This window comes from Massilia genomosp. 1 (genome assembly GCF_011682185.1).
In the GTDB taxonomy this organism is placed as follows: domain Bacteria; phylum Pseudomonadota; class Gammaproteobacteria; order Burkholderiales; family Burkholderiaceae_D; genus Telluria_A; species Telluria_A rubra.
In genome coordinates this window covers 1-41,197 of sequence record NZ_WHJF01000064.1, presented here as the reverse complement: position 1 = coordinate 41,197, position 41,197 = coordinate 1, and the positions used below count along the sequence as shown (strand labels likewise).

Genomic DNA, 41,197 nt, shown 5'->3' with positions numbered 1-41,197 from the left:
TCGCTCCACGCTTCCTCCCCACAGTCGGTCGCCCTTCCGCAGTTGCGCTTCACTTCGCTCACTGTGGTCAGCTTGCGGGAGGACTTGCACCTCCAAGAGTGCGCCCATGCTGGGCGCACGAAAAAAAAGCGCGTTGCCGAAGCAACGCGCCTTTCATCATGACTGAGGTCGAATCAGCTTAGAACTTGTAGCTGGTGTTGACGTAGACGGTACGGCCCATCGTGTCCGCGTAACGGGCATCGTAACCAATCTGGTGGCCCGACGACGTGCGCAGGGTCAGTGGTGGCTCTTTGTCCATCAGGTTCTTGATACCGCCACGAACTTCCCATTGCTTGCTGATCGCAAACTTGCCCTGGTAGTCGATGGTGCTGTACGACGGCACGTTCAGACGGACCGGAGCCAGCGACGGAGCTTGGGTCGCCACGTTGTACAGCGTGGTGGACTGGTCGGTGTAACCATTGCGGTAGCTGACCGTCAGCGCATTGGTCATGTTACCGGTTTCCAGGGTAGCCACGGCTTTGGCGATGTTACGGAAGGTCACTTGCGCAGTGATGCCGTATTTATCCATGTTGTCGGTCCACTCGTTGTCGGTACCCGGCACGGTGTAGCTGGCCTTGAGCATGTGGGTGCCGTTGACGTTCAGGGTCATTTTGCCGAACGAATACTTCTCGCCGACGGTCAGGTCCCAGTCGATACCGCGGTTGTGGGTACGGCCGATGTTGATCGGGGCGTTGATGTATGCCCAGCTCTTGATACCGGTGGCAGGATCGGCGAAGTCGGTGAACAGTTCGCGGAACTTGCCGGCATTGCCGAAGGCCTGGATTTCGCTGACCGACGATACCTGGTTGGTCATGCGCACATCCCACAGGTCGGCGCCGAAGGTCACGCTCGACGATGGCTCGAGGCGGAAACCGATGGTGTACTGCTTCGATTTCTCGGGCTTGAGCTTCTCGTTACCACCCAGGTACGAGTAGTACTGCAGCTTGCCGGTGCGGCACAGGCTGGCGTCAGCGGCGCTTAGCGCTGCCGGGCAGTCGTACGCGGCGGACGTGTAGCCGTTCGACACCAGGGTGTTGGCGATGTCGTTCTGGTCGGCGACGCGGAAGCCGGTACCGTACGAACCGCGCAGCAGCACCGAGGTGGTCGGGGTGTAGCGCGCGCTGATCTTGTAGGTGCTCGCGTCCTGGGTCTCGCCCTTGGTACGGCCGGCGGCCTTGTCTTTCACGCCCGAGTAACTGTCGTAACGCACGGCCGTGGTCACTTCCAGGTCCTTGACGATCGGCAGGGCCAGTTCGCCGAACACGCCGGTCGAATCACGCGTGTAGTCGAATTCGGCGCTTGGGCTGAAACCGTAGATGGTGCCGTTCTTGGCAGCGGTCGACGCGGTCTGAACCTGGTTCAGTTTGCGGTACTCGGCGCCGATACCAATGCTGCTTTTGCCGCCTGGCAGGGAGAACAATTCGCGCGAAGCGCGCGCGTCAACGCCACGCATGTCCGAGTAAGCTTCACGTACCGAACCGTGGAAGATCGAACCGCTGATCTGGTCGGCCTTTGGCGAGCTTGCCGAACCGGTTGGCAGGAACGGGTTGAAGGTCGGGCCGGCGATCAGGCTGCGGAATTCCTTGTTCAACAGGTAGCCGCCGGTGTAGCTCTCTTCCAGTTTGTACTTGGAGTAGGTCAGGCCGGCGTTAAAGTCCCAACCGGCGAAGCTGGCGTCCAGGCCGGTCACGGCGTGGATCACGTCGGTGATGGTCTTGCTGTCACGGGTACCGAATTCGCTGGCGCGGTAGGTCGCGGTGGCGCTCTTGACGTCGCCTTGCTGGGCAGGATTGATGAACGGCTTGACGTACTGGTTGTACACTGGCGAGTTCAGCGGAACTGCGACGCTGACCGGGTTGGCGGCGATACGCGCGGTCAGGTCGAAGCGGCCCAGCGACAGGTCGGCGAAGGCGGTGACGCTGTCCGAGAACTTGATGCGACCCGAGGTGTACAGGGTGTCGCGCTTCGATTCAGGCACGGTTTCGATGGTCGAGGCACTGTCCACGGCGCAATAGTTGGCCGCAGGGGTGCTCGACAGGTACGGGAAGAAGCCTTGGGCGCACTGGCCGTTGACGGCGCGGTACGGGTTGAAGCCCATTGCCGAATTGGCCTTGCTGTTGAACGCCACGTTGACGTTGGCAGCGGTGCCCGAAGTCGAGGTACGGTCATAGATGTAGCTCTGGCCGTCGTGGCCCAGTGGAATGTACGACGTCTTGCTGAATTCGCGCTCGGTCGCCTTGACTTTTTTCTGCTCGTCGTGACGGTAGGTCATCAACAGGTTGTAGCGATTCGTTTCCAGATCGCCGAAGCCCCAGGTGATGCTGGCGTTGGCGTTCTTGCCGCCCGGGTTGGTCGGTACCGACACGCCCGCGTCCAGGGTCAGGCCCTGGAAGTTTTTCTTCAGGATGAAGTTGATGACGCCGGCGATGGCGTCGGCGCCGTACAGTGCCGAAGCACCGTCGGTCAGCACTTCGACGCGCTCAACCGCAGCCATCGGGATCGAGTTCAGATTGACCGCGCTGCCGCTGTCTTGCAGAGGCGCCATGCGGCGGCCGTTCAGCAGGACCAGGGTGTAGCTGCCGCCCAGATCGTGGATCGAGGCGGTGGTGCGGCCGCCAGTGTTGGTGCCGGCTGCCACGGCTTCAATCGTGAAACCCTGCATCGCTGGCAGTTTCTGGATCAGGTCGGCTACCGTAGTGGCGCCCGAACGTGCGATGACTTCCTTGGAAACCACCTGCACCGGCAATGCGCCTTCTTTCACAATCCGCTTGATGCTCGAACCGGTGATTTCAACACGCTGGATAGGAGCATCCTGGGCCAGGGCTTGACCGGCGACGAAGCCAGCTAACAGGCCGAGGGCGAGGCGAACGGAACGTACGCCAATCTTCTCTTGAAACATCATTTTTAGAACTCCGTTTAGGATGAGGATAATGACACTACAGCAGCTTGCTTGCACGACAGCCTTTCGGACCGCACACCGCGCTGGCACATTGCCCATTAGCAATCATCAGGGCAGGCCGCGCACGGCACGGGCGTCGCATCATTTTTTCTGCAAGGGGCATTATCGGGTCAGCGCCAAAAAAATGGAGGGCAAAAAGAACCGAAATGCAACTTTTCCTGCGACTACAGCGAAAATTCTTCCTATACGTATATGCACCAAATGAAATATTGTGCATTGCCGCAAAATAAGAATAATGAATGAGTCTGTTTTGCAACAAAATTTCTCATAGAGACAATAATGGAGTCGTAGCAACACCTTGACATCGAAAATACCCGTGCTGGATGCCCCGATTCGCCCATGCGGCGATGCAGCCGGTAAAATAGCGCCCTGCCTTGCTTTCCCCACCCTGAACCACGACCGACTTACTATGCTGCGAATTAACGAACTCAAACTCCCGCTCGACCATGCCGAGGCCGACCTGCGCCAGGCCATCCTGGCGCGCCTGGGCATTGCCGGCGCCGACTTGCTCGGGTTTAGTGTGTTCAAGCGCAGCTACGACGCGCGCAAGCGCAGCGCCATCGTGCTGATCTATGCGATCAACGCCGAGGTGCGCGACCAGGCCGGCCTGCTGGCCCGCCTCGGGCACGACGCCCACATCCTGCCCGCGCCCGACACCAGCTACGCCTTCGTGGCCGGCGGCGAGCAGTTGCAGGGGCACGACAAGAGCGAGCGCCCGGTGGTCATCGGCACCGGCCCGTGCGGCCTGTTCGCGGCGCTGATCCTGGCCCAGATGGGCTTGCGCCCGCTGATCCTCGAACGCGGCAAGGTGGTGCGCGAGCGCACTGTCGACACCTTCGGCTTCTGGCGCAAGCGCGAGCTCAACCCGGAATCGAACGTACAGTACGGCGAAGGCGGGGCCGGCACCTTCTCGGACGGCAAGCTGTACAGCCAGATCAAGGACCCCAAGCATTACGGGCGCAAGGTGCTGACCGAGTTCGTCAAGGCCGGCGCGCCGGATGAAATCATGTACGTGAGCAAACCGCACATCGGTACTTTCCGCCTGGTCAAGATGGTTGAACAGATGCGCGAAAACATCATCGCGCTGGGCGGCGAATACCGCTTCGAGAGCAAGGTCGCCGATATCGAGGTCGAAGGCGAGGGCGACGCGCGCCAGATCCGCGGCGTGACCCTGGCCAGCGGCGAGCACATCCCCACGCGACACGTGGTGCTGGCCATCGGCCACAGCGCGCGCGACACCTTCGAAATGCTCTACGAGCGCGGCGTGTATATCGAGGCGAAGCCGTTTTCGGTGGGTTTTCGGGTCGAGCACCCGCAGTCGCTGATCGACGCCTGCCGCTTCGGCCCGAACGCCGGCAACAAGATCCTCGGCGCGGCCGACTATAAACTGGTGCATCACGCCGCCAACGGGCGCTCGGTGTACAGCTTCTGCATGTGCCCGGGCGGCACGGTGGTGGCGGCCGCCTCGGAGCCGGGGCGCGTGGTCACCAACGGCATGAGCCAGTACTCGCGCAACGAGCGCAATGCCAACAGCGCCATCGTGGTGGGCATCACGCCGGCCGACTATCCGGGCCATCCGCTGGCCGGCATCGCGCTGCAGCGCCAGCTGGAAGAAGGCGCGTTCGCGCTCGGCGGCGGCACCTACGACGCGCCGGGCCAGTTGATGGGCGACTTCGTCAAGGGACGCGCGTCGACCGCCTTTGGCTCGGTGCTGCCCTCGTTCAAGCCGGCGGTGCATTTGACCGACCTGGCCACCGCCCTGCCCGACTACGCGATCGTGGCCATGCGCGAAGCCTTTCCGGCGTTTGACAAGCAAATTCGCGGCTACTACCAGGAAGACGCGGTGCTGACCGGCGTGGAAACGCGCACCTCGTCGCCGATCCGCATCAAGCGGCGCGACGACAACCTGCAAAGCCTGAACACGCGCGGCCTGTTCCCGGCCGGCGAAGGCGCCGGCTACGCTGGCGGGATTTTGTCGGCGGCGGTGGACGGCATCAAGGTGGCGGAAGCGGTGGCCTTGTCGATGGCCGCCTGAATATCAGGGACGGTGCGGTGCAAGCAGGCAAGCGCACCTGCCGCCGCCGACGGCCGCCGCGAGCATTAAACATGCGGCGCGGCATCCGGCCCGATCAATGGCCTGCCGCAAAACACCTCCAGCCGATGGATGATATCGGCCGTTTCACGATCGTTCAGGCCGAGGCCGAAGTTGATGCGCCCGCAGGTCGTTTCAATGATCAAGCGCTGCCCCTCGAATCCCCAGCCGTATAAATTCGCGCTCCTGGCCACATACAGCGGCGGCGCCGCTGCGGTCACCGACACGATCTCCTCGCGCGCCAACGACAGCGACTCCGACAAGAACAGATTACGCCAGAGCGCATATAACAACAACAGGAGCATCGCGAGGCCGCCAAACCAACCCTCCACCGAGGTGGGCGAAGGGCGTAGCGCATCGTTGACCAATAAGGCGGCCAAGCCGAGCGCCATGGGCGGGCACATCACCGAGGGGAGGATGCGTCGCGGCGGGGGTGAGGTAATCTCTATCGAGTTCATGCGCGTCTTTTAGCAGGCAGGGGCGGCGTCGGCGCTGCGGCTACAGCCAGCCCGACTTCCTGAACCGATAGTACAGGTAGAAGCAGACGCTGACCATGATGCACAGCGCCGCCAGGTAGCCGAAATGCCACTTCAGCTCCGGCATGAATTCGAAGTTCATCCCCCACACGCCGGCGAACGCGGTAAACACCGCGAAAATCGCGGCCCATGCGGCCAGCCGTTTATTGACTTCGCCATCGTCGATCGCCACCATCGACAGATTGACCTGGATCGCCGTGCCGATGGTGTCGCGGATGGTGTCGAGCGAGGCGTTGATGCGCTGCAGATGGTCATGCACGTCGCGGAAGTATTCCTGGGTGTCGCGGCAAAACGAAGGCACGCGCCCGCCATGCAGCTTGCCGATGGCGTCGAGCAGCGGCGTGACCGCGTGGCGCAGCACCAGCACCTTGCGCTTGAGTTCATACAGGCGCTCGATGTTGTCGCGCTGCGAGCCGCGGATAAAAATGCGGTCCTCGATCGTTTCGAGTTCCGATTCGAGCGCGTCCACCACCGGAAAGTAACGGTCGACCACCGCGTCCATCAGCGCGTACAGCACGAACGACGACCCCTTGGCCAGCAGGTGCGGCTCGCGTTCGGCGCGCGCACGCACGCCGAGAAAACCGCGCATGACGTTGTTGCGCACCGAGAGCACGTAGTTTTCGCCGACGAACATGGCCACCTGGCCCACGCTCAGTTCATCGCCATCGGTTTCCACCGTCTGCACCACCACGAACAGCGAGTCGCCGTACTCCTCGATCTTGGGACGCTGGTGGCCGCGCAGCGCGTCTTCCACCGCCAGTTCGTGCAGGCCGAATTCGTGCTGCATGATGGAAAGTTCGTCCGGCTGGGCGTCCTTCAGGGCCACCCACACGAAGCAGTCGGGTTTTTGAATGTAGTCGCTGATGGCTTCGACGGAAATGTCGGACAGCTTTTTGCCTTCCTGGTAGGCGACGCAGTTGATCAGCATGATGGTTCCAACGATAAATTGGACAGAAGCTTACACCATGCGGCGGCTGCGCGGAGACGGCGCCGGGGATGCATTGTCAGCCGCCGTTAGCCGGCGAACCGTCACCCCCGCGCAGGCAGGGGTCCAAGTTCGCAGCACATCGCGCCATTGAGCCTTCAACTTGGGCCCCCGCCTGCGCGGGGGCGACGCTGCTGCTGCGGTGATATCAGCGCGCCGCCCTGCCCTACTCGTCCTTGGCGCCGTCGATCCCCAGTTCGGCGATCTTGCGGGTGATGGTGTTGCGCCCGATCCCGAGGCGCACCGCCGCATCGTTCTTGCGCCCGTGCGTGTGCTTGAGCGCCGTCTTGATCAGGGCCGATTCGAACTGCCGTCCCAGCACGTCCATCACTTCCGACTGCCCGGCGGCCAGCATGCCGGCCGCCTGCAGCTCCAGCAAACCGATCCAGCCGCCCGCCGCGTCCAGCGCCGCCATGCCGGCGCCGCCCACCATGCCGCCCTGGCCGCCGGCCTGCAGCGCGGCGCCCTCGCCCGGCGCCGCGTCGGCCGCGCCGTCCTGCGTCAGTTCGAACGGCATGTCCTTGACTTCCACCGTCTGGCCGGGCGCCATCACGGTGATCCAGTTGCACAGGTTTTCCAGCTGGCGCACATTGCCCGGCAAGTCCAGGCCGGTGAGGAACTGCATCGCCGGCTCGCTCATGCGCTTGGCCTCGACCCCGAGCTGGCGCGCGCTTTGCACCAGGAAGTGGCGCACCAAAAGGGGGATATCCTCGCGCCGCTCCCGCAAACTGGGCAGGCGCAGGCGGATCACATTCAGGCGGTGGTACAAGTCTTCGCGAAACAGGCCGTCGCGCACGCGCTGTTCCAGGTTCTGGTGGGTCGCCGTGATCACGCGCACATTGGCCTTCATCGGCTGATGCCCACCGACGCGGTAGAAGTGACCGTCCGAGAGCACCCGCAGCAAGCGGGTTTGCAGGTCGAACGGCATGTCGCCGATTTCATCCAGGAACAGGGTACCGTTTTCGGCCTGCTCGAAGCGCCCGCGGCGCGTGGTCTGCGCCCCCGTGAAGGCGCCGCGTTCGTGGCCGAACAGTTCGGATTCGAGCAAGTCCTTCGGGATCGCCGCGGTGTTCAGGGCGATGAAGGGCTGCTGCGCGCGCGGGCTGTGCTTGTGCAGCGCGCGCGCCACCAGTTCCTTGCCGGTGCCCGATTCGCCCGTGATCAGCACCGTCACGTTCGATTGCGACAAGCGCCCGATGGCGCGGAACACTTCCTGCATGGCCGGCGCCTGGCCCAGGATTTCGGGGGTCTCGGTGGGACCCGATTCGACGCTGGTCTCGCGCAGGCTTTCTTCCAGCGCGCGCCGGATCAGTTCGACCGCCTTGTCGATGTCGAACGGCTTGGCCAGGTATTCGAACGCCCCGCCCTGGAAGGCGGCAACGGCCGAATCGAGGTCGGAAAAGGCGGTGATGATAATGACCGGCAGGCCGGGATAGCTGGCCTTGACGGTCTGCAGCAGGTCCAGCCCCGACTCGCCCGGCATGCGGATGTCGGACACCAGCACTTGCGGCGTATCGAATTCGAGCGCCGCGATCGCATCGCGCGCGTTCGAAAAGCTCTTGGTCGCGAGGTTCTCGCGTGCCAGTGCTTTTTCAAGCACCCAGCGGATGGAGGCGTCGTCGTCGACTATCCAGATTGGTTTCATGTGTTCGCGCTTCCCCGCAATATGGATCTTCAATTGATGGGACCCGGACGCCAAGGCTGATGCGCGGCTTATGGCAGCGGCAACAAGATCCTGAAATCCGTAAATCCAGGCCGGCTTTCGCACTCGATCACACCCATGTGCTGCTGCACGAAGGTCTGCGCCAGTGTCAGCCCCAGGCCGCTGCCGCCCTCCCGTCCCGATACCAAAGGATAGAAAATGCGGTCGCGGATCTGCGGCGGGATGCCCGGTCCATTGTCGATGATATGCAAGTCTAATGCCAGCCCGTAGCGCACCTTGGCCAGGGTCACCTGGCGCGCCACGCGGGTCTTGAAAACCAGCTGGGCGTCGCCCGCCACAATCTGCTCCGACAACGCTTGCGCCGCATTGTGGGCGATATTGAGCACGGTCTGGATCAACTGTTCCTTGTCGCCCCTGAACTCGGGAATCGAGGCGTCGTAGTCGCGCCGGATGGAGAGGCCGGCCGGGAACTCGGCCAGCATCAGGCTGCGCACCCGCTCGAGCACTTCGTGGATATTGACGTCGCCGACGATGTGCGGACGCCGGTGCGGCGCCAGCAGCCGGTCGACCAGGGTTTGCAGGCGGTCGGCCTCCTTGATGATCACCTGGGTGTACTCGCGCAAGTGGGTCAGGTGGCGGGCCGGCAGTTCGAGTTCGAGCAGTTGCGCCGCGCCGCGGATGCCGCCCAGCGGGTTCTTGATCTCGTGCGCCAGGTTGCGCACCAGTTCCTTGTTGACCTGGCTCTGGTCGAGGATGCGCTCTTCGCGGTCGAGTTTGAGTTGCTGGACGTTCTCGCGCAGCTCGATCACGATGCCCCACTCGCCGGCTTCGCTGACGATGCTGTGCACATGCAGCGGCTCGCGCCCGCTGCGCTCCAGGGTCAGGTCCTGGCGCAGGTCGGCGTATTTATGGGCCAGCGCCTGCTCGCACAGCTTGATCAACTCTTCGGCATTGAGGAACAGCGTATGCAGTTGCTGGCGTTGCAGGGCGCGCAGCGAGCTTTCGAGCAGGTTCTCGCAGGCGGCGTTGGCGAAGGTGATGGCGCCGCCGGCGTCGACCAGCAGCACGGCCGACGCCAGCAGGTCGAGGCCGGCCAGGCCGTCGCGCCGCGGCGCCGGGGGAGCGGCCGGGGTCATTTGATGTTCGAGATTTCGCGCCGCAGCGCTTCGATATTCTTTTCGGCGCGCGCGACGTTTTCCGCCATTTGCTTGACCCGCTCTTCGTACTTGGCGTAGTTCTTCTCGTTGCCCTGGCGTTCAGGCTCGCCCTTGTTATATTCGCGTTTGAGTTCGGCCAGCTTCTTCTCTTCGGCGCGCAGTTCCTGATGGAGGATTTCGCGCCGGTCGGCGTCGCGCGCGCGCTGCTCGCTGCCGCCCACCTTCGGAAAATCGGTCGGCGTGGTCACCGGCTTGGCCGGCCCGGTATTCTTGCGCGCGGACGGCGCCGGGATATTGTTCGGCACGTCGAGCTGCTTGCAGCCGCTCTTGGGGTTGTCGGTCAACTCCTTTTTGCCATTGGCGTCGACGCACAAATAGATGTCGGCCCGGGCCAGCGGTTGCACGCCCAGGCCGACGAGCAGCGCCAGCGCCAGTAAAGGCAAGGTCGGCGAGCGCAGCGGGCGGAGCGGGCGAATCCGGGACATCCTCGTTATCATAAGCATCAGCGTTGTTTCACGGAATTCCGTGGAGTAATTAGATTCAACCGAATATACAACATCCAATGAAAAACGCGAGGAAAGCCGTGGCCTTCCTCGCGTTTTTATACCGTAGAGATACGTTTTGATGTCTCTACGGCCACAGGTGCTGCAAGTTGGCAATGCTTGCCAACAAAAAACAATTACAGCGAATAGTACATGTCGAATTCAGCCGGGTGCGTGGTCATGCGCATGCGTTGCACGTCCTGCATTTTGAGTTCGATGTAGGCATCGATCATGCTGTCGCTGAAAACGCCGCCACGGGTCAGGAACTCGCGGTCCTTGTTCAGGTTGTCCAGGGCTTCTTCCAGCGAAGCGCACACGGTCGGGATCAGCGCGTCTTCTTCGGGCGGCAGGTGGTACAGGTCTTTCGACGCCGCTTCGCCCGGATGGATCTTGTTGGCGATACCGTCCAGGCCCGCCATCAACAGCGCGGCGAAGCACAGGTACACGTTCGCCAGCGGATCCGGGAAGCGGGTCTCGATGCGGCGGCCTTTTGGATTGGCCACGTGCGGAATACGGATCGAGGCCGAACGGTTCTTGGCCGAGTAAGCCAGCTTGACCGGCGCTTCGTAGCCAGGCACGAGGCGCTTGTACGAGTTGGTGCCCGGGTTGGTGATCGCGTTCAGTGCCTTGGCGTGCTTGATGATGCCGCCGATGTAGAACAGCGCATCTTCCGACAGGCCCGCATAGCCGTCGCCGGCGAACAGGTTTTTGCCGTCTTTCCAGATCGACTGGTGTACGTGCATGCCCGAGCCGTTGTCGCCAACGATCGGTTTCGGCATGAAGGTGGCGGTCTTGCCATAGCTGTGGGCCACGTTCCAGACCACGTATTTCAGGTTCTGGGTCCAGTCGGCGCGCTCGACCAGGGTCGAGAAGCGGGTGCCGATTTCATTCTGGCCGGCGCCGGCCACTTCGTGGTGATGCACTTCGACCGGGATGCCGAGTTCTTCGAGGATCAGGCACATTTCGGAGCGCATGTCCTGGAACGAATCGACCGGTGGCACCGGGAAGTAGCCGCCCTTGACGGTTGGACGGTGGCCGCTGTTGCCGCCTTCGGTCTTGGCGTCGGTCGCCCAAGACGATTCATCCGAATCGATCTTGACGAAGCAGCCCGACATGTCGATCTTCCAGCGCACGCTGTCGAAGATGAAAAATTCCGGCTCAGGGCCGAAGTAGGCGGTGTCGCCGATGCCGGTCGACTTGAGGTAGGCTTCGGCGCGCTTGGCGATCGAACGCGGATCGCGGTCGTAGCCCTTGCCGTCGGCCGGTTCGATCACGTCGCACTGCATGAACAGCGTGACTTCTTCCATGAACGGGTCGATGTTGGCGGTGTTCGGGTCTGGCATGAGCAGCATGTCGGACGCTTCGATGCCCTTCCAGCCGGCGATCGACGAGCCGTCGAACGCGTGGCCCGATTCAAATTTGTCGAGATCGAAGTGCGATACGGGAACCGTTACGTGCTGCTCTTTGCCGCGCGTATCGGCGAAGCGAAAGTCCACAAAGCGAACGTGCTTCTCTTTAACCATTTCCAAGACTTCTGCGGCCGTCATTGCCATGCGTATCTCTCCTAATATAAATGGGGGGTTGCCGCCCGGGCGGCAAAACTTACAGGAATCATAGCAGAAAGCGTGCCAGCCAGACCACAGAGGCCAAAGGCAATAGCGGCGTTGAAAATGCTGCCAAATGGCACTAAACTCCTGGGTCCCTGTTCGCGGCGTGGCCATCGCGCCTGGCTGCAATCGCACCAAATTAGTGCAAATACTGCCGATTGCACCAGATCGATGCGCCATGCACCGAAAAGGGAAAGATGCCGCGCCATGGTGCGCCGCTCCTATAATAATCGCAAACTTCACCGAGGAATACGCCATGAGTAACGTCGAGACCCTGCTTGCCGCCGCCCGCACCCGCGCGCCGGGCGAACCGTATGCCGGAGCGGTGACGCCGCAGGAAGCCTGGGAACTGCTGCAAAGCGAAGCGCGCGTGCGCCTGGTCGACGTGCGCACCGACGCCGAGCGCGCGTGGGTCGGCAAGGTCGCCATTGCGGCGCAGCAGCACTGCGCGGTGCAGTGGAGCGTGTGGCCGGAAGGCGTGCCCAATCCCGATTTTGTGCAGCAGCTGCAAGCGGTGGCGCAGAAGGATGAAGTGCTGCTGTTTTTATGCCGCTCGGGCGTGCGCTCGCGCCACGCGGCCAGGGTCGCGACCGAGAACGGCTATGCGCACGCCTTCGATATCCTGGAAGGCTTCGAGGGCGATAAGGATGCGGACGGGCACCGCAAGAGCGTGGGGGGATGGTGCAAGGCGGGCTTGCCGTGGATGGGGGCTTGAAGCCCACATAAGTTCATGGCCTGTTTTGGCTGTCGTACTACAGGTCTGTAGCGTGCGCGCGTGCTGGCGCCTTAGACTGACCTGAACGCCCAGGACATCAGTAAGCCATCTTGCCGGGCACCGTCACCGTGATCTCCGTGCCCGCACCCGCTTTGCTGCTGATATCGAGCACCGCGCCGATGCTGCCTGCACGCTCGCGCATGCCGACCAGCCCCCAATGGCCGGGGCGTTGGCCGGTCGCGGCGACAATGTCATCGAGTCCGCGCCCGTTGTCGCGAATGCGCGCAAGGAAAGCACTGGCGCTGTAAGTCAGTTCCAGGTCGATCCGCGTGGCGTCGGCATAGCGTGACGCATTGAACAGCGCTTCGCGCGCGATCGCGTAGACTTCCGCATGCACGTCCGGGCGCAACTTGACCGGCTTGCCATTGACCTGCATCGCGAACGCGTGCGGCCAGTATTCGGCCAGCCCCTGGCCGAACTGGCCCAACGCCTGTTCCAGCACCTCGTCCGACGAGGGCGTGCGCAAGCCCATGATCTGGTCCCGTCCTTCCGCCAGCAATTGCTCCGCAAAATTGAGCGTCTGGTCCAGGCGCGTGCGCTCCTGCGTGCCCTCTTCCACCTTGCGGCTGTGGGCGTCGAAGGACATCAGCAGCGCCTGCACGCTTTGCAGCAAGGTATCGTGCAAGGCGCGCGCGACGCGCGTTCGTTCCGCCAGCCGTTCCTGCAAGCGCTCCTGCATGCGCTGCGTAAGGTAGCCAATGCGCAGGGCATAGGCGGCATACAGCAGCACTACGCCAAGCGCCGCCGCCAGCAGTTTGAACCAGCCGCTTTGCACGAACGTCGGGGGAATCTCGATGTCCACCGTGGCGCCCACGGTATTCCACACATGATCCTCATTCGATCCGATGACCTCGAAGCGATATGTGCCGGGCGCCAGGTTGGTGTAATACGCCTGGCGACGCCCGATCGCTTCCTGCCACGCGCGCTCGAACCCAAGCAGCCGGTAGCGCAGGCGCACCCGCTCGGGAATCGACAAACTCAGTGCGGTGAAGTCGATCTGCAGTGCGCGCGCCCCTTGCGGCAGGGCCGGTACGCGTCCATCGGCAAGCGGGTAACGCACGCCGTCGGCCAGTACACCGGTGATGTGTACCGGCGGCGCCAGCCGGTTGCGCAGGATGTTGGCCGGATCGATGGTGCCCACCGATCCCGTGGTGGCGTACCACAGCACGCCGTCCTGCGCGCGTTTCAGCGACGGCACTGGCCGCAATTGCGGCGCGTGGCCCTGCATGCCGTCCTGCGCATCGAAGCGCTCGAACGCCACCGCGCTGCGCGGGTCCTTCAACCATCCATGCAGGGCGGCGGCGGCGATGCGATACAGGCCGTCCGCGCCGTGCAGCCACAGGTCGCCGCCGGGCTCGCGGACGATGCCCGACACGCCCCGAAACTGCTCGTTGCGCTCGCCGTGCAAGGCGGTGAAGCGCCCATCGCGATACAGCGCAACGCCGTTTTCGCCGCCCGCCCACATGGTTTTACCTTCAGCGCTGAGCGTCAGGATCGTACCCAGTTTCAGCCCCTGTTCCGCGCCAAGCTGGCGTACGGCGCCGTCGCCGACGATGCTGGCCTGGCTGCGCAGATGCCCCATCCAGACATTGCCGTCGGCATCAACCGCCATCGACGTCGTCAAGAGATCGGGCACGCCTCCCGGCTTGATCCACGCCCCCTCGGCCAGCTTGTACACACCTTTGCCAGCCGAGAACGAGACCCACAGCGCGCCATGACGGTCCTGCTGCATGGCGTGTACACGCAATCCCGCCAGTTCGCCCGGAAAAGGGAACGTGGTCAGCACAGCGTCGCGATCGCGCCGCTGCACGCCCTCCATCCCGCCCAGCCAGAGCACGCCGTCAGGAGACGTGTAGCTGGCGGTCAGTTGGCCCGGCACTTCGCGGCTGATGCGCCCTTCGCGGCCGAAACGCCACAGGTCCCCGGCATAGTCGCCTACCCACATCTCGCCCGACGGCCCGCTCACCAGCGCGGGAGACTCCAGTTGCCGGGCGACGTGTACGGTGCGCAGGCGATTCGGGCGCAGCCGGTCCATCCCGCGCTGCGTGCCGATCCAGAGATTGCCTTCCCGGTCTTCGAACCGTGTGCTTGGGAGCGGGCCGCTGATGCCGTTTTCCTTCGACAGGCGCTGCTCCGGCAGGTTCGGGGCCAGCCTGCGTTCCAGGCCATCGGGATGCATCATCCACATGGTGTCGTGGCGGTCGAAGTACATCCCGTAGCCTTCCAGTTCGGGCGCGGGCGGCTCGCCGGCGGCAGGCGCTGTCGCGCGAACGCGGTAGTAACCCTGCTTGAAATCGTTACCCCAGATCGTGCCATCGGGCGCCTCGCACAGCCACACCAGCGTCACGTGCGGCCACGCGCGCGTGAAACGGGTCTCGCCCGGCTTGCGAAACCAGGCGCCCGTGTTGGTGCCGACCCAGGTGGTGCCGTCGCGGGCAAACAGAATCTGGAACACGCCCAGGGCCGGCAGCCCGGACTCGGGGCCAAGGTAGCGGAAACGGGACGCGCCAGGCGCCAGCACCGCCACGCCGTCGCGCATGGCCGCCCATATCGCCCCATCGGGGGCCGCTTCGATGTGCATCACGCCGACCGGTCGCAAGCCGCCGCCTTCCGCATAGGCATGTGCGCCGCCCTGCCTGAACACCGACACGCCGCCGACGCGGTAGCCGATCCAGAGCGCGCCGTCGGGCGTGCTGGCCAGGGCCATGATATTGCTGGAGTCGAGCCGATGGCCATGGACGGTGTCGGTACGCTCGAAACGCACGCCGTCGAAGCGGTACAAGCCGGTCGGCGTCGCGATCCAGAGCCAGCCGTCCGGGCCTTGCGCAAATTTGGTCACGCCTGTCGGCGCGCCATCGAGTTCGGTCCAGGCGGTGTGGGTGTAGTCGGTGAGTAAAGGCCGGGGAGCGGCTGCGTCAGCGCATGGATGCGCGGCTACCAATATCAGCAGGAAGACGGTTCGCAGTGCCCGCAGGATCATCGACGGGCCGCTACTTGACCGGTGCGATCGCGCCATCCGCGTTTTTCACCCGCTGCCGCACAAAATTGATGTGGCTGCGCAGCCCGTACAAGCCATCGGCAAACGCCAGCGGAATCGAAATCTGGTTCACCATTTCCTCGATTTCATCGAGGCGCTTCAACAGGCCCGCGCACACTTGCGCGCGTTGCGGCCCTTGGGCCGCTTCCAGTTCCTGCTCCACCGTGCGCAGCTGCCCGTACCAGCGGTACACGCGCGAGCGGATGCGCCATACGTACAAGGGCGGCACCACTTTTGAGAGCGGCAGCACCAGGGCGGCCAAGGCCACCACCACGACCCACATGCGGTCGAAAAAATTGGCCAGCCAGAAGCTCATGTAGCGCTGCAGCAGCGGCGCGCCATCCTTGTAGAACTTGGCCGCTTCGCGCGCGACGGGAATTTCGGTGTAGCGCGCCGACGGAAACTGTCCCTGCTGCTGGAACCAGCCGGTGCCGCCATGGATCTCGCTGGCCGCCTGCACATACAGGTCGATCAGCGCCGGATGCAGATCCTCGCGCGCCACCAGGGTCGCGGTGGGAGCGATCAGATGGTAATCCTGGGCGGGGATGTCGCGCCCGACGTCGACAATCCCGCGCGGCAGCACCACGTGCGAGACGAACGGCAAGCGCCGCGAATAGGCCTCGGCCTGGGAAAAATCGAACAGCTTGAAGCCCGGCGTTTGCAGCAGCATCTGCACCAGCGGCGCATCCGGACCGGAGCTGAAGACCAGACCGTCGATGCGCCCTTCCAGCAGTTCCACCGTGCCCGGCGTGTTTTCGAGCGCGCCGATGGTCAGGTCGCCCGGCTCGACGCCATTGAGCGCCAGCACCTGGCGAAACAGCTTCGGCACGCCGCTGCCTTCCGGTCCGAGGTTGATTTTCAGGCCCTTGAGCTGGGTAAGCTGGGTCACGTGGGCGTCGTCGCGCAGGAACAGCCAGACCGGTTCGGTGAACAGGCTGCCGATCGAGACCAATCCCTTGCGCTGGGCTTCGGCCTGCTCGGTCGATCCGCTCTGGACAAAGGCGATATCGACCTTGCCTTCATTAAGGTGCTGCAAGTTGTCCTGCGAGCCGAGGGAGCGCTGCAGGGTCACGGCGATGCCGTGCTTGCCCAGTCTGGCCGCGTATTTTTTGCCGAATTCTTCGTAGGCGCTGTTTTCCTGGCCGGTGCCGAGCGTGACGCTGCGCGGCGGCGAAGGATCGACGAGGAAGTAAGCGAGCGCGCACAGGGCGACGATGGTGAGGACGCTGGGACCGGCGGTGGCAACCAGGTCGCGAAACGAGAACTGGGTAAACTTCCGGATTTTGGACATCGCACGTTGCAAAGGTTTCATGGTTCGGTACGATGCCAACAATCGCACAAACATGCAAGGGCTATCACTTCGGGGCGGGATTGGCGTTCTTGCATCTGCCGGCCCTGCATCCACAGTCCTTCTACAGTTCTCGCATCGGCCTTCCCTTTACTGTCCTCGCATCCACCGCCCTTATATCTACCGTTAACCTAAAAACCGTCTTTCCCGCGAAGGCGGGAATCCAAGTTCGTGCCGACGCCACAGGCGGCTCGCCAAAATTGGATTCCCGCCTTCGCGGGAAGTCTTTTTTGCCAGTGGCAGAAAAGACGGTCTTAAATGAAGCGGTACTAACCAAGCACCACTTTCAAATCGCCATCGCGATCAACGCACGCACTGCTTGGCCGTGCCATCCGTCGGCGGCTCGATCATCGGCATCAGGGTCGGCGCCAGCACCGTGAGCAACTGCACCGGCAAGGCACTGGTAAAGTCGTAGTCGGCCGACGACGGTCCATGTACATACGCCGTCATGCTGCCGAAAAAGCGCTCGCCGATGTTGAAGACGAACGTCGCCGAACGGTTCACGTAACGCGATTCGATCAGCCGCCCGCCAGCGCCATACACCTCGAAGCGCTGGTCGCCGGTACCGGTCTTGCCGCCCACGGCGATGATGCTGCCGTCGGCCATCTTGAAGGCCGTCTTGACCCGCTTGGCGGTACCATCCGACACCACGCCGCGAATCGCATCGGCCACCGCGCGCGCCACTTCCGGCGACAGGATCTGCTCGCCCGGCGCGCTCTTGGCCTGCTTGATCAGGGTTTCGTATGGTGTACCTTCGGCAAAGTGCAGCGAGTCGATGCGCTGCACCGGTTTGCGCACGCCCTTGTTGACGATAATGCCCATCATCTCGGCCAACGCCGCCGGGCGGTCGGCCGACGCGCCCAGGGTCGTCGCATACGACGGCACCAGCGAGTCGAACGGATAGCCCATCTTCTTCCACTGCGCGTGGATCTTCAGGAAAGCTTCGACTTCCAGCAAGCCGGCGATGCGGCGGTCCTGCGCGTGCTTGCGGTGGGTGTTGAACAGCCATGCATACACTTCCTGGCGCTGCTTGACGCTGGCCGCGATCATGTCCGAGTAGGTCGCGTTCGGGTTGGCGCGGAAGTAACCGACCAGCCACAGTTCGAGCGGGTGGATCGAGGCCAGGTAGCCGCGGTCGGCCAGCGACATGTTGGCCGGCGCATACTGGTCGTACATGCGCGCGATGCGATCGTCCGGCACTTCGTTGGCCGACACCAGGTTGTCCTTCACGAAGGCCGTGAACTGCGCCAGCGTGGCGTTCGGGGCGATGGTGCGATGCACGTTGGCCAGCCGGGTCGGGGTCGGACGGAAGCTCGCGAGCAGCACTTTTTCGGCGTCGGCCGCGTTCTTGCCCTTGTACTTGTTATAGAAGCGGCCGAGGAACTCGCGCCCTTCGCGGTCGGCGAAGCGGGCCAGGTATTCGGCGCGGCGCGGGTCGTCGGCGTCGGCCAGCAGCGCGGCCGAGGAACCGGGCAGCTGGAACATGTAGTAGCGCACCACGTCGCGCATCAGGCGCACGAACACCAGGTTGGTCGAGCTGCGCAAGGCCTGGCGCACGCTCATGACGCGCGAGTTGTCGAGCTTGCTGAAGTTGCCGAAGGTGTGCATGCCGCCGCCGGTGAAGAAGCCTTCGCCCGGGTTGCCCGAGTACTGGCGTTCGATCGCCGCTTCCAGCATGGCCGGCAGGTCGCGCGCGGCGCTGGCCGGCAAGGTCAAAAAGTATTCGATCGCCCACTGCGACAAGCGGTCCTTGGGATCGACCACCACCTTGCGCAGCTCGGCGGCGCTCATGCCGTTGTAGCGCTGGTACAGCTGGTCGATGATGTCCATGTAGGTCACCAGGGTGCGCAGCTTGGCGGTGGAGCCCAGATCGAGCTTGGCGCCTTCGTTGATGTCGAGCGGCTGGTCGTAGTTATCGGTCTGCACGCGCAGGTAGTTGGCCTTTTCGCCGCGTTCCATCAAGGTGAAGCTGTACACCACGTTGGCCGGGTCGCCGTTGCCCAGCATGCCCTTGCCGGTCAGGCCGGCCTCGCGCGCCGAGTCGGCGTCGCGCAGTTTGCGCAGCATGGCGGTGACGGCTTTTTGCGCTTCCGAGTCGAGCGTGCTGACCACCGACAGGTCGAGGCGGTCCACGTTGTACAGGCGGGCGTCGCCCAGCAAACCAGCCAGGTGCGTGCGCACGGCGTTCGAGGCCTTGCGCGACACGAAGGCATTGGCCGCCGGCGGCGCCACGCCGGAACCCTTGGCCGGCTCCAGCTTGAGCGCCAGCGCGGCGTCGCGCAACTGGGTCGTGATCACGCCGGCCTGGGCCAGCACGCGCAGGTGGGTGTTGGTCAGGTTTTCGAGGTCGTTGGCGCCGGCGCCCAGGTAGTGGGCCGGACGGCGCTGGGCGATCATCAGCGAGAGCGCCTGTTTGTATACCAGCGCGGCGTCGGGCGAATGCGGCTCGTCCTTGAGGAGCTTGTTCATGGCCGCGAAATCGCGTCCGTACCAGACCCACATGCCGTCGCCGATGCCGTTGACTTCACCGTAGCCGAGCTTGGCCGACAGCGGCACCGTGTTCAGGTAGTCGATGACGATCTGGCGCCGCGCCTTGGTGGTGTCTTCCCCGTACTGGTAGGCGCGCAGGGTGGCGGAGACCATCTGGCGCGCTTTTTCCGACAAGGAGCTGGTGCGTCCATCCGGCGAATGGCGGTATTTTTCGATCTGGGTGGCCAGCGTGCTGCCGCCGGCCGAGCGCTTGTCGCCGCCGCTGAACACGTGCAGCGACTTGTCGAAGACGGCCTTGCTGAAGCGGTCCCACTCGACCGCCGGATTGCGTTTCGGGTAGGTCGGGTCGAGCAGTTCGCGGTTTTCGATGAACAGCAGGCTTTTGACCAGCGAGGATGGCGCGTCGTCGAACTTCTCGTAGAAACGCTCCGGGTAGCGCGCCAAAAACAGCGGCTCGCCGCGGCAGTCGAGGATTTCGAGGCCGACCTTGGTTTTTTCGCGGTAGGTGGCGAACAGGCCCTGGTCGGCCAGTTCGACCATCTTGGGCGACAGGCGCGCCTGCGAATCGATCATGAAGTCGCGCGCCTTGAGCTTGGCCAGGTACTCGGGCATGTTGGCGTAGCCGAGCCGCTCATCGTACGGGCTGTCGTGCGGGAAGCGGATGTTGGTGCTCGGGCCTTTTTCGACCTTGTAGTTGATCTTTTTGGCGATGCCGGCGAAGTACTTGGCCTGCATCGACGAGGTGCGCACTTCATCGAGCAGCCACCAGACGCCGGCGCCCAGCAGGACCAGTAACAGCAAGCACAGGACCAGCTTGATGCGGCTGCGGCGGCGCGGAGGGGTGCCTTGCGGCTCGGTGGCGTGTTCGGAATCGGGCAAGGTAGCGCTGTCGGTATCGGAAGTGAGCAAGGTGTTGGTATCGGTATCGGTGGGCGTGGCGGCGGCGCTGGCGGCGTCGCCGGACACGAGGGACAGGTGGGAATGCGGCGCCGCCGTGCCGTCGTCCGGCGCGGGCGGCACCTGGCCGAGTTGGATCATTGCCGCACGGGCGCGCAATTTGCGCACCGCGCTGGCGACGATGCGGGGCCGTCGAGAACGACGATTACTTTCCATGATGGCTCAACCGGTTCAAATCAATCGTACCTGCAATCACCGCATCAACCTTCGCCATCGTGCAACGGGTCGCTTCGTGTGATCGGGTGGTCAATCGCATTCCTGAAATGTATAAAATGTCACGCATTGAATTCTCACTCGAATCTCACGCGCGTGTCATGCGCAAACGAGTGCTGCACGGTCACCATTCCACCACATCGGGTGAGCGTGGCGAAGGCATGTTCAAGAAAACTTGATCTGGTCGATTGTTTTTCGCAAAAAAACAACGGCTCAGCGCGCCGCGCAAAAGCGCTGCCGCAAAACGCGTCACATGCCGGTCACACTACGCGCCTGCGCCCGGCCCGCATGGAGCGAATTCGATCCGCATGGCGGCCAGCTGCGCGCACATGTCGGCGAACGCCGTCGCGGTCAGCGCCGGCTCGCCCTTGACGCCCAGTTCGATATGGCTGCGCGTGAGCGCGTCGCCCACGCTCGGCAGGCTGAATACCTTGACCGGGGCGTAGCGCGCTTCGAGTTCTTCCATCAGCGGATTGAGGGTCGACTCCATCGAGCCGTACACCAGCACCGACTGTTCGCTGTGCGGCTGGCGGTTGAACAAATGGCTGTAGTGGTTGTCGAGCACCCAGGCGATCATCGGCCAGGCCATCACCGGAAAGCCCGGCACGAAGTGGTGGGTGCCGACCGTGAAACCGGCGATCTTGTTGTAGGCGTTGGGGATCAGCGAGGCGCCTTCCGGGAACTCTGCCATTTTGAGGCGGTGCAGGTTTTCCGGGGAACCGAGGTCGACTTCCTGGCCGGCGTCGCGCGCCATGTCGCCGATGCGCTCTTCAATGTTGAGCCGCCCCTGCGGGTGCAAGGCCAAGGGTACGCCGAGCGCGCTGGCGGCGCACTGGCGCGTGTGGTCGTCCGGGGTGGCGCCGATGCCGCCGCAGGAGAACACGATGTCGCCGCTGGCCATGGTGCGCTTGAGGGTGGCGCTGATGCGCGCCGGATCATCGCCCAGGTACTCGGCCCAGTCCAGCTTGAGGCCGCGCTCGGCCAGCAGCTCCAGCACTTTGGGAAAGTGCTGGTCGCGCCGCTTGCCCGACAAAATTTCGTCGCCGATGATGATCAAACCGATTGCCATGTGATTCTCCGTTGGTGCATACGCTGTTGCAAACGCTGTTGTAAAAGTCGTCAGTGTGCCACGAAAGACTCAGGCCGGTGGCGGCGTGCCCGCCTCGACCTGCACCGCAACGCCGGCCAGCGGCGGGGTCTGGGACGCGCGCAGGTCGGCCAGCGCCTGCATGCAGTAGTACTGGAACCAGAGCGCGGTAAACACGAAGATGAGCACATACAGCCAGATCGAGATGGCCGCCAGGAACGGGAACAGCACGAACGACATGAGCGCGCCGCCCAGCCAGACGATGCCCGGCAGCGCGCCGATAAAGCCGGAAACGATGCCGATAAAGGTCAGTTGCGCGCGGTGACGGCGCCGGATGGCCTTCATTTCGTCGGCGCTGGCGTAGTCTTCCAGGGCGTCGTAGACCATCACGCGCGTGGTCAGGGCGCCCCACAACACCACCTGCACCAGCACCGCCAGCGGCGGCACGATGTACAGCGGCAGGGTCGCGATCCAGACCACCACGAACAGCAGCGAGGTGCTGATGTTGATCGCCAGGCCGGCCATGAAGCTGCCTTCGTTCCTGGCTTCGAGCGTGCTGAAATGGCGCGCCGCGACGTGGCGCGTGATCGGCGGCATGGCGGCCACGCCCATGAAGATCAGGGAGGTGGCGATCATCAGCGGCAGCAGGAGCAGCATGGCGATCAGCGGCACGATCACGGTTTTCAGGGCACCCATGCCGAATGTGCCGAGCATGCCGCTGGTGGTCTTGAACCAGTCGTGGTCCTGGAACAGGGTCTGGACATAGTCGAGCAGCGGCTGGAAGCCGAAGGCCAGCAGGACGGCCCACAGCAGCACCGACAGCACGAAGGGAATCACCGTCAGCAGCAGCATCTTGGGATTGGCCTGCGAGACGAGGGCGCGGCGGTAGGCGGTGGCGACGGGGCGCCAGGGAGTCTTGGTCATGGAAAGCGGTGGATGATAGTCAAAAAGTCCACGCAGTGTAGCGTGCTTTGGGCGCTGGCGGGGGTGCGTCAATAGCGCTTCGGCACGGCATGCACTACAATCGCCAATCACACCGATCTACTAAGGAAAACCATGTCCACTATTACTACCGATTCCGGCCTCCAGTACGAAGACACCATCGTTGGCGAAGGCGCACAGGCGCAAGCCGGCCAGCACGTCACCGTCCATTACACCGGCTGGCTGCGCAACGACGACGGCACCGCCGGCGCCAAGTTCGACTCCAGCAAGGACCGCAACGACCCGTTCCAGTTTCCGCTGGGCGCCGGCCGGGTCATCAAGGGCTGGGACGAAGGCGTGCAGGGCATGAAAGTCGGCGGCGCGCGGCGCCTGACGATTCCGGCCAGCCTCGGTTACGGCGCGCGCGGCGCGGGCGGCGCGATTCCGCCCAACGCCACGCTCATTTTCGACGTCGAACTGCTGAAGGTTTAAGCATGTCGACGGGCGCCCTGCCTTACGCGCTGGCGCTGCTGGTGGTGGCCGCTTCGAGCGGCTGCGCCGTCGTTGCGGTGACCGGCGCGGTGGTTGGCGCCGGCGTGGCGGTCGGCTCGGCGGCCGTTGGCGCCGGGGTCGCGGTGACCAAGGGCGCGGTCAAGGTGGCCACCTACCCGTTCCGCGACAGCGATGAGGAAAAGGCGGCCAAGGCCAAGGCCGAGGCCGAGGCCGAAGGCAGGAACTAGCAGTCCGCGCGCGTCGCGCGGTTTTTTGGTCCCGACATCCAGGTCCGGCAGGCTGCCAACCAGGCTTAGTTGGCAGCACCGGCGCTCAAGGCTGCCGCCGCCACTGCCTCGATATCAATCCGTTTCAAGCCCTGATTGACAATCTTGCGCACGCGCTCGCCTTCGGCGTTGGAGCGAAAGCAAATGTAGAGCCGCTTCTCTTCCAGCAGGCGGGGATGGAAACGCAGCGTCGGCGCCACGGCGCGCAGGTCGGCGTCGTTGAGGATCAGGTGCTCGTACACGCGCCGGTCGATCAATACCAGCGGCACCCGCCTGGCGGCCAGCTTGCGCAGGTTTTGCTTGTCGTTCACCGCAGTATCGATCATTTGCTTTCCTTGGCGCACCCGCGTATCGAACTCGCTTGTATTGACATAACCTTCGACGACGCCGATCCGGTACTTCGACAGGTCGGCCACGGTTTCCCATTGAACCGGTGCGTCCGCGCGGTAGGCAAAGCCGAGCGGACCGCTGCCGATCGGGTCGGATACGAGAAAGTCGCGGGCCAGCCCGGCCGCGAGGTATTCGGGGTAATACCCGGCAAAGGGAGAATCGTGTTTGATCAGGGCGATCGCCCGGGTCCACGGAAAGTACTGAACTTCCAGGCGATAACCCATGCTGGCAAGCGCGGCGGCGATGACCGCCGTCGTCACGCCTTGCCGCGGCAGCGACGCTCCAGTGTAGGGAGGCCATTCGAGCGAGGAGAGCCGGATGACGCGGCTGGCATCGGCCGGCGGGCGCGCGGGCGTAGCGCCTGGCGCGCCGCTACAGAACAGCATGGCCAAGCCACAAGCCCACGCCGAAACAATATGTACGCCCGCTCGCATCATCGGCACCACGGATCAGGACAACGGTATGTCAATACGAAATCATACACCCAAACAGTGAAATTTGCCTTAGGGAAATTACATTTCCCTCGATTCCTGGCCCGCAACATCACCTTTTTGTTGCGCAAGCCGCTCAGTCGACACATTTTCAACCGTCTGTTGGCGCGACCAAGTAGACTCGTAGCCCCTGCCTACCCTGGAGTCATCCATGATGAAAATGCTTGCAACGCTCATGCGCGTGGCCGCCCTGGGACTGATGAGCGCCTGCGCCACCCCGGCACAGGACGAGCCGGCACTGCTGCTCATCGATGGGTCGCGCCTGCCGCCGGTCAACGTCAGCATGAGCGTGCCGAACCTGAGTCACTGCACCGACAGTGGCGACCAGACCCTGAGATTGAACGCCCAGCAGCCGGTCACGGTGCTGGTCCATGGCTGTTTCAGCTCGGCCGGGCGCTACCGTGGAATGGCCCAGGTACTGGCTTTTCACGGCCAGCAGACCGTGTGTTTCAATTACAACGACCGCGACAGCCTGCTTCGCAGCGCCGCCCAGCTCGACGCCGCACTCACCGGGCTGGCCCGGGGCTTGGACCAGCAGCCCATTACCGTCCTGGGCCACAGTCAGGGCGCCCTGATCGCGCGCAAGGCGATGTCCATCGGCCAAGCCGATGCCATCGGGGGCAAGGATGGGTCGCTGCGCCTGGTGACCGTATCGGGACCGTTCGGCGGCATTGCGGCGGCGCGCCATTGCGGCAGCCGCTTGTGGAAGACCCTCTCGCTTGGACTGGTCGGGCCGATCTGCCAGATCGTCACGGGCGATAAATGGTCGGAAATTACCTACACCTCGCCGTTCATCGTCGATCCACCCCCGCTCGATCCGCGCGTGAGGGATTTTCTCAAGATCGTGACCGATGAAGGCGGCAGCTGCCGGCGCATGAACCAGGGCGCTTGCGTGGAGTCGGATGCGATTTTTTCCCTGGCGGAGCAACGCAACCCGGCGATTGACACCGATCCGCGGGTCAAGATCGTGGAGGTGAAGGCGGGTCATGTCGAGATTGTGGGCAACAATCGCGAGGGGCCGGTAAAGCTGATCGCCGTATTGCAAGAACAGGGAGTGATCAAGCCGACCGCACCGGAACAAAAGGAGAAGTTCGGCCTGTTGCTGACCCGCTTGTTCGGGGAAGCGGCCCGCTGAGATAGGCTCTTGGCCTCGGCTGGCGAAGCTGAGCATGTCCTCTAATCTCTTGGGCTTTTCCGGGGTTTGGCGTGCAAGCTGCGCTAAGATTCTCATCCTATATTTCAGCCACCCCAGGAGACACGATGAGTTTGCAGGAACAGTTTGACCAGGCCTTGGCCGATTCCAAAAATCTGCCCGAGCGTCCGGATAATCAAACCTTGTTGAAGATTTACGCACTCTACAAGCAAGCATCGGCCGGCGACACCGACGGCAACCGTCCCGGCATGACCGACTTCGTCGCCCGTGCCAAGTACGATGCGTGGGATGCTGTCAAGGGCACGTCCAAGGACGAGGCCATGCAGCAGTACGTCGACCTGATCGACGAATTGAAGGGCTGAGAGCCCCCCCCCCCGGCGCGGCCGCGTCAGGCTGCGCCGAACACCGCTTTCATCTTTTCCGTCACTTTCGCCTCGATTGTCGACGCGAACGCACTCATCAGGAACCCCAGGCGGATATGCATCGCCACCCGCTGCGCTTCCAGCGCCAGCGATCCGTGCACGCCGCTGCGCTCGAAATGGAGCACGTCGCCCTGCCACGCGCAGGTCAGGCCATATTCGGCGGCAATCTTGTCGGCCACTTTCTGGGCCGCTTCGCGCGCCTTGATCGGTGTCAGGCTATGCTCCTGAACGATGCTGATGTCAGCCATGACTTTCCTTGTTGTGTTTTTCGCGCACATGATACCTTGTTGAGCTCGCCCCGCCTAGTTCGGCTCCGCCCGCTGCCGCTTCCCGTCCTATAATGCTTCTCGGCTACTTTTTATCGGAATGACATGAGCGACATGCAACTCATCGCCGCGGTCCTGTTCGGGCTCGCCCTGGCGCACACCTTTGCCGCCAAGAGTTTCGAACGCCTGGCCGACCGCTATCCGCGCCACGCCGGGCTGTTCCATTTCTTCGGCGAAGTCGAGGTCGTGTTCGGCCTGTGGGCGCTGGTGCTGATCCTGGCCATGGCCTTCATGGTCGGCGGCAAGGAAGCGATCGACTACGCCGAATCGCGCACCTACACCGAACCGCTGTTCGTGTTCGTGATCATGGTGGTGGCGGCCTCCAGGCCGGTGCTCGAAGCGATCCGCGCCGTCATCGCCACCCTGGCGCGCCTGGCGCCGCTGCGCACGCCGATGGTCAATGTGTGGCTGTGCCTGTCCCTGGTGCCCCTGCTCGGCTCGCTCATCACGGAACCGGCCGCCATGACCCTGGCCGCGCTGATGCTCGCGCCCCAGATTTTTCGCAAGGACATGCCCGAGTGGCTCAAGTACGCCGCCCTGGGCGTGCTGTTTGTCAATGTGTCGATCGGCGGCACGCTCACCTCCTTCGCCGCGCCGCCGGTGCTGATGGTGGCCTCCACCTGGCACTGGGACAGCGCCTTCATGGCCTCGACCTTCGGCTGGCGCGCCGCCATCGCCGTGCTGATCAATGCGACCGTGGTGAGCGTCATGCTGCGCCGGCACATCGTCGAGGCGCCCGCGCCGGCCCCGGATGAGGTCAAGGTGCCGCTGCTGGTGATCGCGATCCACCTGGCCTTCCTGGCGGGGGTGGTCGGCTTTGCGCACCATCCGGTCATCTTCATGGGCCTGTTCATGTTCTTCATCGGCTTCACCCATGCGTATGACAAGTACCAGAATCCCCTGATCCTGAAGGAAGGCTTGCTGGTCGGCTTCTTCCTGGCCGGGCTGGTGGTGCTGGGCGGCATGCAGCAATGGTGGCTGCAACCGATCGTGTCAAGCATGGGGCCGACCGCCCTGTTTTTCGGCGCCACCGCGCTGACCGCGATCACCGACAACGCCGCCCTCACCTACCTCGGCTCGCTGATCGGCGGCTTGTCCGACCAGGCCAAGTACATGCTGGTGGCCGGGGCGGTGGCCGGCGGCGGCCTGACCATCATCGCCAACGCCCCCAATCCGGCCGGCGCGGCGCTGGTGCGCGATGGCTTCGAGGACGAATCGATCGGCGTGGCCGGGCTGCTGGCGGGCGCGCTGCCGCCGACCATCGTGGCGATGATCATGTTCCTGCTGTAGCGCGATGTGGCCGCTCGCTTGCGCTGCGTCAAACCCGCGCAGCGTTATCAGGGCGACCATTTCTGTTCAGTTCGCTTGAATTGGCAGGAAAACAAGTCTTGGTTTTTGAGCAAGCAAGAGCGCATTTGCTTATGTGGATTGTGTATAAGCCTCAATTGTGGGAACAAGCGAATTGCCTTAAAATACAGTGCTTTGCTATGGTTGGCGTTAGCCCTGCCACCGGCCCGCAGCACCCTTTTCACTGATAGGACTGTTATGACCCACGTTGTCACCGAATCGTGCATCAGCTGTCGTTACACCGATTGCGTCGATGTATGCCCGGTAGATTGTTTCCGGGAAGGCCCGAATTTTCTGACGATCGATCCGGACGAGTGCATCGATTGCGCTGTGTGCGTGGCCGAATGTCCCGTCAACGCCATCTTCGCGGAAGAAGATGTGCCGGCCGACCAGCAGCAGTTCATCAAGATCAACGTTGAACTGGCGCGCGCCTGGCCGTCCATCACCAAGACCAAGCCGGCCCTGCCCGACGCGGAACAGTGGAAAGACGTCCAGAACAAGATCGATCAGCTGATCCGTTAAGCCAGCCAGCAGCCCCGCCGGACCGCCCACGCGGCCCGGCGCCAGGGTTCGCGCCAGCAAGATCGTCTTCATCGTGGCACACTGTCGGCCATTCGCAGCAACGCCCGATGCAGCACTGCAAGCTGCAAGCCCACCCCAAAATCAACAGGAAGTAAGCGCATGACTATCATCGCCAACCATGAAGCAGGCAGCGTCGCTGCCAATAGTTCCTTTGCCGGCGCCATCGAGTCCGATGCCGTGATCATCGGCGCAGGCCCGGTCGGATTGTTCCAGGTGTTCGAGCTCGGCTTGCTGGAAATTAAGGCCCATGTGATCGATTCGCTGCCGGCCGTGGGCGGGCAGTGCGTGGAACTGTATCCCGACAAGCCGATCTACGATATTCCGGCCGTGCCGGTATGCACCGGCCAGGAACTGACCGACAACCTGCTCAAGCAGATCGAGCCGTTCGAGCCGACCTTCCACCTGAACCAGGAAGTGACCGTGGTGCAGCGCCGTGAAGACGGCCGCTTCAACGTTGAAACCTCGACCGGCACCCGGTTCATCACCAAGACCATCTTCATCGCGGCCGGCGTCGGTTCGTTCCAGGCGCGCACGATCAAGGTCGACGGCATCGAAGCGTTCGAGGGCACCCAGGTGCATTACCGGGTCAAGGATCCAAGCCAGTTCGAAGGCAAGAACCTGATCATTTGCGGCGGCGGCGACTCGGCGCTGGACTGGGCCCTCAATTTCGTGGGCAAGGCCGAATCGGTCGTGCTGCTGCACCGCCGCGAAGACTTCCGCGCCGCGCCGGCATCGGTGGCGAAGATGAAGGCGCTGTGCGAAGCGTATGAAATGCAGTTGATCATTGGCCAGGTGACCGGTTTCGATGAAAAAGACGGCAAGCTGAGCGAAGTCAAGGTGACCGGCGCCGACGGCGTGACCCGCCGCGTACCGCTCGACATGCTGCTGGTGTTCTTCGGCCTGTCGCCGAAACTCGGCCCGATCGCCGAATGGGGCCTGGACATCGAGCGCCGCCAGCTCAAGGTGCAGAACACCGAGAAGTTCGAAACCAACGTGCCGGGCATTTTCGCGGTAGGCGACATCAACACCTATCCGGGCAAGAAGAAGCTGATCTTGTCGGGCTTCCACGAAGCGGCGCTGGCTGCCTTCGGCGCCGCGCCGTACATCTTCCCGGACAAAAAGATCCACATGCAGTACACGACGACCTCGCCGAAACTGCACAAGATTTTGGGTGTCGAGACGCCGACCTTCGATTAAGCGCCGTCCCCGTCGTTCGCGCCACAACAATGCCCCGCTCAGCCGGGGCATTTTTCATGCTGCGTTAAGTAGCTCATAAACGAAACGCGCCGTTGTGTGTTAAAACGGTGTACCAAACACGCTTGGCTTGCCTGAAACTGACAGCCGCGTTCAATTTCCAACAAGAACGCAAAATTGCAGTCACTCCTTTCAAATGACCTATAATTAATCAGCACCCCTTACGCAAACGATTGCAAGGCAACGATTACAACGAAGGAATATGTATGCTTTACCAATTGCACGAGATGCAACGCTCATTCCTGACGCCACTGATGCAGTGGGCCGACGCCTCATCCAAACTTTTTTCCAATCCGGTGTCCCCGTTCGCGCACACGCCGTTCGCGCAGCGTATCGCCGCTGGCTACGAGCTGATGTACCGACTCGGCAAGGATTACGAAAAGCCGGCGTTCGACATCACATCGACCGTCATCGACGGCGAAACGGTCGGCATCGTGGAGCAGGTCGTCCAGACCCGCCCGTTCTGCCGCCTGCTGCACTTTAAAAAAGACCTGAACGACAAGGCGATTGAAAAGCTGGCCCAGCCGAAAGTGCTGCTGGTCGCGCCGCTGTCGGGCCACCATTCGACCCTGCTGCGCGATACCGTGCGCGGGCTGCTGACCGGCCACGACGTGTACGTCACCGACTGGACCGATGCGCGCATGGTGCCGCTGACCGAAGGCGCGTTCCACCTGGACGACTATATCTACTACGTGCAGGATTTCATCCGCCTGCTGGCACCCGATCTGCATGTCATTTCAGTGTGCCAGCCGACCGTGCCGGTGCTGGCGGCGATCTCGCTGATGGCCACGGCCAAGGATCCGCTGCTGCCGAAAACCATGACCATGATGGGCGGCCCGATCGACCCGAGCAAGTCGCCCACCGCGGTCAACGACCTGGCCATCGAAAAGCCGTTCTCGTGGTTCGAAAACACGGTGATCTACGCGGTGCCGGCCAACTATCCGGGCTTCGGGCGCAAGGTGTATCCGGGCTTCCTGCAGCACGCCGGATTCATCGCCATGAACCCCGGCCGCCACGCGCAGAGCCACCGCGAGTTCTACAACCACCTGGTGGCGGGCGACGACGAACCGGCCGAAGGCCATCGCCAGTTCTACAACGAGTACAACGCGGTGCTCGACATGCCGGCCGAGTACTACCTCGACACCATCAAGACGGTGTTCCAGGAACACCGCCTGCCGAAGGGCACATGGACCGTCGGCGGCAATCTGGTGCGTCCGCAGGACATCACCACGGTGGCGCTGTTTACGGTCGAAGGCGAGTTGGACGACATCTCCGGCGCCGGCCAGACCCAGGCCGCGCACGATCTGTGCAGCGGCATCCCGGCCGACATGCAGCAGGATTTCGTGGCGCCGAAATGCGGCCACTATGGCATCTTCTCGGGCCGTCGCTGGCGCGAGGTGATTTGCCCGAAGATCGGCGAATTCATCCAGAAGCACGGCTGATTTTCCCTTCCCTTCCAAAAATGCCGCACGCGGGTCACGTCCCGTGTGCGGCATTTTTTTCGTCCGTGGCGGCGCGCCGCGCGGCGCCTCGCGCGCTGAGGATGGCGGGCGGCGACTATAATGTCGCTTTCCCACCCGCTTGCCGCCCGCCGCCGTGACCAAGACCCTGGCCGACCACATCGAAGACCTGCTGCCGCAGACCCAATGCACCAAATGCGGCTACCCCGCCTGCCGCCCGTACGCCGAAGCGATCGCCGACGGCACGGCCGACATCAACCAGTGCCCGCCGGGCGGCATCGAGGGCGTAGCGCGCCTGGCCGCGCTGTTGGGACGCAAGGTCATCCCGATCAATCCGGCCAACGGCGTGGAGCGTCCGCGCCCGGTGGCGTTCATCGATGAAGCGCTGTGCATCGGCTGCACCCTGTGCATCCAGGCCTGCCCGGTGGACGCGATCATGGGCGCGGCCAAGCAGATGCACACGATCCTGCCGAGCCTGTGTACCGGCTGCGACCTGTGCGTGGCGCCCTGCCCGGTCGACTGCATCAGCATGATGGCGGTGACGGGCGAGCGCACCGGCTGGGCCGCGTGGTCGCAGGAGCAGGCCGACGCGGCGCGCGAGCGGCACGACTTGCGTAGCGCGCGCCTGCAGCGCGAACGCGAGGAAAACGATGCGCGCCTGGCCGCCAAGGCCGTCGCAAAGATGCAGGAAGTGACGGCGCAGCCGACCAACACGCCCGACGAAGTCGCCGAGAAGGAGCGCAAGCGCGCCATCATCGCCGCCGCCATGGAGCGCGCACGCCAGAAGGCGGCGCCGCCTCCGGAAAAATGACATGAATCCAGCTAAACGTTTTGACATTTTCAGCCGCCTGCGCGCGGCCAATCCGCACCCGACCACGGAACTGGACTACACCACGCCGTTCGAACTGTTGATCGCCGTGCTGCTGTCGGCCCAGGCGACCGACGTGGGCGTGAACAAGGCCACGCGCCTGTTGTACCCGGTGGCCAATACGCCGGCGGCCATCCTGGCGCTGGGGATCGACGAACTCAAATCCTACATCCAGACCATCGGCCTGTATCACACCAAGGCCAAGAACGTCATGGCGACGTGCCAGATGCTGATCGAGCTGCACGGCGGCGAAGTGCCGCATTCGCGCGAGGCGCTCGAAGCGCTGCCGGGAGTGGGACGCAAGACCGCCAACGTGGTGCTCAACACGGCCTTTGGCGACCCGACGATTGCGGTCGACACGCATATTTTCCGGGTGTCGAACCGGACCGGCATCGCGCCGGGCAAGGATGTGGTGGTGGTCGAGCAAAAGCTGCTCAAATTCGTGCCCAAGGAGTTTTTGCAGGATGCGCACCACTGGCTGATTTTGCACGGGCGCTACACCTGCATCGCGCGCAAACCCCTGTGCTGGAACTGCATGATCGCCGACCTGTGCGAGTACAAGGCAAAGACGCCGGCGCCGGCGGTGAAGTAGGCCCCGGGTCGGGCGCGCTTTTTTGGAGAATCTTATGACAGGCGAAGTGCATCATCAACATGGCGCGCTGCTGCGCGCGCTACGCGCCGACATCACCACCTTGCAGGTCGACGCCATCGTCAACGCCGCCAACTCGTCCCTGCTTGGCGGCGGCGGGGTCGATGGCGCGATCCACCGCGCGGCCGGGCCGGAGCTGGTGCATGAATGCCGCCTGCTCGGCGGCTGCAAGACCGGCGAGGCCAAGGCCACCAAGGCGTATCGCCTCCCGGCCACATGCATCATCCACACGGTCGGCCCGGTCTGGCGCGGAGGCGGCCACGATGAAGCGGCGCTGCTGGCGAGCTGCTACCGGCGCGCGATCGGCATCGCCGCCGCGCGCGCGCTGGCGTCGATCGCCTTCCCGGCGATCAGCACCGGCATTTACGGCTACCCGCCGGCACTTGCCGCCAACGTAGCGGTAGCGACCGTACGAGAAGCGCTGTTGACGGCGCCAAGCTTGCGCGAGATCGTTTTCTGCTGTTTTTCCGGCGCCGACCTGGCACTCTACGAAGCCGAACTCCTCAAGCACTAGCCGTCAGGTCAGGTCGGCGTATCGACGAAGTCCCAGTCGGCGTGCTGGAAGCGCACCAGCCAGTTGAGGGCGTGGTGGCGTTCCATGACCACGTCCGGGTCCGCCCCGAACTCGGCGCCGGTCTTTTTCAGGCGGATCTGGCGGATATTCCAGTGCAGGCGGTAGGTCTGGTCGAGCGCGTCGACAATCTGGCCCGCGTCGCGCAGTTGCGGCCCGCGCATCTCGATCTGGCGCGCCACCGCGGCGGACGTGTCGCACGGCGCATCGGGATACGGCAGCTGGTCGACCATGCCCAGCGCCCACTGCAGCACGTACAAGCTCTCGTAACGCCACAGGAACTGCGCGCATTCGTGCTCGGACGGCGTCTCCAGCGCCAGGAAGGCGCGTTCGGCCGCCGACAGGCTGTCGTCCGCCAGCGGCATTTTATCGAGCAAGGTGGCGACCGGCATCGGCTCGCCGGCAGCGACCGATTCGGCGCGCAGGGCGACCAGCAGCAAGGCGCGCGCGCGGCCGATGACTTCGTCGCGCTCGCGCAGGGTCAGTTCTTCTTCGCACACCAGCGGCGGCAGGCTGTCGGGCACCGTGATGCCGCGCGCGGCCAGCATCGCTTCGGTGGCGCTCTTGCGCGTCCACGCCTGCGCCGGATACGGCACGCTGGCGTCGGTGACGGCCTGGCCGTCGGCGACGTTGATCAGCACATGGCCGTCGGGATCGCGCACGTGGCCATCGGGCGTAAACAGCAGCGCGTTCGCAGCGCGCGCCCACGCGTGCAGCTCGGGCAGCGCGTCGTCGGCCACCTCCATGCTCAGGTGATGCCGGACCCGCTGCATGTGCAGGATGACGTGGTATTTATCGCGCGTCATCGCTTCCGTGCCGCGACTGAACACATAGCCGCAGAAGCCGTGCAGGTGAACCAGCAGTTCGCCATCGGACAGGTCGCGCCGCCCTTGCAGTTGGTGGGCGAAGGCCGGCTGCGCGATCGTGTGGCGCGTGCAGTAGACGTTGTACAACGTGGTCGCGCCGGTCGGCGCGGCCGGAACCACGGCTTGCGGGCGGGCGAAGATACGCTTGAGTGAATTGATCATGGGGCTCGGTGGAACGATGGCGAAATTGCCATCATACCGGCGCGGCGCGATTTTCGGCAGGATCATTGCGCCGTGTACCCGCCCGCCAGGCAAACGCCGGCTTGCTAGTCTTCGATGGTCAGCACGTTGCCGCTGTCGTCGACGGTGGCGGCGACGCTGTTCTCGACCATCTGCCCGGCCGCGTTCTTGCCCCGGAAAGTGGTCCGCACGCTCATGCCGGCGCCGGTATCGAGCTTGCTCGTTTCCACATGCTGGTAGCTGGCCGGGTTCATCATGGTGCGCTTGAGTTCGGCCTGCAGCTTGAGATGCGCGCCGCTGCGCTGGTCGAACTGGCGCGCCAGCATGGCCTCGCGACCGTTGGCGGCGCTGGCGCGCCCGGTCTCGGCCTGTTCGCGCGCGCCGGTTTCCTTCAGTTCGGCGTCGAGCGCGGCCACCCTGGCGGCGTAGCGCGCAGTCGAAGGATCGAGCGTCGCCAGGCGCTGGTACAGGGCCAGGCGCTGGCGCAGCGGCACCGCCGCCTCGTCCTTGAGGCCCGCTTCGGTGTCGATGACGTCAATCGACACGCGCAGTTTGTCGAGGTCCGCATCGGGGGTGCGGGCGGCGTGCTTGTCGATCAGCGCGCGTGCCTCGGTCAGCGCGCCGCGATCGCGCCTGGCCGCAATGTCGGCCAGGATGGCCGGTTTCGCGGCCAGAAAGCGCGCATGTTCGCCGGCACGCGCCTTGGCCAGGGCCTGGACCTTGTCGTTCTCGCGCCGGGCGTCGCGCGCCTCCATCACGTCGATGTTTTCCGACATGCCGACCCAGGCCTGGGCGATGAACAGCAGGACGAAGGCGATGCCCATGGCGCGCCCATGCAGGTTCAAGCCGGTCCGCTCGATGATCCAGCGGCTCGATGGCGGCGCGCACACCAGCATGCCGGTCAGGGTCACGAAAAACAGCACAACGCTGTAGGTAATGGCGTAGTAGAGGATCCCGAAGAGCAGGAACACCAGCACCCCGACCCAGCCCAGGAACTTGAAGAAAAACGCTTTCATGGCGGCCCCGGCGCAATCAGTCGAAGCTGGCCGGGATCAGAGCAGGACCAGGTTGTCGCGGTGGATCAGCTCCGGGCCTTCGAGGAAACCGAGCAGCTTTTCGATCTCGGACGAGGGCTTGCGCAGGATGCGGCGCGCTTCGCCGCTGGTGTAGTTCGACAGCCCGCGCGCCACCTCGGCGCCGTCTTCGGACAGGCAGGTGATGACGGCGCCGCGTCCGAACTCGCCGCGCACTTCGATCACGCCGATCGGCAGCAGCGACTTGCCTTCTTTCGACAGCTTTTGCACCGCGCCGGCGTCCAGCACCACCTTGCCGGCGGTGTGCAGATGGTCGGCCATCCACTGCTTGCGCGCGGTCAGGCGCCCGGTCTGGGCGCGCAGCTCGGTGCCGATCGCTTCACCGGCGGCCAGGCGCGTAAGCACGTCGCTGTCGCGGCCCCAGGCGATGATGGTGTGCGCGCCCGAGCCGGCGGCGCGCCTGGCGGCCAGGATCTTGGTCAGCATGCCGCCGCGCCCGATGCTGCTGCCGGCGCCGCCGGCCATCGCTTCGAGCGCCGGGTCGCCCGCCTTGCCATGGGCGATCAGCACCGCTGCCGGGTCCTTGCGCGGGTCGGCGCTGTACAGGCCCTGCTGGTCGGTGAGGATGACCAGGGCGTCGGCTTCGATCAGGTTGGCCACCAGCGCACCCAGGGTGTCGTTGTCGCCGAACTTGATTTCGTCGGTGACGACGGTATCGTTCTCGTTGATGATCGGGACCACGCCCAGGCGCAGCAAGGTGGTGAGCGTGGAGCGCGCGTTCAGGTAGCGTTCGCGGTCGGCCAGGTCGGCGTGGGTGAGCAGCACCTGGGCCGTGCCCAGACCGTGCGCGCGAAAGCTGGTTTCGTAGATCTGCGCCAGGCCCATCTGGCCGACGGCGGCGCAGGCCTGCAGTTCGTGGATGTCGGTCGGGCGCTTCTCGAAGCCGAGGCGCAGCATGCCTTCGGCGATGGCGCCGGAGCTGACCATCACGACTTCTTTGCCGAGGGCGCGCAAGGCGGCGATTTGCGCGGCCCAGCGCGCGATGGCGGCGTGATCGAGCCCGCGCCCGTCGTTGGTGACGAGGGAGGAGCCGACTTTGATGATGATGCGGGTGGCGCTCTGGATGACGGAATTCATGGGGCAGCGGCTCTTATCAGCGCGGGCGCAAGGCAAGCAGCAGGAGGCCTGCCGCCAGTTCGATCCCGCAAACGACTAACAATAATCCCTGGGGCAGGCCGATGGCGAAGGCCGCTGCAAAGCGGCCGGCCGGCTGCGCCAGGAGGAACAATGCGGTGATGTCGCCGAGGACAGGCTGGTCGGCCCGCCTTGCTGCCAGCAGCCCCAGGAACGCTTGTGCGAACCTGAGACCGACATAGACGGCGAAGAACTGGCTGTAGCCGTTCACGCCGACGAGAAACACGCCCATGGCGGTCGCCACCCGGTCCGGGTTCATCATGGCCGCCAGGGCGGACAGTGAACTGGCCAGGGCGACCAGATTCAGAAGCTGCGCGCGCAGCCTCTGTTTGAGCATGGGTACTGCCAACTTAGTCGAGGATCTTGAAGCGCGGATCGTCCGGATCGATCGACGCAATGCCGCGTGCTTCTTCGGTCATCTGCGTTTCTTCGGCGCGGTGCTCGCTCTTCTTGATGGTCTCGAGGTGCAGGTAGATGGCGTTGACCAGCTCCGGGCAGCCTTCGTGGCTCAGGGCCGAGATTTCGAACACAGGACCCTTCCAGGCCATGCGCTTGACGAAATCCTTGACCAGCTTCTTGCGGTCTTCTTCCGGCACCACATCGAGCTTGTTCAAGACGAACCAGCGCGGCTTGTCGACCAGCGACTCGTCGTACTTTTCGAGTTCCTTGATCAGGGCCTTGGCTTCCTTGACCGGATCGACATTGGTCTCGAACGGGGCCATGTCCACGATGTGCAGCAACAGGCCGGTACGCTGCAGGTGGCGCAGGAACTGGTGGCCGAGGCCGGCGCCTTCGGAAGCGCCTTCGATCAAGCCGGGAATGTCGGCGATGACGAAGCTCTTCTCGTGCGACACGCGCACCACGCCCAGGTTCGGGTGCAAGGTGGTGAACGGGTAGTCGGCGATCTTCGGCTTGGCGTTCGAGACGGCCGTGATGAAGGTCGACTTGCCGGCATTCGGCATGCCCAACAGGCCCACGTCGGCCAGCACCTTCAGTTCCAGGCGCAGCTCGCGCCGTTCGCCTTCCTTGCCCTCGGTCTTTTGACGCGGAGCGCGGTTGGTGGAGGACTTGAAGTGGATATTGCCCCAGCCGCCCTCGCCGCCCTTGGCCAGCAGTTCGGTCTGGCCGTGTTCGGTCAGGTCGGCGATGATCTCGCCGTTGTTGTTATCGACGATCAAGGTGCCGACCGGCATGCGCATATGGATGTCTTCCGCGCCCTTGCCATAGCAATCGGCGCCGCGGCCTGGTTCGCCGTCCCGGCCCTTGTGCATCTTGGAGTAACGGAAGTCGACCAGGGTGTTGATGTTGCGGTCCGCAACGGCCCAGATAGAGCCACCCTTGCCGCCGTCGCCGCCGTCCGGGCCGCCGAAAGGCCGGAATTTCTCGCGACAGAACGATGCGCAGCCATTGCCGCCGTCGCCGGCGATGACCTCGATTTTTGCTTCGTCGATAAACTTCATATTTTGTGCCGCCCTAAAACTAAAAAGGCTCTACCGTGGGCAGAGCCTTTCAATGGAAGGCTTGCGCCTTACAAATGTGCGCCATGACAGCGCGGATACAACTTACGCTGCGACTGCTGCTGGAGCTGCGTCGTTAGCAACAACGGTAACGAACTGCTTCGAGCCTGCGCCCTTGACCACGAACTTCACCTTGCCGTCGACCAGCGCGAACAAGGTGTGATCCTTGCCGGTGCCGACGTTTTCGCCTGCGCGCACCGGGGTGCCGCGCTGACGGATGATGATGCCGCCGGCATTGATGGTCTGGCCGCCGTAGACTTTAACGCCGAGGCGCTTTGATTCTGAGTCACGGCCGTTGCGCGTTGTGCCGCCGCCTTTTTTGTGTGCCATTTAAATACTCCTGGATAGCTGGTTAACTTTGGACTGATCTAGCCGGGCGCTTGCGCGCCTGGCACACGGAATTAACCGTTGATCGAAACGATTTGAATTTCGGTGAAATTCTGGCGATGGCCCTGATGCTTTTGGTAGTGCTTACGACGACGCATCTTGAAAATCTTCACTTTATCGTGACGACCGTGTGCCACAACAGTTACCAGTACCGTTGCACCTTCGACCAATGGCGCACCAAACTTGATGGTGTCGCCCGCGCCTACTGCGAGAACTTGATCGATGGTGAGTTCGGAACCAATGTCTGCCGGTATCTGTTCTACTTTAAGTTTTTCGCCAGCGACAACTTTGTATTGTTTGCCACCGGTTTTTATGACCGCGTACATGATAGGAAACCTCATCAAATGTTAAAAAATTCCCTGGCCGGAGCCGGGGGAACCGCAGATTATACATGGATTGGTTTTTTTCGTCAAAAGACATGCACAGGGCCACATGTTCGTGGTATGTCGGCAACGACGTGGCGCGACGCGGACACACGCCGGGCGCTGCCGGCGGGCGGGCGTAACCGTAGAGCATAGGGCGGAAACAGGCGGCTTGTCGTATAATCGCCGCACCTAATGTCCATTGCAGGTTCGCCTTGTCCGCCGCCATCTTACACGCACAACAAAATTCCATAGCCCAATCGATCGCTCCGGACATGGAGGCAGTCAACACGGTGATCCGCGCGCGCCTGCATTCCGAGGTCAGCCTGGTCAACCAGATCGCCGAATACATCATCAGCGCCGGGGGCAAGCGCATCCGGCCCGTGCTGGTGTTGCTGGTGGCTAACGCCTATGCTTACCAGGGCACGGCCCACCATGAGCTGGCCGCCGTGGTCGAATTCATCCACACCGCCACCCTGCTGCACGACGACGTGGTCGACGAATCGTCGATGCGGCGCGGGCGCCAGACCGCCAACGCGCTGTTCGGCAATGCCGCTTCGGTGCTGGTGGGCGACTTCTTGTACTCGCGCTCGTTCCAGATGATGGTTGGCCTGAACAATATGCGCGTGATGCAGATCTTGTCGGACGCGACCAATGTGATTGCCGAAGGCGAAGTGCTGCAACTGCTCAATATGCACGATCCGGATGTGACGCAGGAAAGCTATCTGAAAGTCATCCGCTCCAAGACCGCCAAGCTGTTCGAGGCGGCGGCGGAACTGGGCGCGCTCATTTCCGGCGCCAACGATGAGCAGATCAGTGCGGCCGGCGAATACGGCCGCTCGCTGGGCACGGCCTTCCAGTTGATCGACGACGTGCTCGACTACGCGGGCGACGCCAGCGAAATCGGCAAGAACGTCGGCGACGACCTGCGCGAAGGCAAGCCGACCCTGCCGCTGATCTGGCTGATGGAAAACGGCACGCCCGAGCAGCGCGAGCTGGTGCGCAATTGCATCGAGCAAGGCGACGAGCAGCATTTCGACGCAATCCTGGCGGCGGTGACCAGCAGCGGCGCGCTCGACTTCACGCGGCGCGAGGCCGACATTGCGGCCAAGCGGGCGGCGGATGCCATCGCCGGGCTCCCGGAGAGTTTGTACAAGCAAAGCCTGCTGCAACTGTGTACCTTCGCAGTTGACAGGAACCACTGACGCTATTAATTTATCAGGTGTGAGATCTGACCACCCGTCGGGGTGTGGCTCAGCCTGGTAGAGCGCTGCGTTCGGGACGCAGAGGCCGGAGGTTCGAATCCTCTCACCCCGACCAGAAATCGCCGCGCCAATCAAGCACCGGTAAAGCCCCAGCGATGGGGCTTTTTCATTTCCGTGCCATTGGTGACCAGCTATCGCCTTCTGACGTACGGCGACGTACACTCGGCTCCTCGCTCGCGCGACAACAGCGCGTCAATTCTTCCAGCTGGGTTTTGTCCCGCCCATCATCTGCGATAATAGTCAGCTCCGAATCCGGAAAGTCAGCAGCCTCGGCGTCTGAACCCCGCCACTGTTTGAAAAACTCGCGGAAGGATATGGACCGACTACCAGCACCTCCGCTACAAAGAAATTTTGACCTGACAAGTCGCTGAAGTACCTGCCGACGCCATAACGTCGCTACGAAAGGATGGACCATGAATTTCCCCCGTTTACCCGCGCTGTTGCTGCTGGTGTCGACCGCTGTCGGCGCCCACTCGCACGCGCTCGCGCAGACCCCATCCGCGCGCGCGGCCAACGCCGCCGACACATCCATGCTGGCCGACGCCCGCAAAGGTTTTCGCACCACCCCGATCCGCAAGGCGCGCGCGCAAGAGCCCATCCCCGCGCCGCCCGCCGGTATTTTCAAGCTCGTGCGTTACGATGCCGCCCCCGGCAAACTCGGCGCTTACCTCACACCCGATCCGAAGGATGGGAAAAAGCATCCGGCCATCGTCTGGATGACCGGCGGCGACTCCAACACCATTGGCGATGTCTGGTCGCCGAATCCAGTCAACAACGACCAAAGCGCGAGCGCTTTCCGCAAGGCTGGTATCGTGATGATGTTCCCGTCTCTACGCGGCGGCAACGATAATCCCGGCGAACACGAAGGTTTCCTCGGCGAAGTCGACGACGTGCTCGCCGCCGCAGCCTACCTGGCCAAACAACCCTACGTCGACCCGGACCGGATTTACCTGGGCGGGCACAGTACCGGCGGCACCCTGGCGCTGCTCACCGCCGAGATCTCGCCGCGCTTTCGCGCTGTCTTCGCTTTCGGCCCGGTCGGCGAGATCGATGGCTACGGTGGCCGCTTTACCAGCTTCAATCCCGCCGATCCGCGCGAAGCCTTACTGCGCTCGCCGGCGCGCTGGCTGGCATCGGTGCGCTCGCCTGTGTTTGTCATCGAAGGCGCGACCGGCAACGTCGATTCGCTGCTCGCCATGCGCAGCGCGACGAGCAACCCGCACATCCGTTTCATTCCGGTCAAGGGCGCGGACCACTTCAGCGTACTGGCGCCTGCAAACCGCGTAATCGCACAGAAAATCCTGCACGACAGCGGTGCGCTCACCAACATCACCTTGTCGGCCCCGGAAATCACGCCCTGAGCGGGCGCGCTAACGTCACCCCGCCCAAAGACTATGCGGCATGGGAGCGCCTGTTGACATCCTCCCCTCCCTACAGGAAGGGGATTCCTACGGCGCCGCGTGATGATCTACGGTTCGCTTCGGTGGGTTCCTGCTTCATCGAGCGGCCTGACTGCGCCGACTCTCCACAGGCTAAGACGCGATGTCCTCGCGCTAAAACATTCGTCGCGCCGACCACATCGGCGTGATTTTCGTAGCCACAATCGACGCACAGAAACGACGCCTGAGTCTGCCGATTGTCTTTTGAGACGTGGCCGCAAGCCGGGCACGTCTGGCTGGTGTGCTGCGCTGG

Annotated in this window: 37 protein-coding genes and 1 tRNA gene; 16 read left to right on the top strand and 22 right to left on the bottom strand. The window is 63.5% G+C overall.

The features are described 5' to 3' along the window. Window positions 1–178 precede the first annotated feature (178 nt). Entirely contained in the window at window positions 179–2,941 is a 2,763-nt protein-coding gene (locus F1735_RS21675) for a TonB-dependent receptor (protein WP_229505893.1), read from the bottom strand. Window positions 2,942–3,407: 466 nt separating this feature from the next. Between F1735_RS21675 and F1735_RS21670 the strand changes: the two genes are divergently transcribed. Then, the gene (locus tag F1735_RS21670; protein WP_167238877.1) at window positions 3,408–5,033 is read left to right on the top strand and encodes an NAD(P)/FAD-dependent oxidoreductase; all 1,626 of its coding nucleotides are present in this window, start codon (window positions 3,408–3,410) and stop codon (window positions 5,031–5,033) included. 65 nt (window positions 5,034–5,098) lie between these two features. Here F1735_RS21670 and F1735_RS21665 read toward each other — a convergent pair whose 3' ends face one another. From F1735_RS21665 to glnA, 6 genes are all read right to left on the bottom strand, one after another. Beyond that, window positions 5,099–5,548: a hypothetical protein gene (locus F1735_RS21665; protein WP_167238876.1), complete on the bottom strand. Its 450-nt coding sequence runs from the start codon at window positions 5,546–5,548 to the stop codon at window positions 5,099–5,101. A 40-nt stretch (window positions 5,549–5,588) separates the two neighbouring features. Further along, on the bottom strand, window positions 5,589–6,554 hold the full coding sequence (gene corA / locus F1735_RS21660; RefSeq protein ID WP_167238875.1) for a magnesium/cobalt transporter CorA: 966 nt from the start codon (window positions 6,552–6,554) through the stop codon (window positions 5,589–5,591). Between the two features lie 223 nt (window positions 6,555–6,777). Next, entirely contained in the window at window positions 6,778–8,256 is a 1,479-nt protein-coding gene (gene ntrC, locus F1735_RS21655; protein ID WP_167238874.1) for a nitrogen regulation protein NR(I), read from the bottom strand. Window positions 8,257–8,324: 68 nt separating this feature from the next. Continuing rightward, window positions 8,325–9,410 (bottom strand): nitrogen regulation protein NR(II), encoded by a 1,086-nt coding sequence (gene glnL, locus F1735_RS21650; RefSeq protein WP_167238873.1) that lies wholly within the window; start codon window positions 9,408–9,410, stop codon window positions 8,325–8,327. After that, on the bottom strand, window positions 9,407–9,916 hold the full coding sequence (locus tag F1735_RS21645; protein ID WP_167238872.1) for a DUF4124 domain-containing protein: 510 nt from the start codon (window positions 9,914–9,916) through the stop codon (window positions 9,407–9,409). Before F1735_RS21645 ends, glnL begins: the two co-directional genes overlap by 4 nt. Before the next feature lie 194 nt (window positions 9,917–10,110). After that, window positions 10,111–11,526 carry a type I glutamate--ammonia ligase gene (gene glnA / locus F1735_RS21640; RefSeq protein ID WP_167229918.1) on the bottom strand — a complete coding sequence of 472 codons (1,416 nt, stop codon included), beginning with the start codon at window positions 11,524–11,526 and terminating at the stop codon, window positions 10,111–10,113. 310 nt (window positions 11,527–11,836) lie between these two features. Between glnA and F1735_RS21635 the strand changes: the two genes are divergently transcribed. Further along, window positions 11,837–12,295: a rhodanese-like domain-containing protein gene (locus F1735_RS21635; protein WP_167238871.1), complete on the top strand. Its 459-nt coding sequence runs from the start codon at window positions 11,837–11,839 to the stop codon at window positions 12,293–12,295. Window positions 12,296–12,392: 97 nt separating this feature from the next. Here F1735_RS21635 and F1735_RS21630 read toward each other — a convergent pair whose 3' ends face one another. The 5 genes from F1735_RS21630 to F1735_RS21610 form a co-directional block, all read right to left on the bottom strand. Continuing rightward, window positions 12,393–15,335, bottom strand: a complete 2,943-nt coding sequence (locus F1735_RS21630; protein WP_229505892.1) for a sensor histidine kinase — start codon at window positions 15,333–15,335, stop codon at window positions 12,393–12,395. 10 nt (window positions 15,336–15,345) lie between these two features. Then, window positions 15,346–16,683, bottom strand: a complete 1,338-nt coding sequence (locus F1735_RS21625) for a TAXI family TRAP transporter solute-binding subunit (RefSeq protein ID WP_167238869.1) — start codon at window positions 16,681–16,683, stop codon at window positions 15,346–15,348. Window positions 16,684–17,043: 360 nt separating this feature from the next. After that, window positions 17,044–20,343, bottom strand: a complete 3,300-nt coding sequence (locus F1735_RS21620; RefSeq protein WP_229505891.1) for a transglycosylase domain-containing protein — start codon at window positions 20,341–20,343, stop codon at window positions 17,044–17,046. Window positions 20,344–20,665: 322 nt separating this feature from the next. Continuing rightward, window positions 20,666–21,469 (bottom strand): competence/damage-inducible protein A, encoded by an 804-nt coding sequence (locus F1735_RS21615; RefSeq protein WP_167238868.1) that lies wholly within the window; start codon window positions 21,467–21,469, stop codon window positions 20,666–20,668. 69 nt (window positions 21,470–21,538) lie between these two features. Next, window positions 21,539–22,411 carry an EI24 domain-containing protein gene (locus F1735_RS21610; protein WP_167238867.1) on the bottom strand — a complete coding sequence of 291 codons (873 nt, stop codon included), beginning with the start codon at window positions 22,409–22,411 and terminating at the stop codon, window positions 21,539–21,541. A gap of 132 nt (window positions 22,412–22,543) precedes the next feature. Here F1735_RS21610 and F1735_RS21605 point away from each other — a divergent pair, with 132 nt between their 5' ends. Both F1735_RS21605 and F1735_RS21600 read left to right on the top strand, forming a co-directional pair. Beyond that, a complete protein-coding gene (locus F1735_RS21605) occupies window positions 22,544–22,900 on the top strand; it encodes an FKBP-type peptidyl-prolyl cis-trans isomerase (protein WP_167238866.1) in 357 nt (118 codons plus the stop codon). A 2-nt stretch (window positions 22,901–22,902) separates the two neighbouring features. Continuing rightward, window positions 22,903–23,148 (top strand): hypothetical protein, encoded by a 246-nt coding sequence (locus F1735_RS21600; protein ID WP_167238865.1) that lies wholly within the window; start codon window positions 22,903–22,905, stop codon window positions 23,146–23,148. Window positions 23,149–23,213: 65 nt separating this feature from the next. On the opposite strand, the gene F1735_RS21595 is transcribed toward F1735_RS21600, so the two are convergent. Next, window positions 23,214–23,969, bottom strand: coding sequence for a substrate-binding periplasmic protein (locus F1735_RS21595; protein WP_167238864.1), 756 nt, complete (start codon window positions 23,967–23,969; stop codon window positions 23,214–23,216). Between the two features lie 250 nt (window positions 23,970–24,219). Between F1735_RS21595 and F1735_RS21590 the strand changes: the two genes are divergently transcribed. Together F1735_RS21590 and F1735_RS21585 are read left to right on the top strand one after the other, a co-directional pair. After that, complete coding sequence (locus F1735_RS21590; RefSeq protein ID WP_222853049.1) at window positions 24,220–25,203, top strand: esterase/lipase family protein; 984 nt, start codon at window positions 24,220–24,222, stop codon at window positions 25,201–25,203. Window positions 25,204–25,328: 125 nt separating this feature from the next. Beyond that, complete coding sequence (locus F1735_RS21585; protein ID WP_167229320.1) at window positions 25,329–25,583, top strand: acyl-CoA-binding protein; 255 nt, start codon at window positions 25,329–25,331, stop codon at window positions 25,581–25,583. 26 nt (window positions 25,584–25,609) lie between these two features. Here F1735_RS21585 and F1735_RS21580 read toward each other — a convergent pair whose 3' ends face one another. Then, window positions 25,610–25,891: a polyhydroxyalkanoic acid system family protein gene (locus F1735_RS21580; protein ID WP_166893071.1), complete on the bottom strand. Its 282-nt coding sequence runs from the start codon at window positions 25,889–25,891 to the stop codon at window positions 25,610–25,612. Between the two features lie 123 nt (window positions 25,892–26,014). Between F1735_RS21580 and F1735_RS21575 the strand changes: the two genes are divergently transcribed. From F1735_RS21575 to F1735_RS21545, 7 genes are all read left to right on the top strand, one after another. After that, window positions 26,015–27,259, top strand: a complete 1,245-nt coding sequence (locus F1735_RS21575) for a putative Na+/H+ antiporter (protein ID WP_167238863.1) — start codon at window positions 26,015–26,017, stop codon at window positions 27,257–27,259. A gap of 255 nt (window positions 27,260–27,514) precedes the next feature. Beyond that, window positions 27,515–27,838, top strand: coding sequence for a ferredoxin FdxA (gene fdxA / locus F1735_RS21570; RefSeq protein WP_166879954.1), 324 nt, complete (start codon window positions 27,515–27,517; stop codon window positions 27,836–27,838). A gap of 159 nt (window positions 27,839–27,997) precedes the next feature. Continuing rightward, window positions 27,998–29,095: an NAD(P)/FAD-dependent oxidoreductase gene (locus F1735_RS21565; protein ID WP_187364318.1), complete on the top strand. Its 1,098-nt coding sequence runs from the start codon at window positions 27,998–28,000 to the stop codon at window positions 29,093–29,095. Window positions 29,096–29,358: 263 nt separating this feature from the next. Then, window positions 29,359–30,594 (top strand): polyhydroxyalkanoate depolymerase, encoded by a 1,236-nt coding sequence (locus tag F1735_RS21560; protein WP_167238862.1) that lies wholly within the window; start codon window positions 29,359–29,361, stop codon window positions 30,592–30,594. A gap of 154 nt (window positions 30,595–30,748) precedes the next feature. Continuing rightward, window positions 30,749–31,423 carry an electron transport complex subunit RsxB gene (gene rsxB, locus F1735_RS21555; RefSeq protein ID WP_167238861.1) on the top strand — a complete coding sequence of 225 codons (675 nt, stop codon included), beginning with the start codon at window positions 30,749–30,751 and terminating at the stop codon, window positions 31,421–31,423. Window position 31,424: 1 nt separating this feature from the next. Continuing rightward, window positions 31,425–32,072 carry an endonuclease III gene (gene nth, locus F1735_RS21550; protein WP_167238860.1) on the top strand — a complete coding sequence of 216 codons (648 nt, stop codon included), beginning with the start codon at window positions 31,425–31,427 and terminating at the stop codon, window positions 32,070–32,072. Window positions 32,073–32,106: 34 nt separating this feature from the next. Next, entirely contained in the window at window positions 32,107–32,643 is a 537-nt protein-coding gene (locus F1735_RS21545; protein ID WP_167238859.1) for an O-acetyl-ADP-ribose deacetylase, read from the top strand. A gap of 8 nt (window positions 32,644–32,651) precedes the next feature. On the opposite strand, the gene F1735_RS21540 is transcribed toward F1735_RS21545, so the two are convergent. From F1735_RS21540 to rplU, 7 genes are all read right to left on the bottom strand, one after another. Then, window positions 32,652–33,728, bottom strand: coding sequence for a DUF4272 domain-containing protein (locus F1735_RS21540; RefSeq protein ID WP_167238858.1), 1,077 nt, complete (start codon window positions 33,726–33,728; stop codon window positions 32,652–32,654). Window positions 33,729–33,832: 104 nt separating this feature from the next. After that, entirely contained in the window at window positions 33,833–34,762 is a 930-nt protein-coding gene (locus F1735_RS21535) for a hypothetical protein (protein WP_167238857.1), read from the bottom strand. 36 nt (window positions 34,763–34,798) lie between these two features. Continuing rightward, entirely contained in the window at window positions 34,799–35,917 is a 1,119-nt protein-coding gene (gene proB / locus F1735_RS21530) for a glutamate 5-kinase (RefSeq protein WP_167238856.1), read from the bottom strand. A 16-nt stretch (window positions 35,918–35,933) separates the two neighbouring features. Next, window positions 35,934–36,311, bottom strand: a complete 378-nt coding sequence (locus tag F1735_RS21525; protein ID WP_167238855.1) for a hypothetical protein — start codon at window positions 36,309–36,311, stop codon at window positions 35,934–35,936. A 13-nt stretch (window positions 36,312–36,324) separates the two neighbouring features. After that, window positions 36,325–37,434 (bottom strand): GTPase ObgE, encoded by a 1,110-nt coding sequence (gene obgE / locus F1735_RS21520; protein WP_167238854.1) that lies wholly within the window; start codon window positions 37,432–37,434, stop codon window positions 36,325–36,327. A gap of 102 nt (window positions 37,435–37,536) precedes the next feature. Then, a complete protein-coding gene (gene rpmA, locus F1735_RS21515) occupies window positions 37,537–37,821 on the bottom strand; it encodes a 50S ribosomal protein L27 (RefSeq protein WP_166879937.1) in 285 nt (94 codons plus the stop codon). Between the two features lie 71 nt (window positions 37,822–37,892). Beyond that, window positions 37,893–38,204, bottom strand: coding sequence for a 50S ribosomal protein L21 (gene rplU / locus F1735_RS21510; RefSeq protein WP_054268134.1), 312 nt, complete (start codon window positions 38,202–38,204; stop codon window positions 37,893–37,895). Window positions 38,205–38,455: 251 nt separating this feature from the next. On the opposite strand from rplU, the gene ispB reads away from it, so the two are divergent. From ispB to F1735_RS21495, 3 genes are all read left to right on the top strand, one after another. Further along, on the top strand, window positions 38,456–39,445 hold the full coding sequence (gene ispB, locus F1735_RS21505; protein ID WP_167238853.1) for an octaprenyl diphosphate synthase: 990 nt from the start codon (window positions 38,456–38,458) through the stop codon (window positions 39,443–39,445). A gap of 38 nt (window positions 39,446–39,483) precedes the next feature. Beyond that, window positions 39,484–39,560 (top strand) — tRNA-Pro (locus tag F1735_RS21500). Between the two features lie 358 nt (window positions 39,561–39,918). Then, entirely contained in the window at window positions 39,919–40,866 is a 948-nt protein-coding gene (locus F1735_RS21495; RefSeq protein ID WP_222853048.1) for an alpha/beta hydrolase family protein, read from the top strand. A gap of 70 nt (window positions 40,867–40,936) precedes the next feature. Here F1735_RS21495 and F1735_RS21490 read toward each other — a convergent pair. Beyond that, window positions 40,937–41,197, bottom strand: a 261-nt coding sequence (locus F1735_RS21490; protein ID WP_167238852.1) for a zinc ribbon domain-containing protein, incomplete at its 5' end; no start/stop codon positions are given.

What these genes read in the sequence shown, in the direction of transcription:
- F1735_RS21635 (WP_167238871.1), top strand. Translation starts at nt 11,837, where the DNA reads ATGAGTAACGTCGAGACCCTGCTTGCCGCCGCCCGCACCCGCGCGCCG.
- F1735_RS21580 (WP_166893071.1), bottom strand. Translation starts at nt 25,891, where the DNA reads ATGGCTGACATCAGCATCGTTCAGGAGCATAGCCTGACACCGATCAAG.
- F1735_RS21670 (WP_167238877.1), top strand. Translation starts at nt 3,408, where the DNA reads ATGCTGCGAATTAACGAACTCAAACTCCCGCTCGACCATGCCGAGGCC.
- F1735_RS21495 (WP_222853048.1), top strand. Translation starts at nt 39,919, where the DNA reads ATGAATTTCCCCCGTTTACCCGCGCTGTTGCTGCTGGTGTCGACCGCT.
- proB (WP_167238856.1), bottom strand. Translation starts at nt 35,917, where the DNA reads ATGAATTCCGTCATCCAGAGCGCCACCCGCATCATCATCAAAGTCGGC.
- F1735_RS21645 (WP_167238872.1), bottom strand. Translation starts at nt 9,916, where the DNA reads ATGTCCCGGATTCGCCCGCTCCGCCCGCTGCGCTCGCCGACCTTGCCT.
- glnA (WP_167229918.1), bottom strand. Translation starts at nt 11,526, where the DNA reads ATGGCAATGACGGCCGCAGAAGTCTTGGAAATGGTTAAAGAGAAGCAC.
- F1735_RS21675 (WP_229505893.1), bottom strand. Translation starts at nt 2,941, where the DNA reads ATGATGTTTCAAGAGAAGATTGGCGTACGTTCCGTTCGCCTCGCCCTC.
- F1735_RS21610 (WP_167238867.1), bottom strand. Translation starts at nt 22,411, where the DNA reads ATGACCAAGACTCCCTGGCGCCCCGTCGCCACCGCCTACCGCCGCGCC.
- F1735_RS21545 (WP_167238859.1), top strand. Translation starts at nt 32,107, where the DNA reads ATGACAGGCGAAGTGCATCATCAACATGGCGCGCTGCTGCGCGCGCTA.
- rpmA (WP_166879937.1), bottom strand. Translation starts at nt 37,821, where the DNA reads ATGGCACACAAAAAAGGCGGCGGCACAACGCGCAACGGCCGTGACTCA.
- F1735_RS21585 (WP_167229320.1), top strand. Translation starts at nt 25,329, where the DNA reads ATGAGTTTGCAGGAACAGTTTGACCAGGCCTTGGCCGATTCCAAAAAT.
- ntrC (WP_167238874.1), bottom strand. Translation starts at nt 8,256, where the DNA reads ATGAAACCAATCTGGATAGTCGACGACGACGCCTCCATCCGCTGGGTG.
- obgE (WP_167238854.1), bottom strand. Translation starts at nt 37,434, where the DNA reads ATGAAGTTTATCGACGAAGCAAAAATCGAGGTCATCGCCGGCGACGGC.
- F1735_RS21525 (WP_167238855.1), bottom strand. Translation starts at nt 36,311, where the DNA reads ATGCTCAAACAGAGGCTGCGCGCGCAGCTTCTGAATCTGGTCGCCCTG.
- glnL (WP_167238873.1), bottom strand. Translation starts at nt 9,410, where the DNA reads ATGACCCCGGCCGCTCCCCCGGCGCCGCGGCGCGACGGCCTGGCCGGC.
- F1735_RS21620 (WP_229505891.1), bottom strand. Translation starts at nt 20,343, where the DNA reads ATGGAAAGTAATCGTCGTTCTCGACGGCCCCGCATCGTCGCCAGCGCG.
- F1735_RS21625 (WP_167238869.1), bottom strand. Translation starts at nt 16,683, where the DNA reads ATGTCCAAAATCCGGAAGTTTACCCAGTTCTCGTTTCGCGACCTGGTT.
- F1735_RS21615 (WP_167238868.1), bottom strand. Translation starts at nt 21,469, where the DNA reads ATGGCAATCGGTTTGATCATCATCGGCGACGAAATTTTGTCGGGCAAG.
- F1735_RS21560 (WP_167238862.1), top strand. Translation starts at nt 29,359, where the DNA reads ATGCTTTACCAATTGCACGAGATGCAACGCTCATTCCTGACGCCACTG.
- F1735_RS21565 (WP_187364318.1), top strand. Translation starts at nt 27,998, where the DNA reads ATGACTATCATCGCCAACCATGAAGCAGGCAGCGTCGCTGCCAATAGT.
- F1735_RS21575 (WP_167238863.1), top strand. Translation starts at nt 26,015, where the DNA reads ATGAGCGACATGCAACTCATCGCCGCGGTCCTGTTCGGGCTCGCCCTG.
- rplU (WP_054268134.1), bottom strand. Translation starts at nt 38,204, where the DNA reads ATGTACGCGGTCATAAAAACCGGTGGCAAACAATACAAAGTTGTCGCT.
- F1735_RS21665 (WP_167238876.1), bottom strand. Translation starts at nt 5,548, where the DNA reads ATGAACTCGATAGAGATTACCTCACCCCCGCCGCGACGCATCCTCCCC.
- F1735_RS21535 (WP_167238857.1), bottom strand. Translation starts at nt 34,762, where the DNA reads ATGAAAGCGTTTTTCTTCAAGTTCCTGGGCTGGGTCGGGGTGCTGGTG.
- F1735_RS21590 (WP_222853049.1), top strand. Translation starts at nt 24,220, where the DNA reads ATGATGAAAATGCTTGCAACGCTCATGCGCGTGGCCGCCCTGGGACTG.
- corA (WP_167238875.1), bottom strand. Translation starts at nt 6,554, where the DNA reads ATGCTGATCAACTGCGTCGCCTACCAGGAAGGCAAAAAGCTGTCCGAC.
- F1735_RS21600 (WP_167238865.1), top strand. Translation starts at nt 22,903, where the DNA reads ATGTCGACGGGCGCCCTGCCTTACGCGCTGGCGCTGCTGGTGGTGGCC.
- fdxA (WP_166879954.1), top strand. Translation starts at nt 27,515, where the DNA reads ATGACCCACGTTGTCACCGAATCGTGCATCAGCTGTCGTTACACCGAT.
- F1735_RS21605 (WP_167238866.1), top strand. Translation starts at nt 22,544, where the DNA reads ATGTCCACTATTACTACCGATTCCGGCCTCCAGTACGAAGACACCATC.
- F1735_RS21540 (WP_167238858.1), bottom strand. Translation starts at nt 33,728, where the DNA reads ATGATCAATTCACTCAAGCGTATCTTCGCCCGCCCGCAAGCCGTGGTT.
- nth (WP_167238860.1), top strand. Translation starts at nt 31,425, where the DNA reads ATGAATCCAGCTAAACGTTTTGACATTTTCAGCCGCCTGCGCGCGGCC.
- F1735_RS21630 (WP_229505892.1), bottom strand. Translation starts at nt 15,335, where the DNA reads ATGATCCTGCGGGCACTGCGAACCGTCTTCCTGCTGATATTGGTAGCC.